The organism is Nostoc sp. NMS2, assembly GCF_017115105.1.
Classification (GTDB): Bacteria; Cyanobacteriota; Cyanobacteriia; order Cyanobacteriales; family Nostocaceae; genus Nostoc.
In genome coordinates, this window is the sequence record NZ_JABXKH010000127.1 from 1 (window position 1) to 57,671 (window position 57,671).

The 57,671-nt window shown below is 42.0% G+C and carries 40 protein-coding genes and 2 pseudogenes (1 of these 42 running past the window's edge); 25 read left to right on the forward strand and 17 right to left on the reverse strand.

Features of this window, described 5'->3' with window-relative positions:
• Positions 1-94: 94 nt before the first annotated feature.
• Positions 95-862, reverse strand: coding sequence for a pentapeptide repeat-containing protein (locus HWQ36_RS22195; RefSeq protein ID WP_292706539.1), 768 nt, complete (start codon positions 860-862; stop codon positions 95-97).
• Positions 778-3,075, reverse strand: coding sequence for a caspase family protein (locus tag HWQ36_RS22200; RefSeq protein WP_292706540.1), 2,298 nt, complete (start codon positions 3,073-3,075; stop codon positions 778-780). Before HWQ36_RS22200 ends, HWQ36_RS22195 begins: the two co-directional genes overlap by 85 nt.
• A 168-nt stretch (positions 3,076-3,243) precedes the next feature.
• On the opposite strand from HWQ36_RS22200, the gene HWQ36_RS22205 reads away from it, so the two are divergent.
• The 5 genes from HWQ36_RS22205 to HWQ36_RS22225 all read left to right on the forward strand — a co-directional run bounded on the left by HWQ36_RS22205 (position 3,244) and on the right by HWQ36_RS22225 (position 8,317).
• On the forward strand, positions 3,244-3,645 hold the full coding sequence (locus tag HWQ36_RS22205) for a CU044_2847 family protein (RefSeq protein WP_292706542.1): 402 nt from the start codon (positions 3,244-3,246) through the stop codon (positions 3,643-3,645).
• Positions 3,642-4,352, forward strand: a complete 711-nt coding sequence (locus HWQ36_RS22210; RefSeq protein WP_292706544.1) for a TIGR04283 family arsenosugar biosynthesis glycosyltransferase — start codon at positions 3,642-3,644, stop codon at positions 4,350-4,352. The genes HWQ36_RS22205 and HWQ36_RS22210 overlap by 4 nt, the downstream gene beginning before the upstream one ends.
• A 321-nt stretch (positions 4,353-4,673) precedes the next feature.
• Entirely contained in the window at positions 4,674-5,432 is a 759-nt protein-coding gene (locus HWQ36_RS22215; protein ID WP_292706610.1) for a TVP38/TMEM64 family protein, read from the forward strand.
• Entirely contained in the window at positions 5,401-6,174 is a 774-nt protein-coding gene (locus HWQ36_RS22220; RefSeq protein ID WP_292706546.1) for a TVP38/TMEM64 family protein, read from the forward strand. The genes HWQ36_RS22215 and HWQ36_RS22220 overlap by 32 nt, the downstream gene beginning before the upstream one ends.
• Positions 6,175-6,766: 592 nt before the next feature.
• Positions 6,767-8,317 (forward strand): mercuric reductase, encoded by a 1,551-nt coding sequence (locus HWQ36_RS22225; protein ID WP_292706548.1) that lies wholly within the window; start codon positions 6,767-6,769, stop codon positions 8,315-8,317.
• A 415-nt stretch (positions 8,318-8,732) separates the two neighbouring features.
• Here the strand turns inward: HWQ36_RS22225 and HWQ36_RS22230 are convergent, their stop codons facing one another.
• The 4 genes from HWQ36_RS22230 to HWQ36_RS22245 form a co-directional block, all read right to left on the reverse strand.
• Complete coding sequence (locus HWQ36_RS22230) at positions 8,733-9,614, reverse strand: aromatic alcohol reductase (protein WP_292706550.1); 882 nt, start codon at positions 9,612-9,614, stop codon at positions 8,733-8,735.
• A 183-nt stretch (positions 9,615-9,797) separates the two neighbouring features.
• Positions 9,798-10,298, reverse strand: coding sequence for a cupin domain-containing protein (locus HWQ36_RS22235; RefSeq protein ID WP_292706552.1), 501 nt, complete (start codon positions 10,296-10,298; stop codon positions 9,798-9,800).
• Positions 10,299-10,669: 371 nt separating this feature from the next.
• On the reverse strand, positions 10,670-11,566 hold the full coding sequence (locus HWQ36_RS22240; protein WP_292706554.1) for an AraC family transcriptional regulator: 897 nt from the start codon (positions 11,564-11,566) through the stop codon (positions 10,670-10,672).
• Between the two features lie 435 nt (positions 11,567-12,001).
• Positions 12,002-15,499, reverse strand: a complete 3,498-nt coding sequence (locus HWQ36_RS22245; protein ID WP_292706556.1) for a PA14 domain-containing protein — start codon at positions 15,497-15,499, stop codon at positions 12,002-12,004.
• A gap of 1,666 nt (positions 15,500-17,165) precedes the next feature.
• On the opposite strand from HWQ36_RS22245, the pseudogene HWQ36_RS22250 reads away from it, so the two are divergent.
• Positions 17,166-17,520: pseudogene (locus HWQ36_RS22250) on the forward strand (magnesium transporter); the annotation flags it as partial.
• Between the two features lie 69 nt (positions 17,521-17,589).
• Here the strand turns inward: HWQ36_RS22250 and HWQ36_RS22255 are convergent.
• The gene (locus tag HWQ36_RS22255; protein ID WP_292706558.1) at positions 17,590-17,847 is read right to left on the reverse strand and encodes a hypothetical protein; all 258 of its coding nucleotides are present in this window, start codon (positions 17,845-17,847) and stop codon (positions 17,590-17,592) included.
• A gap of 185 nt (positions 17,848-18,032) precedes the next feature.
• Positions 18,033-18,905 carry an SDR family oxidoreductase gene (locus HWQ36_RS22260; RefSeq protein ID WP_292706560.1) on the reverse strand — a complete coding sequence of 291 codons (873 nt, stop codon included), beginning with the start codon at positions 18,903-18,905 and terminating at the stop codon, positions 18,033-18,035.
• 836 nt (positions 18,906-19,741) lie between these two features.
• Between HWQ36_RS22260 and HWQ36_RS22265 the strand changes: the two genes are divergently transcribed.
• Positions 19,742-21,343, forward strand: a complete 1,602-nt coding sequence (locus tag HWQ36_RS22265) for a peptide ligase PGM1-related protein (RefSeq protein WP_292706562.1) — start codon at positions 19,742-19,744, stop codon at positions 21,341-21,343.
• Between the two features lie 76 nt (positions 21,344-21,419).
• Here HWQ36_RS22265 and HWQ36_RS22270 read toward each other — a convergent pair whose 3' ends face one another.
• A complete protein-coding gene (locus tag HWQ36_RS22270; RefSeq protein ID WP_292706564.1) occupies positions 21,420-23,333 on the reverse strand; it encodes a protein kinase in 1,914 nt (637 codons plus the stop codon).
• Positions 23,334-23,729: 396 nt separating this feature from the next.
• On the opposite strand from HWQ36_RS22270, the gene HWQ36_RS22275 reads away from it, so the two are divergent.
• Positions 23,730-25,007 (forward strand): DUF4255 domain-containing protein, encoded by a 1,278-nt coding sequence (locus HWQ36_RS22275; protein ID WP_292706566.1) that lies wholly within the window; start codon positions 23,730-23,732, stop codon positions 25,005-25,007.
• Complete coding sequence (locus tag HWQ36_RS22280; protein ID WP_292706567.1) at positions 25,004-26,989, forward strand: ATP-binding protein; 1,986 nt, start codon at positions 25,004-25,006, stop codon at positions 26,987-26,989. The genes HWQ36_RS22275 and HWQ36_RS22280 overlap by 4 nt, the downstream gene beginning before the upstream one ends.
• A gap of 344 nt (positions 26,990-27,333) precedes the next feature.
• On the opposite strand, the gene HWQ36_RS22285 is transcribed toward HWQ36_RS22280, so the two are convergent.
• On the reverse strand, positions 27,334-27,537 hold the full coding sequence (locus HWQ36_RS22285) for a hypothetical protein (RefSeq protein WP_292706568.1): 204 nt from the start codon (positions 27,535-27,537) through the stop codon (positions 27,334-27,336).
• A gap of 186 nt (positions 27,538-27,723) precedes the next feature.
• On the opposite strand from HWQ36_RS22285, the gene HWQ36_RS22290 reads away from it, so the two are divergent.
• A complete protein-coding gene (locus HWQ36_RS22290) occupies positions 27,724-28,149 on the forward strand; it encodes a heavy metal-responsive transcriptional regulator (RefSeq protein ID WP_292706569.1) in 426 nt (141 codons plus the stop codon).
• 41 nt (positions 28,150-28,190) lie between these two features.
• Positions 28,191-28,871 carry a response regulator transcription factor gene (locus HWQ36_RS22295; protein WP_292706571.1) on the forward strand — a complete coding sequence of 227 codons (681 nt, stop codon included), beginning with the start codon at positions 28,191-28,193 and terminating at the stop codon, positions 28,869-28,871.
• Between the two features lie 23 nt (positions 28,872-28,894).
• Here HWQ36_RS22295 and HWQ36_RS22300 read toward each other — a convergent pair whose 3' ends face one another.
• Complete coding sequence (locus HWQ36_RS22300; protein WP_292706572.1) at positions 28,895-29,017, reverse strand: hypothetical protein; 123 nt, start codon at positions 29,015-29,017, stop codon at positions 28,895-28,897.
• Positions 29,018-29,198: 181 nt separating this feature from the next.
• Between HWQ36_RS22300 and HWQ36_RS22305 the strand changes: the two genes are divergently transcribed.
• The 7 genes from HWQ36_RS22305 to HWQ36_RS22335 all read left to right on the forward strand — a co-directional run bounded on the left by HWQ36_RS22305 (position 29,199) and on the right by HWQ36_RS22335 (position 42,236).
• Complete coding sequence (locus HWQ36_RS22305) at positions 29,199-29,411, forward strand: ribbon-helix-helix protein, CopG family (protein WP_292706574.1); 213 nt, start codon at positions 29,199-29,201, stop codon at positions 29,409-29,411.
• Positions 29,412-29,730: 319 nt separating this feature from the next.
• Entirely contained in the window at positions 29,731-30,960 is a 1,230-nt protein-coding gene (locus tag HWQ36_RS22310; RefSeq protein WP_292706576.1) for a hypothetical protein, read from the forward strand.
• Positions 30,961-31,053: 93 nt separating this feature from the next.
• Entirely contained in the window at positions 31,054-35,781 is a 4,728-nt protein-coding gene (locus HWQ36_RS22315; RefSeq protein WP_292706578.1) for a response regulator, read from the forward strand.
• A gap of 300 nt (positions 35,782-36,081) precedes the next feature.
• Positions 36,082-36,738, forward strand: a complete 657-nt coding sequence (locus HWQ36_RS22320; protein WP_292706580.1) for a hypothetical protein — start codon at positions 36,082-36,084, stop codon at positions 36,736-36,738.
• Between the two features lie 134 nt (positions 36,739-36,872).
• Positions 36,873-39,137, forward strand: a complete 2,265-nt coding sequence (locus HWQ36_RS22325) for an OmpA family protein (RefSeq protein ID WP_292706582.1) — start codon at positions 36,873-36,875, stop codon at positions 39,135-39,137.
• A 95-nt stretch (positions 39,138-39,232) separates the two neighbouring features.
• Positions 39,233-39,757: a Rab family GTPase gene (locus HWQ36_RS22330; RefSeq protein ID WP_292706583.1), complete on the forward strand. Its 525-nt coding sequence runs from the start codon at positions 39,233-39,235 to the stop codon at positions 39,755-39,757.
• 4 nt (positions 39,758-39,761) lie between these two features.
• Positions 39,762-42,236, forward strand: a complete 2,475-nt coding sequence (locus HWQ36_RS22335; RefSeq protein WP_366829487.1) for an ATP-binding protein — start codon at positions 39,762-39,764, stop codon at positions 42,234-42,236.
• Positions 42,237-42,339: 103 nt separating this feature from the next.
• Here HWQ36_RS22335 and HWQ36_RS22340 read toward each other — a convergent pair whose 3' ends face one another.
• Positions 42,340-42,756, reverse strand: a complete 417-nt coding sequence (locus HWQ36_RS22340; RefSeq protein ID WP_292706584.1) for an anti-sigma regulatory factor — start codon at positions 42,754-42,756, stop codon at positions 42,340-42,342.
• 148 nt (positions 42,757-42,904) lie between these two features.
• Between HWQ36_RS22340 and HWQ36_RS22345 the strand changes: the two genes are divergently transcribed.
• Positions 42,905-44,095: a SpoIIE family protein phosphatase gene (locus tag HWQ36_RS22345; RefSeq protein ID WP_292706586.1), complete on the forward strand. Its 1,191-nt coding sequence runs from the start codon at positions 42,905-42,907 to the stop codon at positions 44,093-44,095.
• Positions 44,096-44,138: 43 nt separating this feature from the next.
• On the opposite strand, the gene HWQ36_RS22350 is transcribed toward HWQ36_RS22345, so the two are convergent.
• The gene (locus tag HWQ36_RS22350; protein WP_292706588.1) at positions 44,139-44,465 is read right to left on the reverse strand and encodes an STAS domain-containing protein; all 327 of its coding nucleotides are present in this window, start codon (positions 44,463-44,465) and stop codon (positions 44,139-44,141) included.
• Positions 44,466-45,164: 699 nt separating this feature from the next.
• On the opposite strand from HWQ36_RS22350, the gene HWQ36_RS22355 reads away from it, so the two are divergent.
• Positions 45,165-45,503 (forward strand): hypothetical protein, encoded by a 339-nt coding sequence (locus tag HWQ36_RS22355; RefSeq protein ID WP_292706589.1) that lies wholly within the window; start codon positions 45,165-45,167, stop codon positions 45,501-45,503.
• Positions 45,504-45,802: 299 nt separating this feature from the next.
• Here HWQ36_RS22355 and HWQ36_RS22360 read toward each other — a convergent pair whose 3' ends face one another.
• Complete coding sequence (locus tag HWQ36_RS22360) at positions 45,803-46,165, reverse strand: metalloregulator ArsR/SmtB family transcription factor (RefSeq protein ID WP_292706591.1); 363 nt, start codon at positions 46,163-46,165, stop codon at positions 45,803-45,805.
• A gap of 507 nt (positions 46,166-46,672) precedes the next feature.
• Between HWQ36_RS22360 and HWQ36_RS22365 the strand changes: the two genes are divergently transcribed.
• Positions 46,673-48,895: an FdhF/YdeP family oxidoreductase gene (locus tag HWQ36_RS22365; RefSeq protein WP_292706593.1), complete on the forward strand. Its 2,223-nt coding sequence runs from the start codon at positions 46,673-46,675 to the stop codon at positions 48,893-48,895.
• A 115-nt stretch (positions 48,896-49,010) separates the two neighbouring features.
• On the opposite strand, the gene acsF is transcribed toward HWQ36_RS22365, so the two are convergent.
• Entirely contained in the window at positions 49,011-50,066 is a 1,056-nt protein-coding gene (acsF, locus tag HWQ36_RS22370; protein ID WP_292706595.1) for a magnesium-protoporphyrin IX monomethyl ester (oxidative) cyclase, read from the reverse strand.
• A 296-nt stretch (positions 50,067-50,362) separates the two neighbouring features.
• On the opposite strand from acsF, the gene HWQ36_RS22375 reads away from it, so the two are divergent.
• The 4 genes and pseudogenes from HWQ36_RS22375 to HWQ36_RS22390 all read left to right on the forward strand — a co-directional run bounded on the left by HWQ36_RS22375 (position 50,363) and on the right by HWQ36_RS22390 (position 56,709).
• Positions 50,363-52,873: an S-layer family protein gene (locus tag HWQ36_RS22375; RefSeq protein WP_292706597.1), complete on the forward strand. Its 2,511-nt coding sequence runs from the start codon at positions 50,363-50,365 to the stop codon at positions 52,871-52,873.
• Positions 52,874-52,992: 119 nt separating this feature from the next.
• Positions 52,993-53,823 (forward strand): annotated as a pseudogene (locus tag HWQ36_RS22380) (filamentous hemagglutinin N-terminal domain-containing protein); the annotation flags it as partial.
• Between the two features lie 174 nt (positions 53,824-53,997).
• Complete coding sequence (locus tag HWQ36_RS22385; RefSeq protein WP_292706598.1) at positions 53,998-56,505, forward strand: S-layer family protein; 2,508 nt, start codon at positions 53,998-54,000, stop codon at positions 56,503-56,505.
• Between the two features lie 39 nt (positions 56,506-56,544).
• On the forward strand, positions 56,545-56,709 hold the full coding sequence (locus tag HWQ36_RS22390) for a hypothetical protein (protein WP_292706600.1): 165 nt from the start codon (positions 56,545-56,547) through the stop codon (positions 56,707-56,709).
• Between the two features lie 16 nt (positions 56,710-56,725).
• On the opposite strand, the gene HWQ36_RS22395 is transcribed toward HWQ36_RS22390, so the two are convergent.
• Together HWQ36_RS22395 and thrB are read right to left on the reverse strand one after the other, a co-directional pair.
• Positions 56,726-57,235, reverse strand: coding sequence for a hypothetical protein (locus HWQ36_RS22395; RefSeq protein WP_292706602.1), 510 nt, complete (start codon positions 57,233-57,235; stop codon positions 56,726-56,728).
• A 43-nt stretch (positions 57,236-57,278) separates the two neighbouring features.
• Positions 57,279-57,671, reverse strand: the 3' portion of a protein-coding gene (thrB, locus tag HWQ36_RS22400; protein WP_292706604.1) for a homoserine kinase. Its footprint extends 522 nt past the window's final position; 393 of the gene's 915 nt are visible here — the last part of the coding sequence; its start codon lies off the right edge, out of view; the stop codon is at positions 57,279-57,281.

Consider the following 57,671-nt stretch of genomic DNA (forward strand, 5'->3'; position numbering starts at 1 on the left):
TGGTTACAGGGTTGACGGAAGTGGTTACAGGGTTGACGGAAGTGGTTACAGGGTTTGTTTTTGTTTGGTGCGATCGCTTAATTATAAAAAGTATTCACTTAGCTGGTTCTGGTGGTAAACCAAGCTTGGCTCGAAAATCTTTGTCATATTTAGCCTTATCCCAATTTTTAGCAGATTTAACTTGCTCAGGAGTCAGGTATTTGGCATCGCTGAGGTCGGCACCGCTGAGGTCGGCACTGCTGAAGTATGCACCCCTGAAGTATGCACCCCTGAAGTATGCACCCCTGAGGTCGGCACTGCTGAGGTCGGCACTGCTGAGGTCAGCCCTGTAGAAGAAGACATGCGTGAGCTTGACACCGCTGAGGTTGGCACCGCTGAGGTTGGTATCGCTAAGGTCGGCATTTGTGAGGTTAGCAAAGCTAGGGTTGGGGATGAGACCCCTGAAGGCATTGCTGAAGTGGGCATTACTAAGATTGGCGTAGCTGAGGTTGGCATCGCTGAAATTGACATCAACGAGGTTGAGACCGCTGAGGTTGGCGTATCTGAGGTCGGCACTGCTAAAATTGGCAATTACGATGAAGGCATTGCTGAGGTCGGCACCGATGAGGATGGCACCGCTGAGGTCGGCACTGCTGAGGTTGGCACCGCTGAGGTTGGCATTGCTGAAATCTTTCTTAGCTAGATTCTCACCAGCTTGGACTAGTTTTTCAAGTGCTTGAATTCTTGCCTGACTATACTCCTTTCCTCTAGCAGCATCAACAGTCTGCCAAAGTTGGTTTATCCTAATTGGTTTCTCAATACAGCACTTACGGCAGCTATGAGGTACATTCCCAAATCTGAAAGCTTTGATAGGAGAGGGCAAGGAAAAAAACTGTATTGCATAATAGCCGGAAGCGCTGTAACTACTACGCCCAGATATACTGATGAAACCAGCGGGATAATGAAGAAAAAATTATTAATTGACTGAAAGCGATTATTCCGTCTTTGTCTGACACTTGCTTGAATAAACTCAATAGCTAGGTCAGATAATCTTAAGTTCTCAGTCTGTTGCTTCTGAAAATCTTCTACCTCTCTTAACCGCTTCCCCTGAAAGAGATAATCCTTAACCCCTTGCCTATCTCGCCATTCAATAGCTGCCGCTTCAATTTTTCGCTTTTGTCGCAGTATGTCCCGACTTTCCTCAATCCATTTGCGTAATAGCAACCAATGGCGAATCAGTGCTTCATGTGCCACATCTACCACAGCAATTTGATTAGATAAGGTACTGGTGACAACTAGCTTCTCATCAGCTAACCGTTGAATTATTCTATTGATCGTAGCTTCTGGATGCTGTGAAGTAACTAAATCTCGTTGCACAACCTGTCTACGCGTATCTTCTGTTCCTTCTCCCAACTGCGTCAATTCTAAAAAAATCCGCTTTGTTGCTTGCTGTTCTTCAAGTGATAATGATTCATAAACTTCTGTAGCGCGTGTTTGCAGGGTTCCCCTGACTCCACCTAGTTTGCTATAGGTAGTCAGGGTTAACCGTTCTTCAGTTCTTTGCTGCCATAGTTTTGTCAGCGTGTACTGCAACAACGGTAAACTTCCCGGTGAATTTTCTACATCTGCAATCATTTGAGAAACTAATTCCGGTTCTACTGCTAAATTCACCTGTTCAGCCGGTTTGATAATTGCTGTTTCTAATTCCTGCTGATTCATCGGTGTTACCGTTACTAAATTCTCTTGAATTTTCTTAGCTAGTCCGCCATACTCTTGTTCGAGACATTTGCCAAAGAAATCAGCCCGCATTGTGATTATTAGGCAGAGTTTATTGTCATCTCGTTGCAAAGCACCTAGCACACATTCAAAAAACTGCTGTCGTTTTGTAATGTCTTGACATTGAGTAAAAGCTTCCTCAAACTGGTCTACCACTAACACTAAGCGTTGAGTTTGTGCAGCAGTAATCAACTGTCCTAAACCAACTGCACCTTTCGCAATTAATTCTTCTGCTTTTGCTAATTGAGATGCGCGTTCAATATCTGATAATTCTGATTCTAAAAATGCCAGTGCTAAATTTTGTAAGGGGTTAATCCCTGGTCGAAATATTTTCAACTGCCAAGTGTTGCTACCTGATAATCTACGTCCTAATTTTAATTGATAAAGTAAACCCGCTCTAACTACACTAGATTTACCACTTCCTGATGCTCCCAACACAGCGAGGAAATTACCCGATCGCACTTTTTCTAATAATTCGTCGGTTAACGCTGTTCTGCCATAAAATAAGTTAGCATCTGCTTCTGTGCAATCAAAATAAGACAATCCTTTGTAAGGACAAGTAGCTGATACCTGTACTGTGGAGTTAACAGGAGAGGAATTCCATTTGCGGGTGAGATTAATTGCTTCACCAGAGTTAGCAAATATGGGACGCTGGGGGAACGGGTGATGTTCTTGATTGAGCAAGTCTACTAAAGTGTAGTTACTCACCCAACGGTCTTGTTTTGGTTCCAAACCTTGAAGCAGTGCAGCAGTGAGAACGCTGTGTTGGCTGTTAATGTCTTCAAAAGCAACTTCAAAATCACGAGAAGCCGCAATAAAACACCTATCTCTACCTTTACCGCGATCGCCTGGATCTGCCTCTGCAAAATTTAGCACCTCTCCGCTATAGCAGCAATCCAAAATTACAATTTTTTGTGTTACTTCACTTTCTTGCAGCAGTCGCCGCAGCCATTGCAAAGATAATCCCCAATTACCTGCATCGGGGTTGACTTCACTCGTTGCTAAATAACCTTCCTGAATTCCTAAATTTTTCCGCAACCCATGACCAGAAAAATACAGTAGCGCTGTGTCTGGTGGCTTACCATCTGGCTTAAATAATTGAACGATCGCTCTTTCTAACTGAGTTAAACTAACTTTAGTTTGCTTACCAATGCGAATCGTCTCATTTTCCTTGTCTTTGACTGCTGGTAGCCACGTTACCTGGAATTCGCCGCATTGTTGTAAAATTTGAGCGATCGCTTCAGCATCCGCAGCTGGTGCGTTGAGACATTTTAAGCGGTCATACGTATTAATTCCCACCACCAAAGCGTCTCGACTCATATTAGTAAGCTTTATGAGAGTTTAGTCGCATTATTTCCAGCTTCTACAAGAAATTTACCGCATTTTCCGTAAAAATGTGTAGGGTAGTCAACTTAAGCAGGGCGAATTCTAACCGCCCATTTCGCGTTAAATTGACTACACGCAATTCTTTTAGGCGAGATTTATCCCATGACTCAACTCACACCTATTCATTTAGAAGATGGCACGATTATTTACATTGAAGCCACAAATAACGTAGATGCACCACCAGTTAGCATCGAAGTTTCTCCAGAGGGAGAGGAAGAAGCGCTAATTGATAAGGGATGGGATGCTGATGCTGCACAAAAACAAATAGTGCAAAATTTCCAAGCAATTGAAGGTACAATTCGGGCTTACACTGTTTATTCACTCAATGCTTTTAAGAAAATCCCCGTTGCTAATATTGATAAAGTCACTCTAGAATTTGGCATCAAAGTTGGCGGTGAAGCAGGTATACCTTACATAACTAAAGGCACGGCTGAAAGCAATCTTAAGGTAACGGTGGAGTGTTCATTTCCTGACCAACCGGAAAAGAAAACTCAGCAATCATGAGTGAGAATATTGACGCTAGCAAAATTTCTATTATTATCCCGACTCTCAATGAAGCAGGGAATATTAAACAAGCCATTGCTACTACTCAAGCCAATCTAAATATAGAAGTCATTGTAGTCGATGGTGGCTCTAGTGATGATACTGTAGCGATCGCTCAGTCTTTAAATGTCAAAGTTATCTCATCATCTCCCGGTCGTGCTGTGCAAATGAACGCGGGTGCTGTAGCGGCTAGCGGTGAGATTCTGCTATTTCTCCATGCAGATACCCGTTTGCCAACAGGGTTTGATGAGATGATTCGCACAGCACTACAACAACCTGGGATTGTGGCTGGTGCTTTTAAGTTGCGGATTGATGCGTCACTTTTAAGTTTACGATGGGTGGAATGGGGAGTAAAAATGCGATCGCATTTTTGCCAAATGCCCTACGGCGACCAAGCAATTTTTTTAACCAAGGAAGCATTTCAGCAAATTGGCGGTTTTCCTGAATTGCCCATCATGGAAGACTTTGAACTCATGCGTCGGTTAAAACCTATCGGACGTATTGTAATAATCTCTACACCAGTTCTTACTTCAGCCCGTAGATGGTTGCAAAAGGGAGTATTTAAAACCACCCTACTTAATCAATTAGTAATTATTGCTTATTTACTAGGCATTTCACCTGAGCGAATTCGTAGCTGGTATCGCCGAGAAAAATTTAAGAGAATTTAAGCTGTTTCTCATGTCAGTAGTATATCTTAGTGGCAGTAGATTCGAGATGTAAGTTTCAACGTTGCACCTTTGAACCTCAACGTTGCACCTTTGAACCTCGAAGTTGCACCTTTGAACCTCAACGTTGAGCCTTTAAACCTCGAAGTTGCACCTTTTAACCTCGAAGTTGCACCTTTTAACCTCAAAGTTGCACCTTTTAACCTCAAAGTTGAGCCTTTAACCCTCAACGTTGAGCCTTTTAACCTCGAAATTGCACCTTTAAACCTCAAAGTTGCACCTTTAAACCTCCTACTTCTTGCCTGCTGCTTTCTACTTATCAACATGAAGAAGCGCTTATTAAATTTTAAACTCCAACTACTACTGCTAAGTTGCTTAGTTGTCGCTTTTATAATTGCCGCTAAACAATTAAACTTTCAAGGACTTTTACACGCCTTAGTTATTTGGGTTGAGAGTCTTGGCATCTTCGGCCCTATCGCCTACATAGTCATTTACAACTTGGCAACCTTACTGTTTATACCGGGTTCGCTTCTAACGCTCAAAGGTGGTTGTTTGTTTGGAGTATTTTGGGGGTCAATATATGTGCTAATTGCTGCAATCATCGGAGCAACCTTAGCTTTTATCATTGGACGCTACCTTTCACGAGACTGGGTTTATCGACAAATGGATAAATATCCTAAATTTAAAGCAATTGATTTAGCAGTTGCTAAAGAGGGATGGAAAATTGTCTTGCTAACTCGTCTCTCTCCCGTTTTTCCCTTCAATTTATTAAATTATGCTTTTGGAGTAACACAGGTTTCTCTGAAAGACTATATATTAGGTTCCTTTGGCATTATTCCTGGTACTGTGATGTACGTTTATATTGGTTCTTTAGCTGGTAATCTTGCCATGATTAACACGTCTTATCAACCAACTACTTCAGAAACTCAAGTCTGGCAATGGATAATGCAAGTCGTTGGGTTGATTGCTACCGTTGCCGTGACTGTATATATCACAAAAGTTGCTCAAAAAGCATTAGCTCAATGTGTAGCAATCCAAGAAATAACAATCCATGAGAAAACTAACAATTCTTCAGATATTTAAAAGTATTAATGCCAGAAAATTGCAGAAGTTTTTGAGTGTAAGTGCATTAATCTTACTGATATTAGTGAGCGTTTTTTCATTCAATACAGACCCAGCTTTGGCACAAGAATCTGTAAATCCAAATTCTTTGAATCCCCAAGCTATTTTACGCACAGCCTTACAGTGGATTGATAGCCTGGGTGCGTTGGGAGCTATAGCTTTTATTGCCCTTTATATTATCGCTACCGTCGCTTTTTTCCCTGGTTCTATTCTCACTTTGGGAGCAGGTGTAATTTTTGGTGCAGTTTGGGGTTCTTTCTATGTATTTGTCGGTGCAACCCTTGGCGCTACTGCTGCTTTTCTTGTGGGGCGTTATTTAGCAAGGGGCTGGGTTGCTGGTAAAATTGCAGATAACAAAAAATTTGCCGCCATTGACCAAGCAGTTGGTAGAGAAGGATTAAAAATTGTCCTGTTAACCCGACTCTCACCCATATTTCCTTTCAATTTATTAAACTATGCTTTTGGGATCACGGGAGTTTCACTGAAAGATTACTTCATCGGGTCTGTGGGCATGATTCCTGGAACCATTCTGTACGTTTATATAGGTTCCCTTGCAGGTAATCTTGCCATGATTGGTACTGAGGCTCAACCTAACAACCCGAATTTACAATGGGCGATTCGGATTTTGGGTTTGATTGCGACAGTCATCGTTACAGTTTATGTAACCCGGATTGCACGCAAAGCTTTAGAAGAAGAATTGTAGAGGTGGACAGTTCTCTTACAAAGAAAGGCAGGAGGAACTTACACTTAAAAACGTGGGATTAAAACAAGGACGTGCGTATCGTACCAGTATCTTATTTTTACAGCTATTTTCAGATAAATAGACCATGCAGGTAGGGGCAATTCATGAATTGCCCCTACACACAGATGTGGTTCAAATACATGAAAAGTGCTGTAAACTGCGGCTCTAGTAGTCTGTCAAGCGAAGTTTGAAGGGTAAAGGAACGAACCGCCAAGACGCGAAGTACACGAAGGAAGGAAGAGAAATTGAAGAATTTATTTACTCGTCAAAGTTGAATTGACAGACTACTAAACCCAGAACAAAAGTTTTCAATTATACTTCTTTCCTCCTGCCTCCTCTTGTAAATTATCGATTGCTGAAACGTTTATACACGAAAACTTCAATCGTATCTGTCAATTCCCAAACGGACAAAATAATTCAAAGGCTGTATTCCTTATTAAACAACCATAAAAAATAAAAGACTAAGCCGCCTCAAGTTATCGGGATTCCTAATTTTGCATTCCATAAAAGCAGTTGACTTTAGTATTTTCAATTCTTAAAAGAGGTTTCGCTAATGACCAATTCAGATTTAGAGAGAGTCACGGTTCGCCCAACGGATGAGTATAACCAAAAGTTGGTGTCTCACGTCCATCCGCCAAACTGGGTTAATCCTCAACCGGCAGATGTTTATGATTTGGTAGTAATTGGGGCTGGTACGGCGGGATTAGTGGTAGCGGCGGGGGCTGCGGGTCTGGATTTGGGTTTAAAAGTGGCGTTAATTGAAAAGCATCTCATGGGTGGAGATTGCTTAAATGTTGGTTGCGTACCATCTAAAACTATTATTCGGTCTGCCCGTGTCGTTGGCGAAATCTGGGATGCTAAAGACTTGGGAGTTAATATTCCCCAACATAATATAGATGTGGATTTTCCCAAAGTCATGGCCAGGATGCGGCGGGTAAGGGCTGATATCAGCCACAACGACTCGGCGGAGCGGTTTCAAAAGTTGGGTGTGGATGTCTTTTTGGGTAGCGGTCGATTTGCAAGTAAAAATACCGTGGAAGTTGGCGACAAAACCCTCCGGTTTAAAAAAGCTGTAATTGCTACTGGTGCGAGAGCCGAACAATTGTCAATTCCAGGAATTGAAAAGGCGGGTTATCTAACGAATGAGACGGTTTTTTCTCTAATTCAACGACCGGAACGTTTGGCGGTGATTGGTGGTGGCCCCATTGGTTGCGAATTGGCGCAAGCTTTTCGGCGTTTGGGTTCTGAGGTGGTACTTTTCCATAGCGGTTCGCATCTTCTGAATAAAGAAGACGCTGAAGCTGCTGAAATTCTGCAAAAGGTTTTGATTAGGGAAGGAATTCGCGTGGTGCTGAATTCCAAATTAGAAGAAGTAGTAACTGTTACTGAGGGGAAACGGCTTTACTTTTCTTCTAATGGTCATCGAGATTCAGTGACAGTAGATGAAATTTTAGTCGGTGCGGGGCGATCGCCAAATGTGGAAGGTTTGAATTTAGAATCAATTGGGGTGGAATACGACAAGCGTCAAGGTGTGAAGGTAAATGATTATCTCCAAACGACGAATTCCAAAATTTATGCAGCTGGCGATATCTGCATGAACTGGAAATTTACCCATGCTGCTGATGCTGCGGCGCGAATTGTAATTAAAAATACGCTGTTCTCTCCCTTTGGCTTAGGACGCTCGAAACTCAGTAGCTTGGTGATGCCGTGGGTAACTTATACTGACCCAGAAATTGCCCACGTCGGGTTGTATGAACACGAGGCGCAGAAATTGGGTATTGAGGTGACGACAATTAAGATACCTTTTAGTAGTGTAGACCGAGCGATCGCAGATGGTGAAGAATCAGGATTTCTCAAAATCCACCATAAAAAGGGGTCTGATAAAATAATCGGTGCAACTATTGTCGCCAGTCACGCAGGTGAGATGATATCAGAAGTGACTACAGCAATAGTGAATAAGCTTGGTTTGAGTAAGTTAAGCAGTGTGATTCATCCTTATCCCACTCAAGCCGAAGCTATTAAAAAAGCAGCTGATGCTTATCGCCGCACACTCCTGTCATCAAATACCAAAAAATTGTTGGGATTTCTGACAAAGTTATCTTGACTAAGAATTTTAGATTTTAGATACTTCGACTCCCCCTGAGCGCAGTCGAAGGGAGTCGAAGTATCTAAAATCCAAAATTGTTTGACCAAAATCAGTCAACAGTTGTTTGGCTGTTCACTGATTGTTGCTTACATCCGGTACAGAACTTACGCAAAACTTTAGCCGAAACCCTTATTTTCACGTCGGGGCAATTCATGAATATTGGTGTCAACTTAAGTCAGAAAGCTTATTCCACAGTCATTTTACCCCACCCCTTAAATCCCCTCCCCGTTCACGGGGAGGGGAGATTTTGTCGCTAGACAAAAGCGGGGTGGGGTTGCGAGGGGATAATTAGTAATTGAGTGGACTTGGTATAACGTTATTGCAACGATTTCACGTTAAGTTGACACCTATGATTCATGAATTGCCCCGACTATTACGAATCTCCTTTGCTCAGAAATTGCTTAACCGTCTTGGGTTTAATATGAGGATAGCGAGCATTTCCAATCCGATCGAGTTTGCCCTTACCCGATACCATTGCGTAAATATACTGATGGTAAACGTACTCTTCGAGTGAACTGGCTGAAGCTTTTTTGGCAGTAATCCAGGCTTGAAATTCGGTAACACTGCCCAATTGTTTTTCGGTTAATTTAGTGCCTGTCGCCGCTTCATAAGTGGCTTTCAACTGCTTCGGGGTTAGAGTGTCACCCGCGACTTCCAGTGCCGTGTTCACCAAGCTTGAGTCGCTCACCGCTTCCGCCACATACTTGGCAGTATCATCAGTGGTCGTGAAATCCATCGGCGTTTCACCATCACCCCAGTATTGAAATATCTGATGTTCTAGGTCAAGCAACGGCATATAAGCAATGCTATCCATAAATGCCCCGTTGAGAACTAGGGTATATTCCAAACCGCTTTGCTGAAGATACTCAAATACTTCCTTACGCTTATCCAAATTGTCATTGTCCCCGTAGTCCAGCTTGCGATAGTCCACGGAGTAATCTGAAGGAATGAACCGCTTCACGCCCTGCTGTTTCGCCGCATCAATCAAGTTTTTCTGCCCTGGCACAGTCACGTCATTGTTGCCGACCGCAGAGACGACCACATCAACCCCATCACAAACAGACAGCAGCGTTTCAGGTTTCATTAAGTCGCCTTCCACAATCGTGACACCCTTGGCTTTCATTGCCTCAATTTTTTGACGATTCTCCGCACTACTATCATTAATCGAGCGCACCATTGCCCGAATATCAACGGTTCCTTTGTCAACGAGAGCCGCAACAATTTTAGAACCCAACATTCCGGTAGACCCGACCACTAAAACAATTGATTTTGTCGTCATACTTTTTGTAAAGTTTATAGAGTTATAGAGATTGATTGCAATACAGTTCGGTTAAGGTTTTTGATGAAAATTCTAGATCGCAAAGATGCGATAAATCGCCGTCAAGACGAAAGACCAATTATTGTAGAGACAGCAATTCATCGCGCCTCTTGCCTTAACTCACAAGCGGAGCGAGTCTGGTGAATTAACAAAGTACATTCCAACCCTCTGGAGCAGTGGCTGAATCTGTTCTAGGGAAAAGGGTTTGTCAATTCCTGGTGGTGGCATAGAACGAGTCAGCGCAGGCTGCCCCATTTCGATTATCGTTTGCTCAAATCCACCAGGCGTATAGAAGTTGAGAATCTGGGCAACCTCACTATCGACCCGGAACGAATGAATTGTACCGCGCGGAATTGAGACAAAAAAGCCATCATGAGCCTTCAAAATTTCATCCCCGGCTTGAAAGGTAATCTCTCCGGCAATGAGATAGAAGCTCTCATCTTGATCGTGATAATGTGGTGGCGCACCTGAATTTCTAGGACAATACTGTTCCAGCAAGGCGTAAGCGCCTCCGGTTTGTTGACTGCTGGCATGGAGTATCCACAAAATGTCTACCAGCCAGTATGCAGGAGCATCTTGACGGTTTGATAGAAAAGGAATAGGTGTGTTTGGATGATTCATAATTTATGGTGAAAGAAGCTTAATTTTCATCCCTTGATTGACCCTGCGAATTTTGGATTTTAAATACTTCGACTCCCTTCGACTGCGCTCAGGGCAAGTCGCTCAGTACAAGTTTTGGATTTTGGATTGTTCCTTGGTTCAAGCCCCGATACCAGTTGCTTATCTTGGCTTGTAGCCCAGACCGCAGTGGGCGGAACAAATCTAACAGCGCTCAATCTAAAATCCTCAAGCTACAACCCTCTCTTTGGGTGCAGTAAATCTAAAATCTAAAATCCAAAATCTAAAATTGTTTGACCAATCTATAGAAATCGTAGGATAAATGAAGCTTGACCGTCTTGGATAATCTTGCTTTTTGACAGTACATTCTTGCCCTAAGCGCGGAACTGGCCGGGTGAAACACCAAAATGGCGCTTGAAATGGCGGTTAAGGTGACTTTGATCGACAAAGCCTACCTGAACTGCAATGTCAGCGATTAAGAGATTTGTAGTCTTGAGTAGCCGTTTCGCCTGATTAGTGCGACATTTGAGTAAATACTGATGTGGTGTTAACCCGGTCGATTGTTTAAACAAACGGCTAAAGTAATAAGGACTTATATGCACCATTTCAGCCATGATCATCAGGCTAGGATTCTGCGCCGAATGCTGGTGAATATATTCAGTCACTTGTCGTAATCGAGCCTGTGATAATCCATCAGAATAGCTTTCAATTTTGGGCTTTTTGGTCGAGTAGTGCTGTAGTAAATGAGCAGAAAGTGCGGTTGCCATTGACTCGGTGTAGAGGCGACCGTAGGCATTCTCAGACTCAAGATTTACTTTTAGAGCAATCCCAATTTGATAAATTAACGGGTCATTTAACTTGAATTGGGGTATAATATCAAGTCGATCCGGATCGGCCACTTCATCCGCGATCTGCTCGATAAACGTGGGTTCAAGGTGTAGAGCAATCCACTCACTTGCATCCTGTAAACGGACTGATACAGGAGTAGTTGCAGGGGTTAAACAAATATCGCCGTTTCTGAAGCGATCGCATCGTAGATGACCATTCAGCAATTGCTCTTTGATCGCGACGGCGTGATTGAGATGAATTGTGATCAGATGCTGCGAGAAACAATGCTCAGGGGTCTCAAGGGCATTGTGGTATTTGTAATAGCTAACTCTGACTCCATTCCAGAATCCTTTTTGACTAGAAAGAACGGGCGCACTTGAACCAATTTTTGAAATGAATTCGTCGCTGGTAACATCAAGTTTTAAGGGCTGTTCTGTAGTCATGGTTCTTCTACTGGCTGTTGAAGTCTTGCCAAATTAAACAAGTACTTGGGTTACGAATAGCACTCCTTCTTAACCATTGATATCTATCTGGAGTTAGGATTGTGCGACGTTTGCTCGCAAAAAATTCTCCGCATCCCTACCGATAACTCTGCACAATAGCTTGATATCACAATACTCCGAACAGTTTTAAGTTGAGCCAATCGACAAGAAAGCTATCGATCCATTAGGGTGCTGATTAGAAGAAACAAGCAACCGGAACGATAGCTATATGGAAATTGCACAAAGCTTGCTGGAAAAAATAGGGGTCTTGGGTTTAAGACAAGAACACTGAACTCTCGTAAGAAAGCGGGAAGCTAATGCGACAGTAGCTCTAAATTAGTAGGGGATTCGACCCCTACTGATTTACTCCAACTGAGACTCCTGCCTCCTTCAACTCTAAACAGATCGGAAGCGATCGATCTCACCCCCGGTCAAGTTTGCGTAGTAAAGATTGCCATCTAGTCCAGTGGTAAGTTGTGTAGGCACTCCTAGATTTGGTGTGTCTGATTGAGAAGCAAACCGCTTAACAGAGACAAGTTTGCCCTGGCTATCGAATTTCAAAGCATCAATAGTTCCTTGACTGAAATCACCAACGAATAACGCACCTTGATAGATTGAGGGGAAAGTATTACCTGTGTAAAAGTCACCCATGACGATGGAATTGGAACCAAAATGCTTGTAAGTGTAAACTGGTGCTGTAACAGTTGCGCCACTACTATAAAAGTCTTTTGCTGCATCTAGGGTAGAATATTTTGGTTGTTGCAGGTTGACGATATTGCTATTTGCATCAAGACCACCTTCATAGAACGGCCAGCCAAAGTTAGCTCCTGGTTTTCCGATATTGACCTCTTCGTAAGTAGCGAAGCCAACATCACCAATAACAGGGGTATTGGTCTTCTTATCAATTGTGAAACGGAAGGGGTTACGCAGACCTAAGTTATAGACCTTGGAACGATTGCTATCGGGATCGCCGTTGTAGAAAGGATTACTTGATAAACCTTGACCAGTAATCGCATCAATATGCAGGATCTTACCGGACAGATTATCGATACTCTGAACGCGAATTGCTCGCGGATCTACCCCATTGTAGGAAGTGCCATCTCCTATGCTCACAAACAGAGAACCATCTGTGCCAAAGCGCACAGAACCAACTGAGTGAGATTCACTATCGCTGGCTATAAAATTCTGGATATTTTGGACTTTATCGAGATTATTAAGATAATCCTGCAAGCTGGTAAAGGGCTTACCTGTATCTTTGTTGACAATTCCTGATGGTGCATAGTCAAGTGAGACATTTGTACTGTTGCCATCAGGCTTAACAATATTATCCCAAGTACTATTTTTGCCTAGCAACACAACTTCGCTGCCAGCAATGGCAGTAGTGTAATTAGTGTTGGGGTCAGCTGTTACCCGAATTAGCCGTCCAGAACGATTCCCATTCTGATCGGGATTGTCTAATGTGCTATTGGGATTATTCTTAGAATTGCTTGGATTAGTTTCTGGTGGATCGTAGGTAAACACGAGGTAGACGTAGTTGTTGCCGGTTGGACTCTTGCCAAAATCTGGATGTACGGCAATGCCTAAAAGACCGCGATCGCGCGTGTCATTTACCTGTCCAGAAATATCGATAAATGGTGTTGCTAATAATTTGCCGTTGTCTAAGACTCGCACTACCCCATTTTTCTGGGCAACGAACATCCGCTTCTGGTCGGATGTCCAGTCAAAAGCTGTGGGTTGATTCAAACCAGAAGCTAGCGTATCTATAGTAAACTTACCAGAGTCATCATCAAGAATCGTGATAGTTGTCTGTTGATTGGTTAGCTGCACCCCAACTGCATTACTGAACTTCAAAGTAAATGTTTCATTAGATTCCCCAACGTTGTCATTAATAATGGGGATAACAATTGTCTTGCTGGCTTGTCCTGCTGCAAAACTCAAGGTTGCAGATACAGTCTGATAGTCAGATCCAGCTTTAGCAGTTCCATCCACGGTTGTGTAGTCCACACTAGCAGCCCCTACAGTGTTACCCCGTGTCGCTGTCACTGTAGCAGTACCGTTACCCTCATTAATTACTGGCGCAGTGAAATCGATGTCAGAGCGATCGTTATCTTGAATCGTAATTCCGAGAGTTCTTTGGAGTCCTAGTGTTGCTCCCCCTGCCTGATCGATGACAAAATTAAAGGTTTCATCGGCTTCTGCTAATGAATCGTCATTGATCAGAATTGATACCTGTCTGCTGCTTTCTCCCGGCGCAAAAATAATTGTTCCAGCGCTTTCGGTACCTTCAGTTCCGTAGTCAACTCCTGCTGTGGCAGTACCAGCTAGAGTTGCATACTTGATTGAAGATGTGCTGCTTAAATCACCACTCCTGAGCAAAGTTATAGTTACATTACCAGCACCTTCGTTCACAGTTGTGGAAGATGATCCTAATGTGATTGTGGCCTGAAGGGCTGGTGAATACAGTTGTGACTGAGGAATGATTTCTTTGGTCTGAGTAGCACTCGACCAAGCCAACTTGGAAACGGCAGTGACAGTATTTTCAAAGTATTCAAGTTTAATATCGTACTTCTGACCTGCAATTAGTGCGATCGAGCCGACAGATTCGGTGGCAGATTGATTGATAAACTGATTGATGATTTGCTGACCATTGACCGACAGTCGCACACCATCATCAGCCGTGGTATAGAAATTGTAAGTCTCACTGTACTTGGCTTGCACCTGACCTGTCCAACGGGCTGAGAAGGTATCTGCACCAATGGACGGATCTGGAGAACCATAAGCCCAGTCATTGTTCACCGTCGCATCTGTACGAGTTACCTTCAGGTTGGTGAAGTCGATGTTGTCGTAGTACTCTGCTTTGAGTCCATTGCCGCTGCCACTAGCAGGTATGTTGTTTTGACTATAAAGTTGTGACTGGGGAATGATTTCTTTGGTCTGAGTAGCACTCGACCAAGCCAACTTGGAAACGGCAGTGACAGTATTTTCAAAGTATTCAAGTTTAATATCGTACTTCTGACCTGCAATTAGTGCGATCGAGCCGACAGATTCGGTGGCAGATTGATTGATAAACTGATTGATGATTTGCTGACCATTGACCGACAGTCGCACACCATCATCAGCCGTGGTATAGAAATTGTAAGTCTCACTGTACTTGGCTTGCACCTGACCTGTCCAACGGGCTGAGAAGGTATCTGCACCAATGGACGGATCTGGAGAACCATAAGCCCAGTCATTGTTCACCGTCGCATCTGTACGAGTTACCTTCAGGTTGGTGAAGTCGATGTTGTCGTAGTACTCTGCTTTGAGTCCGTTGCCGTTGCCATTAGCAGATGCGTCGATTTTACTATACAGTTGTGACTGGGGAATGATTTCTTTGGTCTGAGAAGCGCTTGACCAAGCCAGTTTGGAAACAGCTTGAGACGTATTTTCGTAGTATTCAAGTTTAATATCGTACTTCTGACCTGCAACCAGGGCGATTGAACCACTGTTTTCTGTAGGCGATTGATCGACAAACTTATTAATGATTTGTTGACCATTGACCGACAGTCGCACACCATCATCACTAGTGGTATAGAAGTTGTAAGTCTCGCTGTACTTGGCTTCTACCTGACCTGTCCAACGCGCTGAGAAGGTATTTTCATTGACGGACGAATCTGGAGAACCAAGACCCCAGTCAAAGTTCACTGTCGCATCTATGCGGGTTTTCTTCAGGTTGGTGAAGTCGATGTTGTCATAGTACTCTGCTGTGAGTCCATCTCCCTGAGAAAGCACACTGGCGCTAGCCCGAGCAGAAATACTTGGTAGCGTCTTATCAAGGGTTTGTAGAGATGATTTATCACTATTTCCAAGTGCTACTACCTGTTGATTAGGATTTTGATTCTGTAATTCATTCATTGAAATATATGCCTCACAATAGTTCTAAAACTAATTCCAAAATCAATGTTTGGAACTAGTTTTATAATGGGTATTTCCAACAAAAAATGCGTAACCATACTAGATGGAAACATATCTATAAGCTAATAAAAAATTTTCTTATTAATATGTTTCTTGTAACAGTTTATCTCAGTTGCTGATAGAAACTATTACTTTTATGTATGCCTATTCGCTCATATACCTTTTTAATGGGCTGCCTATTTGTATCAATCTCAAAATGAACGACTATGACATGATGTATCTTTCTATATATTCTTTGAAAGTAGATTATATAGAAAAATTGGCACTACAAAAAATACTAGATATTATCTGAAGAGCGTATTAGTCCTTATGAATCGTTATTTTTTGCAACACACTTCTGATTTTTTGATTAAATTCACCAAACTGAATTTAATTAAAAATTATAAGTTACCTCTCTTGAGAGCTTCTAATCTAAACTGATATGCAGTTACATAAAGTTGAGGCAAAGCAACACCCAAGGTAATCAGATAAATACTTAAGTGGTCAAGAGTATATTTTACATACGGTTATTTAAGTAATGCCATTAGATTGATCAACTACACATTGGACACTATATCACGGTGTTATGTCTATCTTTTTTGTAGAACTTTATTTAAATATTCACATTGCTATATACCTTTTTAAAGGAATATAAAAGTTTTAATGATTTTTAAATAAAAATTGCCAGTATAGGGGATGATGCCATATTTTCTATCCTCATAGTTATTAATTACATGAAAATTGTATAAAGAAAGTTTTTAATATTTAAAGATTTGAAAAAGTAATATTTATCTATGCTTCATCTTGACTGTTAATTGATATCTTTGCTAAGTAGGTTGGCGCAATTAAAACTAACTGGCAAGGGCTGTCATTTGTCTTTTGTCATCGGTCATTAGTAAGGACTTCAAGCTTGTTCACGTTTCGTAACATAAATTGGTTTATTTCTGCCAACTTACTTACAAACAGCAGAGATATATGGCGTTTCCTAATCATACAAGGTACATCATAGTCCCCTATCGAAGAGCCTACGGTGTACACACAAGTCTTTGAGAGTTGCCTCACAAGCTTTTGATCCCCCCTAACCCACGCCAGTCGCTCCTCTACAGCGCAACTCTTGGAGACGCTTTGCGTTAAGCGAAGCTATGCCGTTCGCGCAGCGTCTCTAAGAGTTGGCTTTACGCGCATCCTGCGGCGGGGGAGACCCCTGTTCCCGCGCTGGCTCCCCTTAAAAAAGCAGGGCCGATTCATTCCCTAAAAGGCTTTAAAAATCAAGAGTTCTAGCAATTTAAATTTGATTATTTTGCTAAGAGCGTGTCGAGAGAACAGATAATTACACTGTTGTTTATGTGCTTAAAAGTCTATTCAGTCGCTACTCATACTTATGATTTTTATCGCTAACTATCTTGACAAATCCTGTTTAAGAGGGAACGAAACAGCCCTGCCTTAAAAAAGGGGGAACCGGGTGCTTTTTGAGTAAACCTATTTTAGGTGGACTATTCAGCGAATCGCTATGAGACTCTCCCCGTAAGGGTAAGACGATGAATGCAAAAACTTATCAACGTCCAAAACCCTAACTTTTTCGTTAATTTACAAAAGTTTTTAATTTACTGGAAGTCAGAAAAATTACAAATTGTCTTCTACGGTAGTGAGTGGAGGGATGAACACCGATAAAATGCGATCGCTTGGCACATGACAGGTAGTCAGACTAGAAGCGATGTCTGACGTTATTGGGAGGAATATTAGGTGCGATCGCTACTGTCTAGGCTTACTTTCTGCAAAGGCGATTAGAAGTAGCGATCGCTGCACTAACCTGGTAGCTATTTCTCTTTTAGCTTTTATCTCCGGTTCAGCACTACCGTTTCTATTTCGCTACCTCCGTTTAGATCCGGCATTTGATGTCAGCACCAATTGTTACTACAGAAGTTGATGTAGTAGGCGTTTTGATTTATTTCAATTTGGCGCAAGTGATTTTAAAATTATGAAAAAGTCATTAGTCATTGAGTGAATAACAAACTACAAATGACAAATGACAAAGGACAAATGACTAATTTTTACAATTCTGATTCCGTTACCGGAGCAACAATTTCACCAGTACCCATTTGCAATATCATGTCTTGCTCAGTAATTAATCCACTGAGTTCTTTGACTTGCAAATTCATTTCTTCACAAGCTTGTCTGAGTTCTGTTGCAAATTTGTTGAGGTCTTGACCATAGCCACATTGATAAGCAGCAGTTTCAATTCCTTGCTTGGCATTTGCTCTAGCACAATCTACTAGTTCTGTGCCATATAGTGGTGTAGGAGATGCCATAGACGTAGTTATTGTTTCTTAAATGTACGCTGTTAAATAGACTATCAATATTTCAATTTTTACTCATCTCTCCAATGGAAGACAATGAGGGTAGAGTTAGGAGTGATTAGTTTTTAATCGTTAGTCATTTGTCTAAAGTTAATAACCAATGACTAATGACTAATGACCAATGACCAATGACTAATTTAGCCATTGACAACTTCGCCACCATTTACATGTAACACTTGTCCAGAGACATAAGAAGCATCATCAGATGCTAGATATACATAGCTGGGAGCAACTTCTTCTGGTTGTCCGGCTCGTTGCATTGGTACTTGTTTGCCAAAAGTTTCAATTTTCTCTTCTGGAAAAGTTGAGGGAATTAAAGGTGTCCAAATTGGCCCTGGTGCGACAGCATTAACGCGAATTCCTTTTGACACCAAATTTTGTGATAAGGAGCGAGTAAAAGCAACGATCGCACCTTTTGTAGAAGAATAATCTAGCAGTTGTGGGCTACCTTTATAAGCTGTTACTGATGTGGTATTGATGATAGAACTACCTGTTTGCAAATGCTTGAGTGCAGCTTTAGTCATAAAAAACATTGAGAATATATTAGTGCGGAAAGTTCGCTCTAATTGTTCTTTGGTGATTTGCTCAATACTTTCTTGAGGATGCTGTTCGCCGGCGTTATTGATGAGAATATCGAGTTTGCCAAATTCGCCAACTGTTTGTTGGATAGCTTGCTGACAAAAAGTTTCATCGCCAATATCTCCTGCGATAGTTACTGCACGACGACCTTGTTTTTCTACCAAATTTTTTGTTTCTTTGGCATCGTCGTGTTCATTCAGGTAAAGGATAGCCACATCTGCACCTTCTTTAGCAAATGCGATCGCTACAGCACGACCAATACCACTATCTGCACCCGTAATCAATGCTACTTTATCTTGTAACTTGCCACTACCCCGATACTGGACATCATCTGCTTTCGGTTTTGGTGTCATTTCTGATTCAACACCTGGTACTTCTTGCTGCTGTGGCGGTTGCAATTTTTGCTCTTTTTTCTCTTTTGATTTAGCCATAGATTTTGCCTTGTTAATTGAATATTGAATCGGACATCAATTACCCCCCATCTTTCTCATTAACTATTTTCAACGGAGAGTTAGAGGGAAATGACCAGCAAAAACAACTATCAAACTATCATCAGATGAAATATTTATATTTTTCATCTGCTATTAGGCTAACTATTAAATTGCTGTGATTTATCGCCCCATAGAGGTAAACTAAGCTAAATCTGCTCAACCTTAAGACAGAAAATAAATTAAATAATAAGAGTTATTCTAATTAGTTAATCTTGATATCTTCTAGCTAACTCAAGAACCGTGCCGTTTTCGATAAATGAAAATATAAATTTCTACTTTCTCACTTTGTGGTTACACAACTACCTACTGGTCTGTCAAGTTTAAATTTATGGATAGACAACTTTATATTAATGAGTTTAATCCTTGTTTTCTAAGCACTAAACTCATTACTTCAAACGTTTAAAACCAGTTTGACAAAATAGTAATATTATGAAGTCAAATTTAATTAGTATTAATTTAGGCTGATATCTGCATAGCCACATTTTTGTAGGATAAAGTACTTAATGACAGAATAATTACTAATTCGTAATTCGTAATTAATGGACAGAGCAACTCAATTCATTGATGGAGATAAAAACATAATTCCTAATTTCTGCGCTCCCGACTTCGGTCGTGGGATAACAATTACGAATTACGTAAAGCTTGCGGCATGGATTTAGTTAACGCGGATGCCAGAGGCTCTATTATCAATTACGAATTATTTTGACTAATTACCAAACTAATAGGCCAAAAGCCTCCGTGGTGCGCTACATTGGGAGCATTAGAGGGCAGGGGTTATGGCAATACTAAATATTTCCGAGTTAGAGCAGGTTGAAAAGTTTCGCCAATTACAATTAACCCTGCGCGATCGCTGGAAAACGATCGAGTCATTTGACTATAGTGAAGCGGATATTTTAATTATTCCCTCCCTAAGTCTTGACCAGCGCGAACTCCAAAAGATCGAAGGCTGCGAACATTATGAAGAAAGATTGCTATTTTCTTTAATTCGGTTGCAGAATCCCCGAACTCGCCTGATTTATGTAACATCAGTACCACTGCATCCTAGTATCATTGATTATTATCTGCAACTTTTGCCAGGAATTCCCTTTTCTCATGCTCGCAATCGCTTGCTGCTACTTTCTACTTACGATTCTTCCCTTAAACCTCTCAGCCAAAAGATTTTAGAACGCCCCCGTCTACTAGAGCGGATTCATCAATCTTTGAGGCTAGATAAATCATTTATGATCTGCTACAACTCTTCGCACTGGGAAGGCGAATTGTCTTTAAAATTAGGTGTACCACTGTATGCTGCTGCACCAGATTTACAGATTTGGGGGACAAAAAGTGGTAGTAGGGAAATCTTCAAGGCAAGCGGAGTACCGCATCCAGATGGCAGCGAAAAAATTTGGAACCACACAGATTTGGCAGAAGCTACTAGTGATTTGTGGGAACGACAACCGACATTAAAACGGGTAGTAATAAAACTCAACGAAGGTATTTCGGGAGAGGGAAATGCCTTGCTCGATCTTAGACCAATTGAGAATTTAGCACCAGGTATTGGTACTCATGCTCAAAGGGTAGCAGCAATTAGCGATCGCTTCTCAACAATGCGCTTTCAAGCAAAACTTGAGACTTGGGACAATTTTTCGGGAAGAATCCCTGAGTTGGGAGCGATCGCCGAAGCATTTGTGGAAGGGGAAATTAAGCGATCGCCCAGCGTCCAAGGACGGATCACTCCCACTGGCGAAGTAGAAATCCTTTCAACCCACGACCAAATTCTCGGAGGCCCAGACGGTCAAATTTATCTTGGTTGTCGCTTCCCGGCTGATGAAAGATATCGATTGCAATTACAACAATTAGGACTACAAGTTGGTAGAAAGTTAGCAGAGAAAGGTACTTTAGAGCGATTTGGTGTAGATTTTATCGCCGTTGACAAGGGTAACAGTGAGTGGGATATTCAGGCGATCGAAATTAATCTGCGTAAAGGTGGCACAACTCATCCATTCATGACTCTGAAATTATTAACAAACGGTCGCTATGACCTTTCCACAGGCTTATTTTATAGTCAGCAAGGTCGTCCAAAATATTACATTGCCACTGATAATTTGCAAAAAGAGCGTTATCAGGGATTGTTACCTAATGATTTGATGGATATCATCGCTGAACACAGACTGCACTTTGACAGTGGCACAGAAACGGGAACAGTGTTTCATCTCATGGGTTGTCTTTCGCAGTTTGGCAAGTTGGGATTAACCAGTATTGGTGATTCCCCTCAACAAGCACAAGATATTTATAACAAAGTTGTCAAATTTCTGGATGAAGAAACCCGCAGTGAAAATCATGATTTCTCGGCGTTTTCAGGTTATTCCTTTCCCGTAGCTTGGGATGAACATAGTTAAGGTTCGAGTTATTGGTCATTAGCTATTCTCCCCCTGCCCCCTTCCCCCTGCCCCCTGCCTCTTTGTTGAATGCTGATTAGTTCTGAATGTTGCGATCGCTATTAGGTAAACTTTGCTGGTTGCTGGGTTCTTTATGAAATTGAGTATACATATAGGCCAGCAATGCTAAAGTCAGCCCAATGGCCAAGACCACTCCCAAGATTCGCAAAAAATTAGGAGTAATCTTTGTAGCTAGCTGCTCACTTAGCTTTGGTTGGTAAATAGTGTCATCTAGTGGTACTTGTCGTCTGCCTTGATTGGACGCAGGTCGTGGTTGATACAATGTCACATCTGGCGGCCCTTGTGGTCTGCCTTGCCCAGATCCTGGTCGCGGTTGAAACAATGTCTTATCTGGTGGCACTTGTTGTCTGCCTTGTCCAGATCCTGGTCGTGGTTGAAACAATGTCTTATCTGGTGGCACTTGTTGTCTGCCTTGATTAGATCCAGGTCGCGGTTGAAACAATGTCTTATCTGGTGGCACTTGTTGTCCGCCTTGATTAGATCCAGGTCGCGGTTGATATAAGGTCACGTCCGGTTTACTGGGGTTGGGATTATTCAGAGAACTCTGCGGACTTTGCTCAACTGGGTTAAACTGTCTCGGAACAGTTTCGTGATTTGAACCTTGGTTGTATCCAGGCTGAAGCGGAGGAACTGTTTCCTCAGATTGGTTTTGCTCAATCGGGTTAAATTGTCTGGGAACCGTCTCGTGATTTGAACCTTGATTATATGCAGATGGCGGACGGAAAACTGTGTCGTCGTTCGATTGTCTGGGAACCGTTTCGTGATTTGAACCTTGATTATATGCAGATGGCGGACGGAAAACTGTGTCGTCGTTCGATTGTCTGGGAACCGTTTCGTGATTTGAACCTTGATTATATGCAGATGGCGGACGGAAAACTGTGTCGTCGTTCGATTGTCTGGGAACCGTTTCGTTGTTTGAACCTTGATTGTAGGAAGGTTGTGCTTGCTCGGTAGCTTGTCCGGGTAAAGTAATAGTGCCTGTGACAGATTTGGCAGCAGCTTGCAAAGCAAGATTGAGTTCTTCTACCGTTGCAAATCGGTTAGCTGGGTTCTTGTGGAGGCATTTCATCACCACCGCTTCTAATTGTACGGAAAAATGCTCACAACCTGGCTGCGATCGCAGTGGTTTCGGTGGTTCATAGGCATGAGCTAATACCCAAGAAGCCTCGCTAACATGACTACCTTTAATGCTGATTCCAAAGGGATCGGCGGCACTCAGCATTTCATAAAGAATAATTCCTAAACTGTAAATATCACCCCTCGCATCCAGGTTTTTATCACTTTGGATTTGCTCAGGAGGTGCATAACGAAATGTCCCAATAAAAGTACTGGTGATATTTGTAATATTGGCATTTTCGGAAGATTCACTCCGAATTTTGGCAACACCAAAATCCAAAACCTTTACCCACTCACCCAAATCTGTAGGCACTAAAAATATATTATCTGGTTTCAGGTCACGATGAACTACCTGAATATGCTCAGTGCTTTTTCCGCCTTCCCGTTGGAGAGTAACCCCTTGATGGGCAAGCTGTAAACCTTTGCAAACTTGCGCCATAATTTTCACCGCCCGCTCAACAGATAGCCGCTTTTCGCGTAGCAGTAATTGTCTGAGCGTTTGCCCGCGTAAATATTCCATTACGTAAAATGGAAAGCCTTCCGAAGTGACTCCACAATCACTAATCTTAACAATGTGGTCACTTTGCAAAGCAGCACAAACTGCCACCTCACGCTCAAAACGCTTTCTCATTTCTTGTGATGCCACCAGCGTATCTTTGAGCAACTTCAACGCTACCTGCTGGCCTACACGGGTATCCGTTGCCAGGAAGACATCTCCCATGCCACCCCCGCCTAACCGTCTATCTAAACGATATCGCTCGTTATCACCTAGCAAGCGACCAATCCAAGAATTTGAAGGAGGTGGGGATTTCATCTGGGGGAACCCATCCTAGTTACTTTAAGGTTTTAACTTTAGTCAGATATACTACTAGTATTACAAATATTTTGCTTACTTAGTAACTTAGATAGATACTTAGTAGGATATATTACTTAACATTTATCTGATTATACTCAGTTTAACATATTAATAACTTAAAGTAATGCTAGCAATTTGATAAAATGTTTAAAGTTAAGACCTATGGTAGTTTAAATTTGTTCCTTGTGTGAAGTTAACGTAAATTATACGAGGTCTTTAGCTTCATTAGTGCTGATAAGTCGTACGCCATGCGGATAGTCTCTGTTACAGAATATTTAAATTTTTGCAAAATACATTCAGTCAATGTACTCTGGCGTACATGATTAATATGTGCTATTGCCATGAGGAACGAGGATGAGTAATGTACTCTCTATAGCCGCCGTGACAGCAGTACTAAAAGTCTTGCTGGAAAATGGCTTAGTCAGCGATCCGATCGCTGCTAGTGTTGGTGATGTGATTGTAACTGCCCTACCGCCCGATCGAATTTCAGTTGAAGCTGACGAGCGCGCTCAAATCAACCTCTTTCTTTATCAAGTAACACAGAATCGCAATGTCGATTGGGTATCTCAAGAATTTCGGAGCAAGCATTCACATATCAATGGAAACACGCCATCTCAGAGTCAACCACTAGCCCTTGACCTCCATTACTTGCTAACAGCCTACGGAGCCAAGGATTTTCAGGCGGAGCTTTTATTGGGCTATGCAATGCATTTATTACACAAAACCCCAGCTATCACATCGGATATTATTGAGAATACTTTAATAAATGCCTCTACAACTAATACCTCAAGTGCTTTTTCGCAAGCTGTAGCAAGTGTATCTGTACCTGATTTAGCTGAACAAATTGGTCAGATTAAACTGACTCCAGAGTTTTTTAACATGGAAGAAACTTCTAAATTATGGTCTGCTTTACAAACACACTATCGGCCTTCGGCTACTTATCTGGCATCAATGATATTGATTGAAAGTAGCAAACCTGAAAGTTCTGAAGGTTTCTCCATTATGCCCTTGTCTAAACCGACTATAGAGCAAGTTATAGCTCCGGCAAAGACCGATCAAACGATTGTTACGGGGACAACATTAGTAATTCGTGGTAAACGTTTACGCGGTGAGATTACCCGAATTCGTTTGAGTAATACGGAGAATTTAATAGTACCTCATGATGTTAAAGAAACACAAATTAGCCTGTTAGTCCCATCAGATTTATCCGCAAGTGTGCAGGGTATCCAAGTTGTGCATCTAACAATGGGCAATGCAGGACAAACAGATTATGTATTTGAATCAAACGTTGCAGCTTTTGTCCTCCATCCAACAATTACAGCATTTGTCGCTCAAGTGGAAGATAGCGGCGACAATTTACGCACAGCAGAAATTACCGTTAAATTCCAGCCCAAAGTTGGTAAGGCACAGCGAGTAGTTTTGCTACTCAATGAAGTATCAGTTAATAGTCCGGTAGCTTACTCTTTCTTGGTTGCACCACGCACTGAAGACACCGATGCAATTAATATTCCTGTCAAAAACATCAAGCCAGGAACTTATATTGTTCGGGTGCAGGTAGATGGGGCTGAAAGTCCACTGCACAGGAAGAATCAGTCTGGAGCTTATGATTCGCCACAGGTGACAATCTTATGAATGCTACAACAAATCTCAATTGGGATGAGGCAAACTATCGCTATCTATCAGCAGCCCTTACCGTGGTGCGTGGGATTTTAGAAAATCACACAGCAAAAGAACAAAATCAATCTGTAGAGAAAAACCAAGAGCATTTACAGCAATTACAGGAAGCTACTGCTGCAATGCCTGCACCATCGGCATTAGAGAGAGTATGCAAAATATTTAGCCTCTCATCCTTTGAACGTGATTTGTTGCTGTTGTGTGCAGGTATGGAATTGAATGGAGATTTTGCTAAATTGTGTGCTATGGCGCACGGAGATTTACAACGAGCTTATCCAACTCTAAGTTTAGCTCTATCCACTTTACCTAACGTCCACTGGGATGCGATCGCTCCAAATGCTCCCTTACGTTATTGGCGGTTAATTCAAATTGGTGATGGCCATGCCCTGACTCTCAGCCCCGTAAGAATTGACGAACGAATTTTACATTATCTCACGGGCATTCAATATCTTGACGAACGATTAGCAGGCACCATTGAACCATTACAAGAGGTTAGTGATTTAGTCCCCTCGCACCAAGATTTAGCAAAGCGAGTCGCAGCAGTTTGGTCGCAAGCTGATAAAGTTAATACCTTACCAATCGTCCAGCTATGTAGTAGCGAAACTACTAGCAAACGTGCTATTGCCGCTACCATTTGTCAACTCCAGGGTTTAAGTTTGTGGGTAATGCCTGCACAACTTATTCCCTTAGCACCTAGCGAGTTAGATAATCTCATCCGCCTGTGGACTCGTGAGACGATTTTAAGTAAGTGTGCGTTACTTATAGATTGTAACGAACTAGATAATAATGATATGGCGCGGCTGAGTGCGATCGCTCGTTTCATCGAACGCACCAGGGGCTTTTTAATAATTACAAGTCGAGAACGGATTGGACTAGGACAACGCCTGGTAGTTAATTTTGACGTACATCAACCAACTACCAAAGAACAAGGTACAGTTTGGCAAGATGCACTAGGTGATATGGCATCACAGATGAACGGGCAAGTTAAAACCCTAGTGGATCAGTTTAACCTAAGTGCCGCAACTATCCGGGCTGCTTGTGCAGAAGCCGTAGGACAGTTAGCGCAAAAACCAGACAACGATATCACTAGCATTTTATGGGATGCCTGCCGTGTGCAAGCACGTCCGCGTTTGGATGAACTCGCTCAACGGATAGAGCCATCTGGTGATTGGGAAGATTTGGTATTGCCAGAGGCGCAGAAACAAATTCTCCGAGAAATTGCGGCTCATGTTCGTCAACGCAGTACTGTATATAACAATTGGGGTTTTGGTGCTAAGAGTGCTAGAGGATTGGGAATTAGTGCCTTATTCGCAGGTGCTAGCGGCACTGGTAAAACATTAGGGGCGGAAGTACTCGCCCATAAATTGCGCCTCGACCTTTATCGGATCGATCTATCATCGGTAGTTAGCAAATATATTGGCGAAACAGAGAAGAATTTGCGCCGGGTATTTGATGCTGCTGAACAAGGCGGGGTGATTTTGTTATTTGATGAAGCTGATGCTTTATTTGGCAAACGCAGTGAAGTTAAAGATGCGCGCGATCGCTATGCCAATATTGAAGTTAGCTACCTATTGCAACGGATGGAAAGCTATCCAGGTTTAGCAGTCCTGACTACGAACCTGAAGAGTGCAATTGATACAGCCTTTCTCCGCCGGATTCGCTTCGTGGTGCAATTCCCTTTTCCTGATACAACACAACGAGCCGAGATTTGGCGGCGCGTCTTTCCCGCCGACACCCCAACCGCAGACTTAGATGCCCTGCAACTAGCACGGCTAAATGTCGCTGGGGGTAATATCCGTAACATAGCCTTAAATGCAGCTTTCCTCGCCGCCGATGCTGGGGAAGCAGTACAGATGAAACACTTATTGCGGGCTACTCAGACGGAATATAGCAAGTTAGAGAAACCTTTAACTGATGCGGAAGTTGGGGGCTGGATGTAGGCTGTTGACTTTGTGCCTTTTAGAGGTTGTTTGAAAAGTGGTTAACTGTGATTTTAGGCACTTATTGATTCCCCCTAACCCCCCTTAAAAAGCTACGATGTACACACAAGTCTTCTAACATTGCCCCACAATCTTTTGATCCCCCCAACCCCCCGATAAATTGGGGGGCAAAAAACTTTCAAAGTCCCCCAATTTATCGGGGAGCCACTGCGGGAACAGGGGTCGCCCCCGCCGCAGGATGCGCGAAGCGCTGTAGTGAAGCAAGTGGCGTGGATTTAGGGGGATCTAAAAGGATTTGATACATCACTAAGAACTTTTCAAACATCCTCTAAGGCGGTTTTCGTTCATGCAGTTTTTGTGTCGTCAACTAACTGCGAAAATAGGATTTTTCTTTTTGAGATCATAGATTGACCAAAAACTCCAGCTAACCATGCTTCAACATCAGCAAAACTGATTGCTTTCAGCGCATTTTTACAACGGTATTTGTTAGATTCATCGTAGATAAACTGCCTCCCCGCTTTTCGATAGGGTGCTATGAAGTACCTCATTTGATTAGGTAAAACTATATAAGTTAATATCCATTAATAATAGATATTTGAAAAATCAAAACTTCGTAATATTTCTAATTAGATAAAATTTTCAACTCCTGACACCAAGATTTGGCTAAACTCTCATCTAAATTAATAAATTAGCAAAATATGTAATAATAATTACAATAGTTGGGAAAATCTGCCGTGTTAACTCAGGAGACAAAACTGCTTTTAATTGGTCAGGTAACAGATATAAGCGGAATCCCTATCAGGACAATTCGCTATTACGAGAGTTTAGGTTTAATCAAATCATCAAGACGAACAGAGGGAGGCTTCCGTCAGTTTTCATTGGATGTGCTGACTCGTCTAGCGTTCATTAAAAGGGCACAAAATCTTGGTCTTAGCTTAGAGGAGATTGGAAATATTCTTCAGGTCTATGACCAAGGACAAGCTCCCTGTGGTGAAATCAAAGAAAAGCTCCAGGACAAGGTTTTGCAAATCGATCGCCAAATCGATCAGTTGTTAACTTTGCGATCTGAAATAAAGGGATTACTTTCAGGCTGGAAGAATATCGGCGACCAGTATGAAGATACAATTTGCCCCATTATTCAAAATATCCCTCAGTGCTGAGAAACAGAAAAGAAGACAGAGGAGGCAGCAGGATCTAACTTATGACAGCACATATCCTTTTGGTGGAAGATGAAGTCAAACTAGCAAGATTTGTCGAATTAGAACTAAGTAGTGAAGGATACCAAGTAAGTGTCGCCCATGATGGGATTGGCGGTCTAACCTTAGCGCGAGACTCATCACCAGATTTAGCGATTCTGGATTGGATGTTACCAGGTTTAACAGGTTTAGAAATTTGTCGCCGTTTGCGAGCAACAGGTAGTACAGTACCAGTAATTTTGCTGACAGCAAAAGATGAAGTGTGCGATCGCGTCGCCGGTTTAGATGCAGGAGCCGATGATTATGTAGTTAAGCCCTTCAGCATTGAGGAACTACTAGCTAGAATTCGCGCTCATCTGCGCCGCACGCAAGAAACAGACGAGGATTTGTTGCAATTTGAAGATTTAAGCTTAAATCGCCGCACTCGTGAAGTTTTTCGGGAAAAACGAAGCATTGAGTTAACAGCAAAAGAGTTTGACTTATTAGAATATCTCCTCTCACATCCCCGTCAGGTGTTTACTAGAGATCAAATTTTAGAGAAAGTTTGGGGTTACGATTTCATGGGTGATTCTAATATCATTGAGGTATATATTCGTTATCTGCGACTCAAATTGGAAGAGAATAATGAAAAGCGTTTGATTCATACAGTCCGTGGTGTAGGTTATGCACTGCGAGAACAATCGTAATGACTAGTACCGCAAGGCGGAAGTCAAAAGTCAAAAGTCAAAAGAATTGTATTCCAGGCTTTTGCGCCATTTGAAATGGTGAACCAGCGCTGCGGGAGGGTTTCCAACGCCAGTCGCTCATGGGGGAAACCACGCCACTTGCTCATGGGGGAAACCCCCAAGACCGCAGTGGCTCCCCAAGACCGCAGTGGCTCCTCCGCAGGCGACTGGTGTTAGCGTAGCGTTAGCGAGCCTGCGAGCGTCACTCGAAGGGTATGTTTATTTCCGCCGTGTTGTACTAGGTGATTTCGACACAACAAAGTAACATTTTAAAGACAAAAGAGGATCATGAATAAAAAATGGGCTGTTAAACGACTAACAGTAAATCTCACAACTGAGGAAATGAAGAAACTTGAACACTACTGTGCTTTGACAGGAAGGCCAGCAACAGATGTAATTCGAGAATTGCTCCGAACTCTTGAGGTTGACAGTGCTGAAAACTCTGAAACGGGAACAGCAGACTCAAGAATAACAGTTGGCAGTTCGTTAAAATCACAGTAACTATTCACCAGAATATCCTGCCAAATCTCATAAATCTGCTATCTTAACTTACCGTAGTGGCGTGTCAAGGCTAAAATAGCGCATTAGACGTAGGTTGGTGAAGCGGAGCGTAACCCAACATAAATCTCATCTAAGTTGAGAACCATAGTTTTCGCCCTCACCCTAAATCCCTCTCCCATATCTGGGAGAGGGACTTTTTTCTTTGCCATGTCTTAACAAGCATATATTTTGGGCATCATAATGCCAAGCCGAATACATGAGCTAGCAGCCAGAAAACTTTTGGCGGCAAGTTTTTTATTTACAACTATAGTATCGACCTATGGTAGATAGCTTTATACTTTATCTCTTTCTTTCTCGACATACTTGGTACACTGGGTTGATTTGGAGATGCCTACAGATTCAATTGGGAGTAATCTGTAGCATCGGGATTTGGACATTCTCAGAAGCTAACGTACAAGCTTCCCAAGCACATCACATCTGGAAATCACCTTCAGAATTGACTGAGGGAGTCATCAGAATAAATCCTGAGCCAACACCTATTTTGATGGCGGCCCCCGAAAACTTCAATCCTGATTTGCAATTACCGCCACTGTTACCTGAACCACCGCAGAATTCTAGTCCACCAACAACTTCTACCGAACTAAGAACGCCGGATGCAGTTTTGGAAAGTATTGATACGGACTATCGCTATGACACAGATAATTTTGGTCAAACCAATTTATTTTTTGAACCAACGGCTCAGTTTCGATTGAGTAATGGTAATAAAATATTTGTCAAGACAGGTTTTAACTTATTTGAACAACGCGGTGTTGAATCAGTTACGAATTTTCCCTTGCAAGTTGGATGGCAAGGAAAGATTGGGCAAGTGACTCTGCAAACGGCGGCCGGAGTCGATGTCTTCAATCGTTTACCTACAGCTATCAATCTCAATGCTAAGGTGGAGGCTCCCATTTCGCAGCCGCAAGTTTCGTCATCAGGTCAATTGCTATCGGTAGTAGTACTATCAGGCAATTTAGAACAAGGGCCTTATAAATCCAATGCTCGAACTTTAGAAAATCAAATTACTGCTTGGCGGTTTGGTCCTGATTTATACTGGCAGATTGACGGTAAAACCAGCTTGTTTTCATCATTGCGTTTGGGTAGTTACAACGATGGTAATTCCGAGGTGCAGTCATTTAGTAGGGTAGAGCGCAAGTTCGGACAGTTTTCTTTGGCAGCTAACTTATTCACTTGGAGTTTCGATCGCGATTTAGAACGCACAAGTGGCTATTTTTCCCCACCAGATTTTCTAGTTTACAACGCTGAGGTGGCTTGGGAAGGAAATGTTGCTAATTTCTTACGCTGTCGCCTCGCTGCCAACTTAGGACAGCAGCGACTTAAAGGAGAATTTGATAACGCCAATACTTATCAAACGCGCTGTACGGTAAAGGTTTCACGAAATGTAGAGGCAGACCTTGGCTATAGCTTTAGTAATGTCCGCAATCAAGAAACAGGGGGGAGTGCCTATAGTGGTAATTCCTTGACAGGACAGTTGCGGGTCAAGTTTTAGGGGGCAGGGGGCAGGGGGCAGAAGATAGGAGTTAAACCTTATAAATAATCTAAAATCCAAAATCTAAAATCCAAAATCGAATAGGGCTTAAGAATGAAAGCACCATTACCTGATAACGAAATACAGCGAATTGAATCTCTTTTGCAGTATAAGATTCTTGATACTCGTTCGGAAGCTGCCTTTGACGATCTTACCCGTCTAGCCTCATATATTTGTGGAACTCCTATTGCCTTAATCAGTTTAATTGATAGCGATCGCCAGTGGTTCAAATCTAAAGTTGGTTTGGATGCCCTAGAAACACCGCGAGATTTGGCATTCTGCGCCCATGCGATTATGCAACCGGAAGTTTTTGTTGTGCCTGATGCCACAGAAGACGAAAGGTTTGCGACAAACCCGTTTGTCACTTCTGACCCAAATGTTCGGTTTTATGCGGGTGTACCGTTGACTAATCCTGAAGGATATGCATTAGGAACACTTTGTGTAATTGACAATGTACCAAGAAATCTCTCTCCAGAACAAGTTGAAGCATTACGAATTTTAGGTCGCCAGGTAATCAAGCAACTAGAAATGCGGCGTAGCTTGGCAAGTTTGGTGTTGGCGAGTGATACACGCAAACACACACAGAAGGCAAGCAAACAATTTTTTAAAAAGGTTGCTGTAGGGTTTGGGTTGGCGTTAGCAATTTTGGTTCTGATTGCCACGCTCTCGTATCAGAGTACAGAAGTGTTGGATAATACGAGTAAAAGATTGAATAACATCCAACTGACAATCAACAGCTTGCATGAACTGCTGTCTAACATCAAGGATGCTGAAACGGAACAAAGCGGTTATATACTCACCGGAAATGATGCGTATCTAAAACCATATCAGATAGCACTTATTAATCTTCCTCCAGAAATTAAGCAGCTAAGGAAATTAACCCTAGATACTCCTGGGCAACGGAGTCAACTTTACACCCTTGAATCGCTAATAGTAGTAAAGCTGAAGGAACTGAAAAGGACTATCGACTTGCGCCAGAATATCGGTTTGGATGCTGCATTAGAGGTAATAAATGCAAATCAGGGAAATAACTTAATGAGTGATATCCGCAATATCATTCGTGAGATGGAAAACGGTGAGAGGGATGAGCTTCAGCAGCAGTTAACAATCACAAAAACCAGGGCCCACAATACTATTTTGATGCAGGCGATCGCTATTTGCCTAAGTTTTCTGATTCTGACCATAGTCTACTACTTTATTTATCGTGAGGGAAAAGAGCGTAAATTAACAGAAGAAACACTGAACCAAGAACGCAACTTTATCTCAGCAGTCCTTGATACAACCAGCGCTTTGGTCATAGTTGTTGACCCTAAAGGGCAAATTGTTCGCTTCAATCAAGCTTGTGAACAAACCACTGGTTACTCATTTGATGAGGTGAGAGGAAGGCATTTCTGGAACTTGTTTTTACTTCCTGAGCAGGTAGGGCCGGTTAAAGCAGTTTTTGAGCAGTTGCGATCTGGTGAAGGGCCCAAGGAATACGAAAACTATTGGGTAACAAAAAATGGCAGTCGGCGGCTCATTGCCTGGGCTAATACTATTTTGCAAGACCATGAGGGTGAGGTTGAATATATTGTTGCCACAGGTATTGACATCAGTAATGTCTACGACGAGCTTCGCTTACGCAAACGAACTGAACAGCATTTAAAAGCACAGTATGCTACAAGCCGCGTCTTAGCAGAGTCTACTACGATCAACGAAGCTATACCCCAGATTTTGCAAGGAATCTGTGAAAGTTTGGGATGGGATTTGAGTGAAACTTGGATGGTCGATCAAGAACTAAATATACTTAATTTGCTAAATATATGGTATAAAATCTCCATGAAAATGCAAGAATTTGACATCCTAAGTCGGCAGACCACGTTTGCACCGGGAATTGGTCTGCCTGGTCGTGTCTGGGCTAGTGCTAAACCTATTTGGATCGCTGATGTCGTTAAAGATAATGATTTTATCCGCTTTCAAATCGCTGCCAAAGTAGGATTACACGGAGCTTTCGGTTTTCCAATCCGTACTGGTAAAAAAATCCTCGGTGTTATTACCTGCTTTAGCCATGAGATTCAACAACCTGACCCAGATTTGGCAACAGTAATGAATTCTATTGGTGAGCAAGTAGGGCAGTTTATTGAGCGCAAGCAGGCAGAAGAAGAACTCCAACGCCAAAATTTGCGATCGCAACTATTTACTGAAATCACCCTTAAGATTCGTCAATCTTTGCAAATCAAAGAAATTCTCCAAATCAGTGTTACAGAAGTACAAAAAATTCTCCATAGCGATCGAGTTTTGATTTATCAACCAAAAGCTGATGGATCTGGAACCACAATCGTTGAGGCAGTAGTTTCTGGCTGGCTGGCAATTAAAGAAAAAGAGCTAGCCGATGCTTACTTTCAAGCCGAATATATACAGCAGTACTATTTACAGCAGTACCGTCAAAAACGGAATCTGGGGCTTGCTGAATTAGATATAGTTGAAGTCCAACAAAGCCATATCGAATTACTACAACAATTTGGAGTCAAATCCAATTTGGTCATACCGATTCTTGTCAAAGAAGAACTTTGCGGTTTACTGATTGTCCATCAGTGTGGCAGTTCCCGTCAATGGTCTAGCTTTGAAACTCATCTTTTACGGCAAATAGCTGACCAAGTAGGTATTGCCTTAGCCCAAGCCCAAATGTTAAATGCAGAAACTCAACAGCGAAGAGAACTCGAAATTGCCCGTCACCAAGCTGAATTAGCTTCTCAAACCAAAAGCGCCTTTTTGGCCAACATGAGCCATGAAATTCGGACTCCGATGAATGCTGTGTTAGGGATGACAGGCTTAATGTTAGAAACTCCCCTAAACTCGGAGCAACAGGATTTTATCGAAACAATTCGCATTAGTGGAGACGCTCTTTTGAGCCTCATCAACGAAATTTTGGATCTGTCCAAACTTGAGACTGGGGAAATGGCACTAGAAACTCTAGATTTTGACTTATCTACCTGTGTAGAAGAGGTGTTGGAATTATTAGCTCCCTCAGCCCATAATAAAGGATTAGAAATTGCAGCGTTAATCTATCCCAACGTTCCTACCCAACTTCAAGGCGATGCTGGCCGCCTCCGGCAAATTCTTATGAACCTGATCAGCAATGCAATCAAGTTCACCAGCAATGGAGAGGTAGTATTAAGGGCAGAATTGCGATCGCAAAGCTCTACTACAGCCACCATCTATTTTGCCATCACAGATACCGGTCTTGGCATTACCCCCGAAGATCAATCTAAACTCTTTAGGCCATTTACTCAAGTAGATGCTTCCACCACCCGTAAATATGGCGGCACAGGTTTGGGATTAGCCATCTGCAAGCAATTGGTGAGCTTGATGGGAGGAGAAATTGGCGTAGAAAGTCTTTTGGGCAAAGGATCTAAATTTTGGTTTGAAGTAACTCTCGCCAAGCAACTTCACCCTATTTCCTCAGAAGACGATGACTTTGCCAACGCCAAGGGCGAACGCCCAATTCTGACTAATCGGCGTTTGTTAGTAGTGGATGATAATGCTACTAATCGCAAAATCATCCACCATCAAGCTACTCGTTGGGGAATGTTGGTAGATCAGGCTGCTTCGGCTACTACTGCCCTCAAAGCTATTCACAAAGCCGCCGAAAACAATCTCTATGACATAGCTGTGATTGATATGCAGATGCCAGAAATAGATGGCATGACTTTAGGAGAACAAATTAAGACAAATTTAGCGATCGCTGGGCTACCTTTAATTATGCTTACCTCTACTAATCAACGCGATGAAATCCAGCGATCGCTAAAAATAGGATTTGCCGCTTATTTAGTCAAACCTGTTAAGCCTTCCCGACTCCTCGATACCATCATGACTATCTTAGGAACGCAGATAAAGGAGGAGGCAGAAGTCAGAAGTCCAAATTCCGAATTCCGAAGTCAAGAATTAAAACTAAAAAATTACGAAAACAACAGCAACGATCATTCTTCTAGCTCCCGCCTCCTAGCTCGTGACTTCCATAAATTAAGAATTCTCTTAGCTGAAGATAATGTGGTGAATCAGAAAGTTGCCTTGAAGCAACTCCAAAGCCTGGGTTATAGCGCTGATGTTGCTGGTAATGGAAAAGAAGTTTTGCAGCTATTAGAAAAAATCCCCTACGATTTAATTTTGATGGATTGCCAAATGCCAGTTCTCGACGGTTTAGAAACTACAAAAGAAATTCATCGTTGGCAAGAAAGCAGTTTTGTCAGTAGTCGTCGCCCTGTAGTAATTGCGATGACAGCTAATGCGATGAAAGAAGATCAACAAATGTGTCTAGATGTAGGAATGGATGACTATCTGAGCAAACCAGTAATTAAAGAAAAATTGGCGGCGGCGCTACAACATTGGGGAAGTGTGATATTTAAGGCAAAAGAAATATATGCCTTAGAACAGAAAGTTTCTAAAATAGATGTATGTTCAGTTGACCTCCCAATTGATTGGGAACGCTTGCAGCAACTTTCGGAAAACAACCCAGAATTTGAATTAGAACTACTACAAATATTTGTTGAAGATATGCAGCCTCGTTTAGAGGTCATTAAAATAGCGATCGCAGCTTATGACTTTGAGCAACTAGCGCTCCAAACCCATCAAATTAAAGGTGCTAGTGCCAATATGGGAGTTACAACCATGTATTTAGCAGCAGAAAAATTAGAAAAACTAGCTTACAATCAAGAGCGCAGAGGTACCACTAACTTAGTCTTAGAATTAGAAGAATTTGTTAAACTCATCCAAGAATTTTTGATCTGTAAACATACTAAGTAGTCAGATAGCGAGCGTTCGCAATGACCGTAAATATTTTGGTGCGACCAAGTAACGCCAAAACATGAAAGACTAATAATATTGATTAATAAATGAACGGCGACAATTTTTTATGATTAAGCATGAAAAATATTATTTAATAGATATAATAACTTGTGGAAAATTGGGAATAATAACTTTGATGTGATATAAAGTAGGCTCGGTGAGTTAGCTGCATCTTCTGCTAAGAACTTTTAGCCTAAATGTCAGTTCAAGGCATCATCTCCTATCCCCAATTAATTCCCGAAAAGTGAGGTTTTACTGATGAGTCAGATGAGTAAAGACGATGTACGAGAAAGACTTGGCAATATCGATCAAATCCGCGATATTATTCTTGGAACACAGCTAAGAGAGTACGAAAATCGATTTAGCAAGCTGGAGTCAGATATATCTCTCCTGCAACAACAGATGCGATCGCATGTCGATCAACTCAAGTCCAACTTTTCGGCTGAACTAAAAGCTGGGTTTGAGGCATTAGATAAAAAGCTGAAATCACTCAACCTGGCCACTCAAGAAGAAACTGTTGACTTACGGCAACAAGTTGATAGACTCAATAAAAAGTTCTCTAGCAGCGTTCAGTCACTTGATGAAACCTTAGATAGTCAAACTACCTCAATTCGAGATGAAATCTTTAAAACCAAAGTCCAATTACAAGATGATGTTACGGCATTACGCGATCTGATCTTAGAAGAAATAGATCGACGCTTCTCACAGTTGACAGACACTAAGGTTTCTAAAGACGATATGGCTGAAACTTTATTTGCCTTGGGAATGCGTCTGAAAGAAAATGAATTAATTCCTAAATTACGAGAAGCAGTCGATGAACACAACAACGACTATAGTGCTGTACCGCTTCTAGAAACTACAAAGTTGTCAAAAGTGTTAACTCACTCCAAAAGTTCAGCAGAATTACATTCGTAATTAAGGTAGAAGGTAAGGAGAGATGAGGGAGATGAGGGAGCAGGGAAAAAATAATAACTCCCCATTCCCCATTCCCCACTCCCCATACTTCGACTGCGCTCAGTACAAGTTCCCCATTCCCCATTCTTAAAAGTATGACTCAGGTGGAAAATTCGATTTCTCAATCTGTTGAGTTAAAACCAGAAAAAACTGTACAGCTTGACAATTTATTGAATCTACTAGTCGAACTCAAAATTATCGAATCACCACCTGAGCAATCTTTTTCTTTATCACCATCAGAAACTGATAATATTAATGAGGATATTACAGAAGAGATTGAATTATTGCAACTCACTCCAGTTCCTTGGGAAGCATGTGAGGCTTATTTAGAATCTGCTTTGACTTCTCCTCAAAATCTACCTATTACATCGCAAGTTATTAGAGAAGAATTAGAAAAACCTGTTGAAATGATTGCCACCTTTGAGAATAATTTAGACAACTCAGACTCAGAGGATGCATTGCAAAAACTACGAGAGATATTGGTCGGATATGAACTAGCAGAAATAAACAATATTACAGCTAAACTTGAACAAAAGTTAACAAAAATAGAGAATCAAATTTACGACCCTAAAGAGCTAATAAATCTACTCCTACCGTGGATTTCTGAGCTTTTAAGGCTGACGATCGCAGAGTCAAGAGAGGAAATTGTACAAATAATTGCTCCTATAATCGATCAGACTATCCGTAGTCGCACTGAACAGGATAAAAGTAGTATGAGTGCTGCGATCGCACCTGCTATTCCCCTAGCTATCTCCCAGCAGATTATTATTGACCCAAAGGAAGTTTCAGACGCGATCGCTCCTGCAATGGGACGAGCGATAAAAAAGCAAATTGAAATTGAACAGAATATTGTTGTGGATGCACTCTACCCAATTATTGGCAGTACCATAGCCAAATATATGGCAGAGACAATCCGTGCTATTAACCGACAAGTTGAAGAAACCCTCAGCATTGAAGGCATCAAACGTAAAATTCGTGCCAAGCTACAGGGAGTTTCAGAAGCAGAATTAATTCTTAAAGAAGCTTTACCATTTACAATTAAAGGCATTTTTTTAATTCATAAAGCATCTGGTTTAGTTATCTCAGATATTCAGCGCTCTGATGTAGAACAGCTAGAGGCTGAAATGCTAGCAGGAATGCTGACAGCAATTCGCAGCTTTGCCAATGATTGCATCAATCAATCTGGAAGCGTGACAGAATTAGATGCAATTGAATATGGCACATCTAAAATTATTTTAGAAGTTGCAGGATACTGTTATTTAGCCATCGTTGTCCAAGGAGAGCCAAGCAAAAAATTTATTTTAAAAATGCGGCAATTATTCAGCACAATCATTAAAGAACATGGTGATTTAATTGAAAAATTTGACGGCGATCCAGATTTAATTCCTATTGAAGTTAATATACTTCTGGAAGAACTGAAAAATATAGATACTCAGGAGAAAAAGAAAAATAAATTATCACCCCTATTGCTATTAGGCTTAATAGTTGTCAGCACTATTTTCATTCCTTGGGGCATTTGGCAATACCATAGTGGAGTTATCCGTTCCATTGAAAATCAAACTTCGTTGGCTCTTACTTCTGCTCCAGAACTAGCCGTGTATCGACTTGCCGTACAAGTAGAACACAATAAATTAAAATTAACAGGACGATTACCTAATCAGCCTCTTCGCCAGAAAGCCGAGCAAATTGTCAAGATAACTTCTCCAAATTGGTTGATTGACAATCAAATTTTATTAGTAGAAGTACCAGCAGATCCTGTGTTAGCTGCTGCTGAAGTCAAACGAGTTACAACAGTTTTAAATCAGACTGAAGGTATAGCGATTTCCGCTCAATACATCACTGGTAAAGTAGCTGTTGAAGGTAGTGTCAACCGGATTGCAGATGCTCAGATTATTACTAACGCATTTGACAAAATTCCAGGCGTAAAATCCGTATCTAGCGCGGTGCGAGTACAACCTCCTCAGATTGAAGTTCGATTTTACTTTCAACCAGACTCAGCGAGTTTAATGAAAGCGGACTTAAAACACAAAGTTCAACGGGTAAAGTTTTTTCTCAATCAGCACCCAAATAAACATTTAAAAATCATGGGTTATAGTTATGACCGGACTGATGCGAATACAAATACATCCCAAAAATTGGCACTGGCGCGAGCAAAAGCTGTACAACAAGCACTGATTAAATTAGGTGTCGAGCCATCTCGTTTACAGGTCATTGGTAAAACAAATTTACCACCAGGAATTGATGCAACTCAACCCTCATGGTTAAGTCGCTGTGTCACTCTAGAACCGATAAATAATAGGACTTACGCAAAACTACGTGCTGTAGGGGCAATTCATGAATTGCCCCTACCTAAAAATTAGGATTTTGGCTAAAGTTTTGCGTAAGTCCTGAATAATTAATTTTAATTTGATCGTAATAATGATTCGGATAAAAGATTTTCTACTTTTTACCAACTATGTCTACACTTTCTAAAAAAATATGTTTATTTGGTGATTTTGGTGTTGGTAAGACTAGTTTAATTCGCCAATTTGTAGAGTGTAAATTTAGTGACGAATACCTTTCAACGGTAGGAGTTAAAATTTCTCGTAAATTAGTTAGTCTTCCTGAAAAAGACCTATCTGGCAGACAAGATTTACAACTAATGATTTGGGATATTGAAGGCAGTAATAAGTTTAAGGCAGTTGCTAAGAATTATTTTCAAGGTTCTAGAGGTGCTGTGATAGTTGGTGATGTAACACAACCAGAAACACTCAATCATATCCGGGAGCATATTCAAACTTTTTTAGCTGTTAATCCTCAAAGCTATATTATTGTTGCACTGAATAAATCAGATATGATCGCAGCCGAATATTTAGAAAATATCCGAGAAACATATCAATTTTCCGAGCAAAGTAATATATTAAACACATATATAACTTCAGCTAAAACTGGTAATAATGTTGATAAAATATTTCAAACTTTAGCCACTCGTTTAATTTAGCAAGATGAACTCATTATTTACAAAATTATTGTCTGTATGTGGTATTCAATATTTGATAATTGATGAAAACTTCCAGATTATAGAGATGTCTCTGGAACTAAATCATTTTGTCGATATTGGTTATGAAGTGAAACTCGGTCAAGATGTTCGGATTTGTTTTCCCGAATTAGAGGGACTTGAAGATATTTTTGATGCAATTCGACAGGGGGAACAAGATAATTTTGAATTAAAGGGAATTAGGCGATCGCAAGATACTGATTCTCCTTTGTATATTGATATTCGGATTACGAATAATATCCAAGAAGACGATTCTAGCAATCCGATAGTTATCGTTGTTGAAGACGCGACAGAACGAATGGTTCTTGAGCAATCTTTGTTCCAAGGTGCAAATGAAGCAAATCTTTTGTTACGTAATTTAAAAGCTTCTAAACAATATATTGACCAAATTGTGACATCGATGGCAGATGCCTTATTAGTGACAACACTGTCAGGTAAGATAAAAAAAATTAATTATGCAGCACAAATTTTATTGCAATATGATGAAACAGAACTCATCGGTCAACCTATCACCAAAGTTATCAGAGAAGTCCATAACTATCCACTACTGATTGACGATATTAAAAGTATTGATATATCCCAAAACTCAGATATAAATCTTTTAGTAAAAGAGGTAGAAACCGTTTGTTATACCCAAAGGGGTAAAACAATTCCTGTAGCTTTTTCATCCTCAATAGTTAAGACAGAAATTGAACATTTTCAAGGTTATGTTTACATTTTGCGAGACATGACTGAACGAAAGCAGGCAGAACTAGCTAAACAGGAATTCTTAGCAATGATTAGCCATGAAGTTCGGACTCCGATTGCATCGGTAACTGGTATGGCCAGTTTGTTGCTAGATACTGTATTGAGTGCTGAACAGCAAGACTTTATTGAAATCATTTACACTAGCGGAAATTCCTTACTCAAAATTATTAACGATTTTCTTGACTTCTCTAAAATACAATCGGGCAACTTGGAACTAGAAGAGGAACCTTTTGCTTTAGAAAATTGTATTAATGAGGCTATTTATATGCTTGCGCCTCAAGCTAAAGAAAAAGGTTTAAAACTCACATTTTTAGATACTCCTAAACTTAATACTACGATTGTGGGAGATATCACCCGACTGCGCCAAGTCTTGATTAATTTACTCAGTAATGCTATTAAATTTACTGAAATTGGAAGTATAGAAGTTTCAGTTATAATTCGCCAGAATAGTGATATTAATTATTCTTCTGCTGTAAATAGTTACGAAATTCAGTTTAGTGTTAAAGATACAGGCATCGGAATTCCACGCGATCGCCTTGAACGTTTATTTAAAGCTTTCAGTCAAGTTAACTCCTCAATTACTCGACAGTATGGCGGTACTGGTCTAGGTCTTGCCATCTGCAAGCAACTGTGCGAGTTAATGGGCGGTAGAATTTGGGTTGAAAGTGAACTTAATGCAGGTAGCACATTTTACTTTACGATTGTCGCTTCTGTTATTCCAGAGGGAGTGGGGAGTCAGGACGAGCTAAACGCCCCGCTAACAGAATTTAGGAGTCAGAATTCAGGACGGGCTAAACGCCCAGCTACCGCTAACATAATTCAGGAGTCAGAAGTGAAAAATTATGATAACAATGGTAATTATGATTTTCCTAGCTCCTGTTTCCTGGCTCCTGACTTCCATAAATTAAGAATTCTTTTAACTGAGGATAATCTGGTGAATCAGAAAATAGCCTTGAAGCAACTCCAAAACCTGGGTTACAGTGCTGATGTCGCTGGTAATGGCAAAGAAGCGTTGCAGCTATTAGAAAAAATTCCCTACGATTTAATTTTGATGGATTGCCAAATGCCAGTTCTCGATGGTTTAGAAACCACAAAAGAAATTCATCGTTGGCAAGAAAGCAGCTTTGCAAGTGGTTGTCGTCCTGTAGTAATTGCGATGACAGCCAATGCGATGAAAGAAGATAGACAAATGTGTTTGGATGCCGGAATGGACGACTATCTGAGCAAGCCGGTAATCAAAGAAAATTTGGCGGCGATGTTAGAGCATTGGGGAAGTGTGATACTCAGAGCAAAAGAAACAGATGTCTGGGAACAGACACTTTCGACAACAGATGTAGATTCAGTTTACCTGCCAATTGATTGGGAACGCTTGCATCAACTCTCAGAAAACAACCCAGAATTTGAATTGGAACTACTGCAAATATTTATTGAAGATATTCAACCTCGTATAGAGGTAATTAAAATAGCGATCGCAGCCTATGACTTTGAGCAACTGGCGCTCCAAACCCATCAAATTAAGGGTGCTAGTGCCAATATAGGAGTTACAACCATGTATTTAGCAGCAGAAAAATTAGAAAAACTAGCTTACAATCAAGAGCGCAGAGGTACTACTAACTTAATCTTAGAGTTAGAAGAATTTGTCAAACGCATCCAAGAATTTTTAATTAGAAATTAGGAGTTTGGAGTTAAAAGTGTCACTTAATTAAGATGGATTTAGATCCCCGACTTCTTGAAGAAGTCGGGGATCTGGGCTGCAACCAACCCTATCATAGGTATATTTAATAAGATTTACTAATAAATAAACAGTAACGATTATCTACCGTCCGTTCATAACTCAACTTGTCGGCAATAGTAGACATAATTTTTAAACCACGCCCACGCTCTTGATCGTTCTCCTCAAATTCAGATATTTGCTGCAATTGCTGTTCTAAGTCAAAGGGTTCACCTTTAGACCAGATGCGAATTTCTATGTATTTATTTGACCGTACAGCTTCCATCTCAATAGGAGTTTCAATAGGTAACTTTTTGTGGGCATGTTCAACAATATTAGTGAAGCCTTCTATCATCAATGTTTGACATTGCCACCATATTTGTTTATCGGGAATAGGTGGTTGATTCATCTGCTCGAACCAAGATAAAACTTGAGGTGAAGCTTTAAGGTCTGTGTTGACTTTGAGATAAATTTTATTATTCACTTCTTAACTAATAAAATATTTTTAAATCATCATATTCGCTAATTAGTTGATTAATTTGAGTATTTTTACTATACATTAAAAACTAAATTGCATATAACTTAAATAAAGCAGCTATTTACTTATCATCTTACTTATAACACTGTAATTTATGTTTAAAATTCTGGTTATTGACGATGACCCGACAGTGCGAGCAATACTGAAAAGCACACTCCAAAAGCAGGGTTATGAGACTACTGTAGCCAGTAATGGCGAAGAAGGAATGAAACAAGCACAACTACTACATCCTGCTCTAATTATCTGTGACTGGATGATGTCACAGGTAGATGGGCTAGAAGTGTGTCGGCGAATTAGAACAGATCCAGACTTGGCAACTACGTTTTTTATTCTATTGACGGCTAGGGGAGCAGCAAGAGGAGAGGAGGAAGATAGAGTTAGGGGACTTGACGCTGGAGCAGATGAGTTTATCTCTAAACCAATAGAGATGAATGAATTGAAAGCACGGGTAAGAGCAGGACTAAGATTACATCAGCTAAATCAGGATTTACAAAGTCAAAAGCAAGCTTTAGAGACACTCAATCAGGATTTGCAAACCCAAAAGCAAATTTTGGAAGCAGAATTATCTGAAGCAGCTGCTTATGTGCGATCGCTTTTACCCTCACCACTTGTAGGATCAGTAACTACAGAAAATCTGTTTATTCCCTCAGCGCAGCTAGGAGGCGATTGCTTCGACCATCATTGGATTGACGAGGATAATTTGGCAATTTATTTGTTGGATGTATCAGGTCATGGGGTGGGTTCAGCCCTCCTATCTGTATCCGTGCTGAATGTTTTGCGATCGCAATCTCTACCAAACACTAACTTTTGTCAACCCAGTGAAGTCTTAAAAGCCCTCAATCACGCCTTCCAAATGAGCAAGCACGGTGATAAATACTTCACAATCTGGTATGGAGTTTATCACCGCCTTAAACGTCAACTCATTTATGCCAACGCCGGACATCCACCGGGTTTATTATTATCTAATGCCTCTACGAACAGCATTGAAGTTAAACAGCTAAGTTCTTTAAATTTACCAATTGGCTTTTTACCTGATGTCCAATTTGAAGATGCTGCTTTTGAGGTTGAACAAAACAGCACTTTATACATTTTTAGTGATGGTGCTTATGAAATTAATCAATCAGACGGTAAAATTTGGGGTATTGATGCTTTCATTGACTTACTAACCAAATATAGTCAGAAAGATACCTGCAACCTAGATAAACTATTAGCGAACATTCTCACTTTAAATGCTCAAGATAATCTTGATGATGACTTATCTTTAGTAAAAGTTAACTTTGGTTAGTATAGTCAAATATGCACCTTAAAATTTGGTATTGTCTAGCAGCTTACTGTATTGCCAATACTTGGCGATTGAATTCATCTTGGTCGGCAAAAGTTTTAAAAACTCTATCCATTTTAGTCAGTTCAAACAACATCCTGACTTGATCGCTGATCGAACAAACAAAAAGTTTACCATTAGCATTTCGCGTCGTTTGCATCGCTGATACTAAAGCACCTAAACCAGAGCTATCGATAAACTTTACTTCTTTCAGGTCAAGCAACAAGATATCGGCTCCGTTTGCCATAAGGTCGTTAACTTCACGACGTAGTTCATTACCTCTAACACCATCTAAAATTCCAGATAATTCTAGTACTTGCACACTCAAACTCATGATTTTGTCCTATTTTTTGATTTAAAAAGATGTATTTATATTTTGGCATTGACCTCAGCTAAACTGCAATAGATATATAGTAATCCGCTTTGATTATTGAACCGATTTGCGTAGGGTGGGAGTAGGGAATAGAGACTTGTACTGAGCGACTTGTGCCGAGCCTGTCCTGAGCGTAGCCGAAGGGCGAAGCCGAGGTAAGCCGAAGTAGTGGGGAGTAGGAAATAAGCCTTTTCTATTGGTACTTAATTTGTTCAAAAATCAAATAAGAGTCCTATAGCAATAGTTTTGTGTCTTAAAGGAATTCGCTTTGATTCGTGTTCGCGCATGGCGTAGCCATACTTACTTGCGTGGTGCGGCTTAGTAATTGGGAGCATCTCAAATGTGCAAGTTTATTTTTATATGGTATTTGGACTTAAACGGAGAATGAAATAACGAACCGCAAAGGAAAGAGGTTTGTAGAGGGTTTTTGTATCAGTACTATGTCTTTTGGTAAAATTGGGATGCAAATTATACAGCTACGATTACATTCTTCCTTGACGTTGGCACAGCTATCGCATTGTTTCTTTCTAGATGGTCTGAAAATTCAGTGTCTGATTAAATCACGATCAAGTTAGCGGCTCTGCGCTAAAGTAAAAATATTGGGATCAAAATCTCTGCCAGTAAGTTCAAACACCACTAATCTTTACCACTGCGGCGATAATGTCTCAAGAGCATAACGAATCACTCCAAATTCAAGAGATCACCAAACTTAAACCGAAACACTTTGCTGATTTAGTCAGATCAGCACAATTGATTTTCGACCCCACAGCCGGAGTTTCGGGAAGACATATAACAGTTGACTGGGAACAATTCGGAATTCCCCATGATGTGGCAGACAATCTCAAATCACTTGGTCAGCAGTACCAATATGCATCTCCTCACATCCCTGTTGAAGTCATTTGGAGTAAATTAACTCCCGAAACTCGTATTTGGTTTGTCGAAAACAAAGATAAGTTGTGGCAGCTTGAAGAAGCTTTCCCAGCCCTTGATGAAGATTAAACGGCTGAATGATTAGAAGAAATATGAATCATTTGTAGGGGCACAACGATCGTTCATAGGTGTCAACTTAACGTGAAATCGTTGCAATGGCGTTATACCAAGTCCACTCAATTACTAATTATCCCCTCGCAACCCCACCCCGCTTTTGTCTAGCGACAAAATCTCCCCTCCCCGTTCACGGGGAGGGGATTAAGGGGTGGGGTAAAACGCCTGTGGGATAAGCGTTTGCTCTTAAGTTGACACCAATTAACGATCGTTGTGCCCCTAACTACCAGCAGCTAGGAAAGGATTTTACCCATTCAAAAAACTGCTGTTTTGCTTCGCAAGACTTTCAGGCTTTCAGCTTGCTGTTGCACGCGCTCACTAATGCGATCGCATGCTAACTCACAAAGCTCAAAAATCATTGGCTCGGCAATCTCGTAATAGGCACTCGTGCCTTTGGGCTGACGAGATAAAATTCCTGCTTGAGTTAACACTTTCAGATGCTTAGATAGATTTGCTTGACCTAAGCTAGTAACCTCGGCAATTTCCATAACATTCATTGGGCCTGATTTTAGACAGGCCAAAATCTGTAGCCGACTTGCCTCTGATAAAACCTTGAAGTATTCAGCAACTGCCACGAGAACAGCTGGATCGGACTTGGGTGGCTTAGTTTTTGGCATAGGGAGATTTAATAATCGGTATAATATTTTTTAATAACTAATTAGTTATTAAATTTAATAATAGCTTAGGGCTGTCCTTTGTCATTGGTCACTTGTACTGCCCTTCTCTACGAGACGCTGCGCGAACGACTACGCTCAGGAACCGCGTAGTCGAAGTATTGGTCATTAGTAAGGACTTTAAGCCTGTTTACGTTTCGCAACATAATTTGGTTTATTTCTACCGACTTACTTAGAAGATTGAGTATCCATTAAAAATTTCTGCTACCCTGCTAAAACTTGTTGAATGGTGAGTGCAAGCAAGCCACTTTGCTACTCATTTTGCTACTTAACGCCGTGTGCAACTTTCTCTCAAACCTAACCCCCAACCCCAACCCTTGTAGCGTTGGGGAGCAAGAATCAAAGCCTCTCAGGAGTGGAGGAGAGGAATGGAAGCGGGGTTCTAAGAATAAGTTGCACATCGCGTTACTTAAAACGGTAGCCTTAAAGAAATACACTATATTTTGGCGTATGTTGCCTAAACCCAAGAAATATTGGACACCCCAGCACTGGGCAAGTTGGAAACCTTTCGGCATTGGCGAACAGTACCCCAACAACTACTGGGAGGTTTTTCGGGCAATCTGGCTGTCTCGTGACAAACTACCTTATGCGTGGAATATTCTTGATAAAGGTGTTTGCGATGGTTGCGCTCTCGGAACAACCGGGATGAAGGATTGGACTTTAGATGGTATCCATCTCTGCAATGTCCGGTTGCGGCTGTTGCGGATGAATACTATGCCAGCTTTTGACCCTGTGCTATTGGAGGATGTCTCGCAGTTACAAAAGCACAAAAGTGCCCAATTACGCGACTTGGGAAGACTTCCTTTTCCGATGATGCGTCAACGAGGAGAAAAAGGCTTTCGCCGGATTAGCTGGGATGAAGCTTTAGGGGTAATTAGCGATCGCATCCGCGCTACTACACCAGACCGCCTCAGTTTTTATATTACCAGTCGTGGAACTGTCAACGAAACTTATTATGCCACCCAAAAAGCTGTGCGGGCAATGGGAAGCAATAATATTGATAACGCTGCCCGCATCTGCCATTCTCCCAGTACGGCAGGACTGAAAGCTGCTCTGGGTGCAGGGGCCACCACCTGTTCTTATAAAGACTGGATTGGTACTGATTTATTAGTCTTCATTGGTTCCAACGTTGCCAATAATCAGCCAGTAACCGTTAAGTATCTCCATTACGCCAAAAAAGCTGGCACAAAAATTGTAGTTGTTAACACTTACCGCGAACCAGGAATGGAGCGCTACTGGGTTCCCTCAATTGTGGAAAGTGCCGTTTTCGGTACAAAGTTTGCCGAAGACTTCTTCTTAATCAATATGGGCGGGGATATAGCATTTTTGAATGGCACAATTAAACATATAATTGCTAACAACTGGGTAGACCAATCATTTATAGATTTACACACAGTTGGCTTTGCCGAACTCAAAACATCTTTAGAAAGTCAATCTTGGGAAGAATTAGAGCGGCTTTCTGGTACATCCCGTGAGCAAATGTACGCTTTTGCCAAAATGGTCAAAGAAGCCAACAAAGCCGTATTTGTTTGGAGTATGGGCATTACCCAACATGAATGCGGTGAAGATAATGTGCGAAGTATCATCAACTTAGCTCTCACCAAAGGTTTTGTCGGTCGGGAAGGCTGCGGTTTAATGCCAATTCGCGGCCATTCTGGGGTGCAAGGTGGTGCAGAGATGGGATGTTATGCGACAGTATTTCCTGGTGGTAAACCCATCACCCCAGAAAATGCTGCCCAATTGAGTCAGCATTGGGGCTTTGAAGTGCCAGCAAGTAAAGGTTTAATTGCTCCAGAAATGATTAACGCCGCATATCAGGGGGAATTAGATGTGTTGGTTTCTGTGGGAGGAAATTTTTTAGAAGTGCTGCCAGAACCAGATTATGTGGAAGCGGCGCTGAAGAAAATACCGTTGCGGGTACATATAGATATTGTTCTCTCCAGCCAAATGTTGGTGGAATCGGCTGATACTGTGGTGCTTTTACCTGCGACGACTCGCTACGAAATACCGGGGGGAGTCACAGAAACTAACACCGAACGCCGGGTAATTTTCAGTCCAGAAATTCCGGGGCCGCGCATCAAAGAAGCGCGTCCAGAATGGGAAGTTTTTCTAGAATTGGCAAGGCGCGTGCAACCAGATTTGGCAGATAAGCTGGCTTTTGCTGACACAGCTGCTATCCGTCAAGAAATTGCTCAAGTTGTCCCCCAATATGCTGGTATTCAACACTTACAGCAAGCTGGCGATCAATTTCAGTATGGCGGGTCACATTTGTGCTTTGGTTGGAACTTCCCTACAGCCGATGGAAAAGCACACTTTGGCGTATTATTGCCACGCCAAAGGGAATTACCAGAAGGTTATTTCTTAGTAGCAACGCGCCGAGGCAAGCAATTTAATAGTATGGTACAGGAGCGTAAGGATGCAATTACTGGGGCGGTGCGAGAGGCAGTGCTAATAAATGCTGGTGACGCGGCACTGTTGGATTTAAAAGATGGGGATAAGGTAATTCTCAAGAATGAGTTAGGTGAGTTGCCTTGTCAAGTCTATATCGCGCCAATTCAGTCAGGAAACTTGCAAGTCCATTGGCCAGAAGGGAATGTGCTAATAGATAAAAGTAAGCGATCGCTAGAAGGGGTTCCCGATTATAATGCGATCGCCCGGCTGGAAAAAATCTGAATCAAGTCTCATTTTTTCAGTCAATCAAGGCAGAAGCAGAATAAAAGCCTACAGAGGTAAACTACACATTTTGTGGAATCATGGAATGCGTAGTTTACAGCAGTAAGTGCCAAATCTAACGCACGGTTTGCCGCAAAGCCTCAGCATCAACGGGTTTAATCAGGTAAACCAACAGTAGATTCCAAACAATTGCTGCAATCAAAGGTAGTTTGCGAATCACCTTCACAACTTTGGGTATAGAACTGCTTTCAATCTCTGCAATTTTCATGTTGTAACCCGCACAGCGTTGCAGGCGTGGGAAAAACTGGGGATGTTCGGTATTCAACATCACAGGAAAAGCCCGGCCCGCAGTTTCATTGGTGTTACGAACAACTTCGCAATCAAATTCCGTCGCATCAAGTCCCAATGATGTGTAAAAACCAGCCCGTTCATGAACTGTCAAAGTGTGGGTAGCAAATACCGATAACAAGAAAAAGCGACTCCACAACCTAGCTTTCCAGTTGTTCCACAGTTGCGGTTGAGAACGTAAAAGCGCCTTGAATATATCCCCGTGACGGTTTTCGTCCTGACACCAACTCTCAAAATATTGGAAGATGGGATAAAACTGGTTTTCTGGGTACTTTTCTAGATGTCTGTAGATAATAATGTAACGCCAATACCCGATTTTTTCTGATAAGTAAACGGTGTAAAGTACCCACTCAATTGGGAAAAACGTATAGGTGCGGGTTTTAGTAACATTGCCTAAATCCAGGGAGAGTTTAAAATCGCCCATTGCTTTGTTGAGAAATCCGGCATGACGAGCTTCATCACGCGCCATCAGTTGAAATATTTCCGCTAGCACTGGACTGCGATTTTTCAGCTTGCGGGATAGTTCTTTGAATAGCAAAAAGCCGGAAAACTCAGAAATGCAAGAGCGTTCCAAATACTCAATAAATGCTTGTCTTGCTTCACCCTCAATGTGTTCCCAAGACTGGTTAAACACCTCATCCCGAACAAAATGATGACGGTTGTAGTCTGTCCGCATTTCTGCCAGCATTGCCTTTAACTCCGTCTCCTGGGCAGACAAATCCAGGTTGGCGGCAGTTTCAAAATCTGTAGTGTAAAACCGGGGGGTGAGTACAGTTTCTTTGCTGGGGGTTTTAATTTCTGGCTTGGGTAGGGTATTAACCATGTGTAATGCGGTAAGCAAGTAAATAGTCCTATAGTTATCAAGTTATAATAAATATGTTTCTTTTGCTAGACGTCTTTACAATCCTTCAGTAAAGGAGGAAATGCCCTACAGACTAACCCGTGTGTAAATCCTAAAATTTATCGAACAGAATTCAGGAGGGGCTAAACCCTAGCTATCCGCTAACAAAGTCAGAATACAGGAAAGGTATTCTGACCGAAAAGCGGAGTTAATGATGTTATCAATCATGCCCTGGATGGGAACTATAACTTCAAATCAGGTAAAGGAAGTTTTTGGTGATGAAAGTTGTAACCTTTCTATTGATATTAACAACTGGGTTATTAACTCCAGGGATTATGTCATCGGCGATACTCCTTTGGAGTCGCTCCGCGAACGCTCAGGTAACATCCGATGGTACAACTAACACCACTGTCAACCCAAACGGTAATAATTTCACGATTCTTAATGGGAGTGAAAAAGGTAGCAATTTATTTCATAGCTTCAGTAATTTCTCTGTGCCTACGGGTACTTCAGCGACTTTTGATTTAATAAACACGCCAAATATTTCTACTATATTTAGTCGGGTGACAGGTGGGAAGGTTTCTAATATTGATGGATTAATTCAAACTATAAATAGTAATAACCCAGTAAGTTTATTTTTAATGAATCCGGCGGGGATTGTTTTTGGTCAAAATGCGGCGTTGAATATTGGTGGGTCGTTTGTGGGGACGACGGCGAATAGTATCAAGTTTGCTGATGGCACTGAGTTTAGTGCAGTAAATCCGACGGGGACACCGTTGTTAACCATGAGTGTGCCAATCGGCTTACAGATGGGGACAAATCCAGAGGCTATTAAAGTTGACGGTACAGGACACAACTTGACAAAGCTAAATCCTTTGAATAGTGGCTCACCTATTAATCCACAAACTCATCTCACAGGACTACAGCTAGAAGTAAAGCCAGGAAAGACCCTAGCCCTGATTGGTGGGGATATAAATTTAATCGGAGGTACTTTACAGGCTATTAGCGGACGAATTGAGCTAGGGGCTGTTGCTTGGGGGATAGTCAGCTTGAACCCCGGAAATCAGGGCTGGACATTTGGCTATGATCGTGTGCAGAGTTTTCGGGATATTAGCTTCTCACAACAAGCCTTAGCTGATGCCAGTGGTTTTGGTGGAGGAGCAATCCAAATCCAGGGAGCGCACGTAAGTTTTATTGATGGGTCACTTGCTCTGATCCAAAATCTGGGAGTGCAACCCTCTGGAGGTATCAACATCCGAGCTTCCGAATCGCTTGAGGTGATTGGAGTCGATCCCAATAGAACTAATATAAATAGCGGTGTGCGAAATGAAACTTTGGGTGCTGGTAATCTTGGAGATATTACAATTACAACTAGACAGTTGGTACTTGAAGCGGGAGGAACCATCAGTTCCGCAACGTATGGTTCTGGAGCCTCTGGCACGATCGCTATAGAAACGACTGATTCATTGAAATTGCTGGGCTTTTCACCAATTTCTAATTCTAGTGGTATTGATACCACAACCTATAGTTCTGGTTATGGAGGGGATGTCAATATATCAACCAGAGAGTTAACACTTCTGAATGGAGGAAGCATTTCATCTGCAAGCCTCGGTACTGGTAATGCTGGAAACGTCGCAATCAAGGCAACTGACCTTGTAGAGTTAAGTGGATTTAGACCAGGAGCATTTATCCCTAGTTCGATCAGTTCACCGTCTCTGTTTACTGGTAACGCTGGTAGTGTCACAATTAATACTAAAAAACTGCTCATGAGCAATGGGGGCACAATTGATTCCTCGATCACTGGAAGTGGCAAAGGCGGTAATTTGGTTATTAATGCTACTGACTCTATTGAGGTCAGGGGTACTATACCAGGTTCTCGCAATCCTAGTCGGATTGGCTCCTCTGGCATTATCCTAGATGAACCGCTACGCTTACGGTTGCGACTTCCACCCGCACCGACTGGAGACTCTGGCAGCCTGACAATTAATACAGGTAAATTAAGCGTCACAGATGGTGCATTAGTCAATGTCCAGAATGAGGGAAGCGGTAATGCTGGAGCGTTACGCATCAACGCTAACTCTATTTTCCTCAACAATGGTGGCAGCATTACCGCCTCTACAAAGTCTGGGGAAGGTGGTAATATCAACCTGCAAGTTCGAGATACTCTGCTGATCCGACGGGGTAGTCAGATATCAGCAGACGCCAGTGGTATAGGCAACGGCGGTAACATTACGATTAATGCTCCCTTTCTGATTGGACTGGAAAACAGCGATATCATCGCCAACGCAGTCCAAGGGGATGGCGGCAATATTCAAATCACGACTGAAGGCATCTTTGGACTAGCTTACCGTCCTCAACTTACCCCGAATAGTGACATCACCGCCAGTTCCCAATTTGGCGTAAACGGAACAGTCGATATCAATAATTTTGGAGTTGACCCCAGTTCTGGTTTAGTAGAACTACCAGCGAATCTAAGCGATCCATCGCAGCAAATAGCTAGTGGCTGTTCAGCAAATCAAGGCAGTCGATTTGTCGCCACGGGAAGAGGCGGAGTACCGCAAAATCCTCATCAACAAGTGGCGAACGATCGCCCTTGGTCTGACACCCGTGATATCTCTGCATACCGCCAAACAGAGAAAGCGACAGCACAAATACCCGCACCAAAAGCAACTCTTGTCCAAGCTACTTCCTGGCATCGCAACGCCCAAGGAAAAATTGAGTTAGTTGCAGATAAATTTCCTGCTCAGATGCAACAAACATTAACCTGTGCTGCTGTTTCTAAAAATTAATGATGTTATCAACAATACCATTCAGGGAACACTAACTTTACATTCGTTCAAGGAAGTTGTTGGTGATGAAAGTATTACCCTTTCTATTTATATTCACAATTGGGTTATTAACTCCGGGAATGATGTTAAGAGCGATACTCCCTTGGAGTGGCTCCGCCAACGCTCAGGTAACATCTGATGGTACAACTAACACCATTGTCAACCAAAGTGGTAATAATTTTAATATTCTTAACGGGATAAATAAAGGTAATAATTTATTTCATAGCTTCAGTAATTTCTCTGTATCTACAAGTAGTTCAGCGACTTTTGATTTAACTAATACACCAAATATTACAACCATATTTAGCCGAGTTACAGGTGAAAATGTTTCCAATATTGATGGGTTGATTCGCACACTTAATAGTAGTAATCCGGTAAGTTTGTTTTTGATGAATCCGGCGGGGATTGTGTTTGGTAAAAATGCCTCGTTAAATATTGGCGGCTCGTTTGTGAGAACGACGGCGAACAGCATTAAGTTTGCTGATGGCGGAGAGTTTAGCGCCGTCAACTCAGCGACACCACCATTATTAACCATGAATGTACCCATTGGTTTGCAACTGGGCAGCAATCCCGCACCCATCAACGTTGAAGGTACGGGACACTCCTTGCGTAACCCCGGTGGAGGACTGAGTTTGATTCCTGTGACTCGGATTCCCAGTGCTACAAAACTGGGCGTACAGCCGGGAAATACCTTAGCTTTGCTAGGTGGCGACCTCAATCTCAATGGGGCAATCTTGATCGCCGAAGGAGGGCAAGTTGAATTGGGTAGTGTCAACAGTGGAGGATTAGTCAACTTGATACCAAACCCACAGGGTTATACATTGGGATATGGCGATGTCCAAAGCTTTGGCGATATTCAGCTAGGAGAGCGATCGCTATTAGATGTCAGTGGAGTGAATACAGGTTCGGTGCTGGCATCGTCGGGCTGACGGCAAAATTGAATTAATTGCAGATAAATCTCCTACTCAGGTGCAGCAACCATGAACCTGTGCTGCTGTTACCAAAAGTTAATGATGTTATAAATAATGCCCTGAACGGGAACTATAACTTGAAATCAGGTAAGGGAAATTTTTGGTATGAGAGCGATGTCTAACGACAAGCCGCGAAGCGTCTACGCTTTTCTACTTATATTCACAACTGGGTTATTCACTCTAGGGACGATGCCAGCGATACTCCCTTGGAGTGGCTCCGCCAACGCTCAGGTGACATCTGATGGTACTACCAACACTACTGTCAACCAAAATGGTAATAATTTTAATATTCTTAACGGTATAAATAAAGGTAATAATTTATTTTATAGTTTCAGTAATTTTTCTGTACCTACTGGTGGTTCAGCAACATTCGATTTAACCAATACACCAAATATTACAACCATATTTAGCAGAGTTACAGGTCGAAATGTTTCCAATATTGATGGATTGATTCGCACAATCAATAGTAATAACTCAGTAAGTTTGTTTTTAATGAATCCTAGCGGCATTATATTTGGGCAAAATGCCAAGTTGGATATTGGTGGCTCGTTTATTAGCACCACAGCAAACAGCATCAAATTTTCCGATGGATCTGAGTTTAGTGCGGTGAATCCGACCAGTCCCTCGATATTGACGATTAGCGTGCCGATCGGCTTGCAGATGGGCAGCAATCCTGCCCCCATTACCGTACAAGGTAACGGACACCAACTCACTGCGGCTAATCCCAATGTTCCTGTAACCTTCAGTGCCACACCGACGGGGTTACAAGTGAAACCGGGTCAGACCCTGGGTTTAATTGGTGGCAACCTGAACTTTACAGGGGGGACGCTGACCGCAAAACAAGGACAGGTAGCGACAGCTGCGATCGCCAGTGGGCAGGTCGGTCTGACAGCCAGCGCCCAAGGCTGGGATTTCGACTATAGCGGTGTCTCCAGCTTTCGAGACGTTCAACTCGCGCAACAATCGATGCTGGATGCCAGCGGCATTGGCGGCGGGCGCATCCAAGTGCAGGGGGCAAATGTTAGCTTGACGGATGGATCGACGCTGTTGATTCAAAGCTTTGGTCTCCTGCCAGGCGGTGGGATTCAAGTTCGAGCCACTGATACTGTGAACATTCAGGGCAGCACGCCCAATGAAACCATTGTGAGTGGGTTACGCATCAATCAGTTGGGGGAGCTTGGCGGTGGCAGCATTAAGATTGACACACGCCGACTCAGCTTGCAGCAAGGCGGGGAAATTCGTACCCAGAACTACGCAAAGGGTGCCAGCAGTGACGTGCAGATCAACGCTACGGAGTCGCTGGCAATCATTGGGTTCACACCCCTCACCCGACGGAACAGCAACATTACAACCCGCTCCTTTGGCGCAGGCGCAAGCGGTGCGATTACCATCACATCGGGAGACATGACACTGCTTAATGGGGGCGGTTTCGCAGCACTTGCCTTCAGCACTGGAAAAGCTGGGAATGTGACGGCAAACGTTGATCGCACATTGTTGATCAAAGGCACTGAACCTACATTAGTGCAGCGCAGCGGTATCGCTTCCGCTAGCGTTGTCACTGGTAATGCGGGACAAGTTTTGGTTAATGCTCAACGTATCAATATCCAAGCGGGTGGGCGCATCTCGTCATCGGCTTCCGCGCAAGGCAATGGGGGCAGTTTGACTGTGAATGCCTCTGAATCAATTACGGTACAGGGGAAAGGTAACGGTCTCTTAGACTATAGTTCGATCGATGCATCGGTGATAATTTTCGATAAAGCTTTCCAACGTCTGTATAATCTCCCCCCTGTCCCCAGTGGAGCATCGGGCAATGTTACCTTGACGACACCGCAACTCAACATTATCGATGGCGGGGTGGTTGGTGTGAGAAACGATGGAACGGGAAATGCGGGTAATTTGTTGGTGAATGCCGATACCATTGACTTGAATCGCCAAGGACGCATCACCGCCACCACCAGATCAGGAGAAGGTGGGAATCTTTATTTGCAAGCCAACAGCTTGATTTTGCAACACAACAGTTCAATTACAGCCACCGCAAGCGGTAATGGGAATGGCGGCAATGTCACTATCAATGCACCCGTGATTGTCGGCTTTGAAAACAGTGATATAATTGCTAATGCTTTACAGGGGCGGGGTGGCAATATTCAAATCAACACCCAGGGAATCTTTGGATTGAAGTATCGCGATCGCTTAACCCCTGAAAATGACATCACGGCTAGTTCTGAATTTGGCGTTAATGGCATCGTTCAAATCAACAACATTGGGGTTGATCCCAGTTCCGGTTTAGTTGAATTACCTGTAAACTTAGTCGATTCCTCACAGCAAATTGCTACAGGTTGTTCTAGTACAAATGGCAGCAGTTTTGTCGCAACGGGACGAGGTGGAATACCGCAAAATCCAACACAGGAAGTCAGGAGCGATCGCACTTGGTATGATATCCGCGATATCTCTGCATACCGCAAAACTAGCTCCGTTACAGCCCAAATGCCCCCATCCTCAGAGGTTCTTGTCCAAGCTACAGGTTGGCATCGCAATGCTGACGGCAAAATTGAGTTAATCACAGATAAATCTAATGTTCAGGTGCAACAGGCATTAAACTGTGCTGCTGTTCCCAAGAGTTAAGATGAGATAACCGATATATTGGCAGATTTGGTGTGATTTATGACTGTAAAACTCCAGACAGAAAACGACAATTTACAGGCAAGCAGTAGGATAAAGATAAATCAAGAAACAGAAAACGAAAAAGTTCTCTGTTTTCATTGTCAGCGCACCGCTACGAACGGTATTAAATGTAAAGGAATTTGTGTGGCTGACAATGACTATTAAGGGATTACTCACAGAATTAAACAATCCGGTTGACAATTGTCCACACTTCCCCTTCAGAGCGGACATAAGGAACGGAGATTGTCTTGAACCCAGTAATGAAGGGCTTGTAATAAATCCGCCAATACATTGGACTTAGTTCATTGGCACAAGCCTTAAGAAAACGGACTTCTGTTGCCAATTCCCCAGCCAGTTGATTAATGCGTTGAGCATGAACCTGTGCCACTTCTTTTGCTTCTTCTAGCTGCTGCTGTTGGGTAAGTTCTTTTGATTCAACTTGCCAACGCACTAATTTATTTTGTTTTTGTTTGATCTGGACTTCCAAAGCTGCGATCGCAGCATCAATACCCTGGAGTTCAACTGATAATTGGGCATTTTCCCTGGCTTGACGGCGATATGCTTCAACCATTGCCTGGGGTGAATCATTCTCGCTAGAGATGACATTATTAATAGTGAGTGCAGCGCGTTCTTCTAAAAGAATTTCAATTTGAGAGTTAAGCGCCGACATTTCAGCCTGAATTTGCTCCATAAATCGAGTTTTAAGTGCTGAGTTTTAAGTGTTGAGTAAAATCTTAAAAGCTTTTTGCGCCTTGGGTATCGAGAGAAAGCGATCGCACCTCGGCTGTAATTCCTTCTTCTTGCCAAGCAGCTAACATCGCCGCCTCCACCGCCTCCGAGTGTAATTTATCCGCCAAAGCTAACAGTGTCGGCCCCGCACCACTAATTACCATACCATAAGCACCAGCACTAACGGCTGCGATGTTGACAGCATCATAACCAGGAATCAAAGCTTTCCGATAGGGCTGATGCAACTTATCTTGCAAAGCTGTCTTTAACCATTGTCCGTTACCAGTTTCTAAACCGCGCAATAGTAATCCCAAATGTGCTGTATTGAAAATCGCATCAGCGCGACTCACTTCAGTTGGCAGAACACCCCGCGCCTCTGAAGTGGAAAGTTCAAAATT

What these genes read in the sequence shown, in the direction of transcription:
- HWQ36_RS22315 (WP_292706578.1), top strand. Translation starts at nt 31,054, where the DNA reads ATGAAAGCACCATTACCTGATAACGAAATACAGCGAATTGAATCTCTT.
- HWQ36_RS22350 (WP_292706588.1), bottom strand. Translation starts at nt 44,465, where the DNA reads ATGAGTTTGAGTGTGCAAGTACTAGAATTATCTGGAATTTTAGATGGT.
- HWQ36_RS22330 (WP_292706583.1), top strand. Translation starts at nt 39,233, where the DNA reads ATGTCTACACTTTCTAAAAAAATATGTTTATTTGGTGATTTTGGTGTT.
- HWQ36_RS22375 (WP_292706597.1), top strand. Translation starts at nt 50,363, where the DNA reads ATGAAAGTTGTAACCTTTCTATTGATATTAACAACTGGGTTATTAACT.
- HWQ36_RS22275 (WP_292706566.1), top strand. Translation starts at nt 23,730, where the DNA reads ATGAGTAATGTACTCTCTATAGCCGCCGTGACAGCAGTACTAAAAGTC.
- HWQ36_RS22320 (WP_292706580.1), top strand. Translation starts at nt 36,082, where the DNA reads ATGAGTCAGATGAGTAAAGACGATGTACGAGAAAGACTTGGCAATATC.
- HWQ36_RS22280 (WP_292706567.1), top strand. Translation starts at nt 25,004, where the DNA reads ATGAATGCTACAACAAATCTCAATTGGGATGAGGCAAACTATCGCTAT.
- HWQ36_RS22390 (WP_292706600.1), top strand. Translation starts at nt 56,545, where the DNA reads ATGACTGTAAAACTCCAGACAGAAAACGACAATTTACAGGCAAGCAGT.
- HWQ36_RS22310 (WP_292706576.1), top strand. Translation starts at nt 29,731, where the DNA reads ATGGTAGATAGCTTTATACTTTATCTCTTTCTTTCTCGACATACTTGG.
- HWQ36_RS22385 (WP_292706598.1), top strand. Translation starts at nt 53,998, where the DNA reads ATGTCTAACGACAAGCCGCGAAGCGTCTACGCTTTTCTACTTATATTC.
- HWQ36_RS22235 (WP_292706552.1), bottom strand. Translation starts at nt 10,298, where the DNA reads ATGAATCATCCAAACACACCTATTCCTTTTCTATCAAACCGTCAAGAT.
- HWQ36_RS22200 (WP_292706540.1), bottom strand. Translation starts at nt 3,075, where the DNA reads ATGAGTCGAGACGCTTTGGTGGTGGGAATTAATACGTATGACCGCTTA.
- HWQ36_RS22285 (WP_292706568.1), bottom strand. Translation starts at nt 27,537, where the DNA reads ATGAGGTACTTCATAGCACCCTATCGAAAAGCGGGGAGGCAGTTTATC.
- acsF (WP_292706595.1), bottom strand. Translation starts at nt 50,066, where the DNA reads ATGGTTAATACCCTACCCAAGCCAGAAATTAAAACCCCCAGCAAAGAA.
- HWQ36_RS22240 (WP_292706554.1), bottom strand. Translation starts at nt 11,566, where the DNA reads ATGACTACAGAACAGCCCTTAAAACTTGATGTTACCAGCGACGAATTC.
- HWQ36_RS22215 (WP_292706610.1), top strand. Translation starts at nt 4,674, where the DNA reads ATGAAGAAGCGCTTATTAAATTTTAAACTCCAACTACTACTGCTAAGT.
- HWQ36_RS22305 (WP_292706574.1), top strand. Translation starts at nt 29,199, where the DNA reads ATGAATAAAAAATGGGCTGTTAAACGACTAACAGTAAATCTCACAACT.
- HWQ36_RS22345 (WP_292706586.1), top strand. Translation starts at nt 42,905, where the DNA reads ATGTTTAAAATTCTGGTTATTGACGATGACCCGACAGTGCGAGCAATA.
- HWQ36_RS22265 (WP_292706562.1), top strand. Translation starts at nt 19,742, where the DNA reads ATGGCAATACTAAATATTTCCGAGTTAGAGCAGGTTGAAAAGTTTCGC.
- HWQ36_RS22325 (WP_292706582.1), top strand. Translation starts at nt 36,873, where the DNA reads ATGACTCAGGTGGAAAATTCGATTTCTCAATCTGTTGAGTTAAAACCA.
- HWQ36_RS22255 (WP_292706558.1), bottom strand. Translation starts at nt 17,847, where the DNA reads ATGGCATCTCCTACACCACTATATGGCACAGAACTAGTAGATTGTGCT.
- HWQ36_RS22335 (WP_366829487.1), top strand. Translation starts at nt 39,762, where the DNA reads ATGAACTCATTATTTACAAAATTATTGTCTGTATGTGGTATTCAATAT.
- HWQ36_RS22355 (WP_292706589.1), top strand. Translation starts at nt 45,165, where the DNA reads ATGTCTCAAGAGCATAACGAATCACTCCAAATTCAAGAGATCACCAAA.
- HWQ36_RS22300 (WP_292706572.1), bottom strand. Translation starts at nt 29,017, where the DNA reads ATGAGCAAGTGGCGTGGTTTCCCCCATGAGCGACTGGCGTTGGAAACC.
- HWQ36_RS22220 (WP_292706546.1), top strand. Translation starts at nt 5,401, where the DNA reads ATGAGAAAACTAACAATTCTTCAGATATTTAAAAGTATTAATGCCAGA.
- HWQ36_RS22360 (WP_292706591.1), bottom strand. Translation starts at nt 46,165, where the DNA reads ATGCCAAAAACTAAGCCACCCAAGTCCGATCCAGCTGTTCTCGTGGCA.
- HWQ36_RS22395 (WP_292706602.1), bottom strand. Translation starts at nt 57,235, where the DNA reads ATGGAGCAAATTCAGGCTGAAATGTCGGCGCTTAACTCTCAAATTGAA.
- HWQ36_RS22245 (WP_292706556.1), bottom strand. Translation starts at nt 15,499, where the DNA reads ATGAATGAATTACAGAATCAAAATCCTAATCAACAGGTAGTAGCACTT.
- HWQ36_RS22270 (WP_292706564.1), bottom strand. Translation starts at nt 23,333, where the DNA reads ATGAAATCCCCACCTCCTTCAAATTCTTGGATTGGTCGCTTGCTAGGT.
- HWQ36_RS22295 (WP_292706571.1), top strand. Translation starts at nt 28,191, where the DNA reads ATGACAGCACATATCCTTTTGGTGGAAGATGAAGTCAAACTAGCAAGA.
- HWQ36_RS22210 (WP_292706544.1), top strand. Translation starts at nt 3,642, where the DNA reads ATGAGTGAGAATATTGACGCTAGCAAAATTTCTATTATTATCCCGACT.
- HWQ36_RS22225 (WP_292706548.1), top strand. Translation starts at nt 6,767, where the DNA reads ATGACCAATTCAGATTTAGAGAGAGTCACGGTTCGCCCAACGGATGAG.
- HWQ36_RS22260 (WP_292706560.1), bottom strand. Translation starts at nt 18,905, where the DNA reads ATGGCTAAATCAAAAGAGAAAAAAGAGCAAAAATTGCAACCGCCACAG.
- HWQ36_RS22365 (WP_292706593.1), top strand. Translation starts at nt 46,673, where the DNA reads ATGTTGCCTAAACCCAAGAAATATTGGACACCCCAGCACTGGGCAAGT.
- HWQ36_RS22205 (WP_292706542.1), top strand. Translation starts at nt 3,244, where the DNA reads ATGACTCAACTCACACCTATTCATTTAGAAGATGGCACGATTATTTAC.